The sequence below is a fragment of the Candidatus Venteria ishoeyi genome (assembly GCF_030378065.1).
GTDB lineage: Bacteria > Pseudomonadota > Gammaproteobacteria > Beggiatoales > Beggiatoaceae > Venteria > Venteria ishoeyi.
The window spans coordinates 1-57,671 of the sequence record NZ_JAUCGJ010000012.1 but is presented as its reverse complement, the minus strand read 5'-3'; the positions used below and the strand labels follow the sequence as shown (position 1 = coordinate 57,671).

Below are 57,671 nucleotides of genomic sequence, written 5' to 3'. Positions count from 1 at the left end.
ACCACTGCTTTGCTCGAAACGGCGGTATTCGCCTACGCTGATTTCATAAGTGCCCATCGCATAATCTGCGCCGGGGATGCGCACCATCAGAGGGCCGTAGCCGCCGGATTTCAGTGGTTCACGAAAACCCTTGGCTTCCCGTTGCAGGGTTTGTCCGGTCTGAATTTGTGTTGGCGGCGTATCCTGACTGCCGGTTTGTGCGCTAAACCGCCCGCACCCGGCAAAACAAAAATCGCCGATGAGTTGCTCTTCCTCCCAGGGAATCTGGCGTTGTTTGCCCTGGTCATCACGGGTGGCAAGAAACACCGCGTCGCGGGTTTTGCGAAACACTTCATGAATGGTCTTGCCGCCACCGGTTTTCAGGTTTTCCAGCAGTTTTTCGGTATATAAACTGTTACGGCGCTTGTCATCGCCCCAGGCGATATGCCCGGACTGCGTGGCGTAGGCGACAAACGCGCCCTGTGGGTGCATACGGGTGAAACCACTGTCGCCGAAACCTTTGCCGGTGGAGAGTTGTATGCGGTCGCGGCAGGCATCCAGTATCATGACTTTAACCTTCGCCCTGCTGTTTTCCAGTTTGCTCAGTATCCAGCGCGCACTGATGCCGTATTCCACCAGGTCGGCGGCATCGGCGTAGCGTCTGCCCACCGGCACCAGATAATTTTTAACCGCGCCCTGGACTTTGGCTTGCGCACCGTGACCGGAGTAATAAAAAATCACCGTGTCACCACTCTGGATACGGTATTTTTGCGGACACTGGCGCTGGCTGCTAATTTGTCCCGCCAGACATTTGACCGCCTTTTCCATGATTTTTTTATTGGCATCGGGCAGCGCGTACACCTGATAGCCAAAGCCTTGTAATACGTTTTGCATGTCTGCAATGTCGTTTTTGGGATTGGGCAAGGGGCCGAACAGGTTTTGATTGTTGGCGCGCGGGTAAGCCCCGTTGCCAATGAGCAGGGCAATTTTATTGCTGGCCTGGGCGGATAAGGTGAACAGCAATAAGCAGACTATGGATAATGCCTGACGGCGTTTCATGTTGATTTCTCCGATTTTTACGCGAAACCTGATTATCGCTGATGTGTTTGTGATGCGCCACCTGTATCACCCTGTAGAGACGTATGACGGATAACACCCCTTTGAAGGGGTGTTATCCGTGAAAGTCTTGCTATGAAAAACGATACGTCTCTACGGCGATGCCCCGCTATTTCAATCGGCGCTCAATGAACAACCGCGCAGGGGATAATCTTTAACGGTGATAAATGATAAAACTTTCCCGGCAATGGTCGGCTTTCAGGCAGCTAATCACCCGTCCAGCATCTGCCTTTTCCACGATTGACTCCGCGATTGGCTCCAATTTTTTCACACTGTCCGTTCCCACCGTCACGCCTTTGCTGACCCGCTGGATTTGAGCTTCCCCCAGAACTTTTTTGTGGTACAGACTTTCCAGATTACTCAGTGGTTTTTTGGACACAATGGTGTGCAGGGTTTCAGTGCCGGTTTTGTCATCCAGCCGGAAATGTTTGTTTTTTGCAGGCAGCGTGCGTTTGTCTCCGGCTTTCAGGTGATTGCTTTGGCCTGACAGTGTTACCAGTTCATTGAGTTGTTTGTGGCTGTCAAAATGATACAGGTACACATACAGGTCTTCATGCGCGCTGATTTCAATGGTGAACTTGTCCCCGGAATGCAGGGTTTTACCATTGTCGAGCTTGTCGGCCTTGCCATTGCCGCTGGCATCGCTGTAGTGATAGCGGATATCCATATCCGTGACTGGCTGTTGAGCTTTGCTTATACCAGATACCGTTTGTGTATCCAGCAGTGCTACGGGATTAACGCCAATGCAAATCTGTGGATCATCCGGGCAGACGATAACGCCTTTTCCAATGCGGGAACTGGCTTGCGCTGAAAAACTGGCGCTCAGCAGCAGGGTGATAAACACTATTGGTTTGAACATGTTTGTTCTCCTTGAGATTAATTTAATGTGAGATATCAGCGGTTTTCAGCCTGTTAAATGTTGAAAGAAGCTTATATCGAACAGGTTCTACTGGTGTAAAAAATAACGTTGCTGGTGCTTTTGCAGGTACGCCAGCAGCGGTTGTTGCAGTTGTTTAACTTGTTCGTGCCGTCCCTGGTCACGGGCGGTTTTCAGTGCCTGATATTGTGCCTGCAAGGCCGTTTCCGGCACCCGGCTGGCGAGAAAATATAAGGTTTCCGTACCGGTTTGATCATCCAGGGTGAAGTTAGTTTTTGCCGAGGGCAGGGTGATGGATTGATCACGACTGATGGCGTGAGATTTTTTTGAGAGTGTCATTAAGTCATGCAGTTCTCCGTGGCTGTCGTATAGATAGAGATAAACATAAGCGTCCTGTGGTGAGGTGAGGTGAATCTTGAAACGATCATGGACGTGTAAAACGGCTTTATCTAACAAGGGGTAGACCTGGGCATAATTCTCCTTAACCTGGCGGTAGCTGTAATCCACTTGAAAATCCGCCGGATTGAGCAAGTCCGGTTCAATGCAGCGTTGCAGCCTTGCCACATCCAGCGGCAGGCTGGTGCAGTCGCTTGCCTTTGTGATAACCGGCATGACAACCGGCGGGGTATTTTTCACGGCACTTGCCGGCCAGAAGAAGACGCTGGCAGTTGCCAGCAGCAATACAACACTCAGCAGGGCAAAGTGCTGCGTGCTGCGCTTTTCCGGCTGTCGGCGCTGGCTCCAGAGATCGCTTAATGCTTCAAGATTGTTTGCCGCGCGCAGTTGCAGACCTTGTTGCCGGAGTTGTTTTAATAACTGCCGTTCTTCCCCGCTGGCCTGTTGTTCATTTTCCGCCGGATAAATCAGCACATCGCCTTGGTGCAGTTCCTTTGCCGCCAGTGCCTGGGCAATGGTTTGCAGTTTTTCCTGAAAATGTCCGATTTTACCTATCCTGTTTTCCGCCAGCAGGCGACCTGTTGCCACCAGTTTGCCGGGAAAGGGGGTAAAACGGGCGCATTTATCCGCCAACGCCAGTGCCAGCGTGTAGCTGCTGCTGTTGAATGTGGCGCGTTTATTCTTATCAAACGTGACATAAACCGATAAGGCGGCGCTTGTCGGGCTTTCCCGTTCACGGCTGCATTCCAGTATCTGGTTGACTTCCTGATTTTTGCTTTTATTCGCGCAACGCGCCCGATCATACTCTTTGGCATTTTCTCTATAATTGGTGACTGTCACCGGCATTAAACGCGAGACATGACCTTTAAGGGGGAAATACACGTCATAATCAATAAGGCTTGCCATTTGAATACTCCTTTTTGGTGGCTTCGTTTGGGGTGAGACGTAGCCGTGCTACGTCTCTACAGAGCCTGGATACGCAGGGTATGGTCGTGTATATAATCCCACAAATTAACCTCCTGCTCCCAGAAACCACTGATTTGTCCTTGTGCGTCTAATTGCCCCTGTAACCAGACCAGCCCCTGCTCGTCAAGCAGTTGTATACCCGCCTGAAACATTGCGCGTTGCTTTGGAGCAATTGTCAGCAGGATTTCCCAGTCTGTACCTTTGGCATCTATAGGGAATAAAGTCAGGTGATAATAATCGCTTACTTCAAATTCCAGTTTATGTATGCTTTTCTCAGCGGCGGCGAGTGCTTCAATGGGCGGCCATGCGGCTTGTTGTTCATGTTGCTCCATTTTCACCACATCCGCCAGCAGGGTAAAACGCGCCTGGGTGCAAGGGGAGTCCAGCAGGGCTTGTTGTTCCTGCGGAGTGAACTGCCTATTTTTTGTTAATATCGCGTACATCCGCGTATCACTAATTTGTTGGCAGTCATTTTCGACTGTCTGGTTTGCCAGCAGTTCGTAAAAAAAATCTTGTGCGCCGTGTTGTTGCTGGTTCATGGTTTTACTCCTTGTCCTGTTCCGGGGTCACGACATAGCCATCACCGCTGGTTTCAATGTTTTCATCGCCAATTTCAAGCATTAATTGTTTCAGGCAGTCCAGTAACTTAGGCTGCGCCAGATCGTAATGTTTTTTCCAGGTTTCGCGGTTCATGCCTGCCACTTTTGCCAGTTGGCGCTGGCTCCATTTTTTGCTTTGCGTATCGCGGTATTCCTGAACTTTGGCTTCAGCCGCTTTGCGCTCTTTTGCTGGCAGGCGTTCAAAGCAGGGCTGCATATTTTCCCAGTCCAGTTGCATGACCGGCACATGCCGACCGATTAATTGCGTATCCACAGCAGTCTGCCCCTGGTTGTAAACACGAAATTCATATAAATAGGCCAGCATTTTTTCTTTCAGTTCACGAGGGCTTTGCTGCGTGCGGAAAGGCTCGGGAATGGTGATGCCTTTAGGCGGTTGCGGCCTTTGGTAGAGTGCGAGTAAATCACTTGCCAGACGTGCGGAATCCTTATAAAAAAATAAATCCTGGTGTTTTTTTTCATTTTCCAGGTGTTTGATTGCTTTATCAATTTGTCGCCAGATTTTTTCCTTGTTGGAAAAAGGATTTAAATCAGAAAGATATTGATTCAACAGATTGTGCAGAATTTTTTGCGCAGGTTCCAGTTGCTGAATTTCCTGTTGCTCCATGCACCAGTAAGCTTGCAGTTTTGCGCAGGTGTTGGCATCCAGACGGCGGCTGAACATCAGGCTAAAAGTGGCTTTTTGTTGTGCATCCCCCCATAATCCATGCGCTAAGTGCTGTTGTTTTTTTTGCGCAGCCTGTTGCAGGGCAGGTAAAATAAGCTTGTCTATCCATTGTTCCACCAGTGCCGCCATACTTTCCCGGCTGCTGTCGCTGGCAATGGTGCATAATAAATCCAGCAAATCCTCGCCGTAGCTGTCCACGCAAAGCTGATGCAAGTGTTTTTTGAGGGTTTTGTCCACACTGTGATCGGTTTCATCCATCATGATGTCTTCCTTAGATTTTAGTTTGGGCTTAATGTATCACTGGCGGGGGAGAAAAATGAAAATGTCGAAAAATATTTATACGATGAGGGTTTTATTAATGCTAAAAATGTATATTTTTTTGGGTTTTATGCTGTTGATGGCCTCCGTCCACGCGCAAAACCGTTATGCGCTGGTCATTGGCAATGGCGATTACCCGCAGCGCCGGGATTTTATCAATGACGCGCCGCCTCTGCCTAATCCGGCGAATGATGCACGGGATGTGGCAAAGCTGCTTAAAGGCTTTGGTTTTACGCTGGTCAATCAGCAGGGCAAAAACCGCCCTCTGATTAATGCCACAAAAATGCAAATGGATAATGCCGTGGATCAACTGCTTGCGCGTTTGCATCAACATCCCGACAGTGAAGTGATTTTTTATTATTCCGGGCATGGCGTGTATGTACAGGACTTAAACCGCCCCCAGGAAAGCGCCAATTATCTGTTGCCGGTGGGGGTGAATTTTCCCAAGGAAGACCCGGCAAAATTCAAAGGGCATGGCGTTAATGCCCACAATATCAAGGATAGGCTTGAAGCCGCTTCCACCCGTACCCGCCTGATGATATTAGATGCCTGCCGCGACAAGTTTATCCTTAAAAAAAGCAAAGGTTTCAGCGGCGGCGGCGAATTCCGCCCGATGAACCCTATCAATGGCATGATGGTGGTACACGCGACTTTGCACAGTTACCGCGCCTGGAGCGATGATAAACGGCGCAACAGTGATTTTACCCGGCATTTGTTGCCAGCCCTGCGCGGCGGCGCGAATACGCATTTGATGCAGGCCATAGGCAACGCAGTGCAGCAAATGGAACAGCAGAATCAGGGGTTGCCTGCGGTCTATCAGCAGCATCCGGTGGTGGAGGGGATGTTGTTCGGGCAGGTGTGTCTGGGAAGCTGTGGGCAGGTAAGGGAAAAAATCCAGGCAGAACCGGTTGCGGGTGAAATTTTTCAGGACAAGTTGCGCAATGCTCAGCAAGGCCCGCAAATGGTTTCAATTCCTGCCGGTCATTTCCGCATGGGGGATATTCAGGGCGGCGGGAGCGATGACGAACAACCCGTGCATCCGGTATCAGTTGCGGCTTTTGCCATGAGCCGCTATGAAATCACCCTGGAGGAATTCCAGGCTTTTGTTACGGCAACGAATTATCAAGGCATTAAACCTAAGTATGAATGGGGCTGTCAGGATTTCATGCAAGCGAATTTTCAGCAAAGCACAAAACATCCTGTGGTTTGCGTGACCTGGCTGGACGCAGTGGCTTATACGCAATGGCTGAGCCGGGAAACCGGCAACAGCTACCGCCTGCCGACGGAAACGCAATGGGAATATGCGGCGCGGGCGGGCAGCGAAAGCAAATACTGGTGGGGTAATGCCATCGGCAAAAACAAAGCCAACTGTAACGGTTGCGGCAGCACTTGGGATGGCAAACAAACCGCCCCGGTGGGCAGTTTCAGCGCTAATGCTTTTGGTTTGTTTGATACTGTGGGCAATGTCTGGGAATGGACTTGTTCCGTTTATGAAAAGAAATATCAGGGACAGGAACAAACCTGTTTGTTGAATAAAAAAGATAATGAAAGGCGCGTGTTGCGCGGCGGCTCCTGGAACAGCAAACCGGACTGGGTGCGTTCTGCTTACCGCAGCGGCGGGGGGCCTTCGGAACGCAGCCTCGATGTTGGTTTTCGTGTCGCCAGGATTTATTAGCACTTTGGGCTTTGCCCTTTAACCCTTTATTATTAAATTTTTGCCCTGCAAAAATTTAAGGGGGGGAGAGGGGGGACGATAGTCCCCCCCCGCTCGCGATATTTTTGTATTGATTTTTCTCGTCAAGACGTTGCACTGCAATGTCTCAAATGTCGAAGAACGCTTTAGTCAAGAAAAATTGCACTTTTTGCTTCAAGAATACCTGTTTTTACGTCTGGTTTAGTTTTAACGAAAGCTGAAATATTGAGTTTTTCAATGCGAAGTTCGCACCCGATTATGTCAAATTTGGCTTTTTCCGCAGAGCAAACGAATCTTTGACATCTTTGCGTTTGAATTTTGGAAAACCTGATTTTTCCCCTGCTTTTATACGCCTGAAGAAATGTTTGAAGGCATTATCGATATCGTCAATGGCGTTGCGGGTAACGAATGAAGCCAATATCGTATAAATATCCAAGATTGAATACTATCAATTCGTTAAAATATCCACAAGCATTCCATTATTTTTACTCAAATATGCAGCATGGCCACCGTTTACGGTGGAAACTTCATTTATCATAAAACGAATCCTGTTAATGAATACTGAAACTCACACCCCTACGCATTCAGAACCCGCAACGTTGTATTTGGTTGATGGCTCTGCGTATTTGTATCGCGCTTTTTACGCCATGCCATCGCTCAGTAATACCAGTGGACAGCCCACCGGGGCGATTTATGGTATTACCAATATGCTGCGGCGTTTGCTTAAAGAGCATCATCCGCAGTATATCGCCGTGGTGTTTGATGCCAAGGGCAAAACCTTTCGTGATGACTGGTATCCCGAATATAAAGCCAACCGCCCACCCATGCCGGAAGAGTTGCGCGCACAAATCGAGCCTATTCATCAGATTGTCAAGGCAATGGGGCTGCCCTTATTGATGGAGCCTGGGGTCGAGGCTGATGATGTGATTGGCAGCTTAACCCGGCAGGCGCAGGCTTTGGACATGCCGGTTAAAATCTTCACCGGTGATAAGGACATGGCGCAACTGGTGAACCCGCAGGTGTGTTTAATTGACACCATGCAGGAAACCGTGCTGGATGAAGCCGGGGTGGAAGATAAATTTGGCATATTGCCAGCACAGATTATTGATTATCTGGCCTTGGTGGGGGATACCTCGGATAACGTGCCGGGTGTGCCAAAAGTCGGGCCGAAAACTGCCGTTAAATGGCTGAAACAATACGGCTCGCTGGCAGCGATACTGGAACAGGCGGAGCAGATTAAAGGCAAGGTTGGCGAGAATCTGCGCAACAGCCTGGAACAAATTCCCTTGTCTGAAAAACTGGTGACGATTCGTTGTGATTTGCCGCTACGGGAAATGCCGCTGGACTTAAAACGCGGTGAAACCAATATCCAGCAACTGAGTGAGTATTATCGTGATTTGGCCTTTAAAAGCTGGCTGGAAGAGTTGGAACTGGGCGATCATACGGTTTTTACCCTGGTTTCAGAACAAACCACAACAGCGCCCGAGCCAAGCCATGATTACCAGACCATTTTAAGCCATGAACAATGGCTGGTCTGGAAACAAAAACTGGAGCAAGCCCCATATTTTGCCTTTGATACCGAAACTACCGCGCTGGATTATATGGAAGCGCGTTTAGTCGGGGTGTCTTTTGCGGTTGCCAGCGGCGAAGCGGCTTATTTACCTTTGGCTCATGATTATCTGGGTGTACCGCAGCAACTGGACAGGGCGCAAATGCTGGCGGAACTCAAACCTTTGCTGGAAAATTCTGAATTGAAAAAAATCGGGCAGCATATCAAATATGATGCCCATATATTGCAACATGAAGGTATCATGCTACGCGGCATCGCTTACGATACCATGCTGGAAGCTTACGCCCTGGACAGCACCGGCAGGCGTTTTGATATGGATACACTGGCTTTTAATTATCTGGGGCATCAGACGATTAAGTTTGAAGACATTGCTGGCAAGGGTAAAAAACAACTGACCTTTAACCAGATAGCGCTGGAACAGGCCGCGCCTTATGCTGCGGAAGATGCTGATATTACCCTGCGTTTGCATGAAAACCTCTGGCCACAATTACAAGCGGATAAGAAGTTACAGGGTATTTTTGAAAACTATGAACTGCCCTTGTTATCGGTGTTACAAAAAATCGAGCATCACGGGGTTTTGATTGATGCCAATGCCTTGTTTCAGCAAAGCAAACAACTGGCGCAACGCCTGCAAACGCTGGAGCAGGAAAGTTATGAACTGGCGGGGGAAGAATTTAACCTCGGCTCACCCAAACAATTACAAGTCATTTTATTTGAAAAAATGGGGCTGCCGGTTTTGAGCAAAACCCCCAAAGGTCAGCCGTCTACGGCAGAATCCGTGTTGCAGGAACTGGCGCAGGACTACCCACTGCCGCATCTCATCATGGAACACCGCCGCCTGAGCAAACTCAAATCCACTTATACCGACAAGCTGCCCGCGCAGATTAACCCCGAAACCGGGCGCGTGCATACCTCCTATCATCAGGCCGTCACCGTCACCGGGCGCTTGTCTTCCAGCAACCCCAACTTGCAGAATATCCCGATACGCACGGAAGAAGGCCGCAAAATACGCCAGGCGTTTATTCCACCACAAGGCAAGGTGTTAGTGGCGGCGGATTATTCCCAGATAGAACTGCGCATCATGGCGCATTTATCCGGTGATGCAGCCTTGCTGGAGGCTTTTGCCAATGACTTGGACGTACACAGCGCAACAGCGGCAGAAATTTTTGGCGTGGCACTGGCGGAGGTGGATAAAGACCAGCGCCGTAGCGCAAAAGCCATCAACTTTGGCCTGATTTATGGCATGTCGGCGTTTGGTTTAGCCAAACAACTCAATATCACCCGCAAGGTGGCACAGCATTATGTGGATGAATATTTTGAACGTTATCCCGGTGTGCTCAATTATATGGACGAAACCCGCCAACATGCGCTGGACTTGGGTTATGTAGAAACTGTATTCGGGCGGCGTTTGCAGATTACGGAAATCAATTCGCGTAATGTCGCCCGCCGCAAAGCCGCCGAACGTGCTGCGATTAACGCACCCATGCAGGGCACGGCGGCGGATATTATCAAACGCGCCATGATAGACGTGGATGCCTGGATTTCACAAAGCCACCCGGATGTGACCATGATCATGCAGGTGCATGATGAACTGGTGTTTGAACTGCCAGCGGAGCATGTGACAGCATACAGTAAACAGATTTGCACCATTATGGAGCAGGCTGCCAGCTTGAAAGTACCACTACGAGTGGACGCGGGTTATGGCAAAAACTGGGATGAGGCGCATTAATAATGAATCATCAGGACGTGTTATTTGTGCGGGTGTATTTAACCGAAGCCAAACAGGCGCAACTTAAACAACTGCTGAAAGTGCTGCATGATGACTATCACATCAGCGGCGTGACCTTGTTTCGCGGCATCAGCGGTTTTGGTGATTCCAGACAACTACATGAGGCGCATTTACTGGATTTATCGCTGGACTTACCGATTGCACTGGAATTTTTTGATGAAGCGGAAAAAATCAAGCCGGTGTTAGTCTATCTGGAACAGGAAATGAAACCGGGGCATTGGGTGTATTGGCCTGCAAGAACCGGCACCTGAACAGTGCTGCTTTTTTATAAAATAGATTTCCCGTAGAGGCGCGCCTGTGCCGCGTGTTGATTCGTGACGCAGGCGCGTCACGGCTTGCTCCCACGCAAGGCGCGTGGGAGCGAGACAACAAAGCAGCTTCACGCTTAGGCATAGTGTAAATCCTCTTTTATCGCTTCAAAATAACGGGGCTTGAGCGCAGCGCGAGAAACCACATCAGTTTTTACCGGAAACAGTGCGGCAATTTCGCGCACCAGCGCAAAATAGCGGAGACCCAACGGCGTGTCGCCCAATTCCACGAGAATGTCAATATCGCTTTCAGAGTCTTGCTCTCCGCGCGCACGCGAGCCGAATACCGCCAAGCGGCGAATTCCGTAATGTGCCTGTAGCTGTTTTTTATGCACCCGTAGAATCCGCAGAATGCCAGTTAAATGTAAAGCATCTTTATTCATGGTATTGTCCGAGTCCATCATCAAGTTCATGGTTAAGTCTCTCTTATTCCAGTGTACATTCCCGCTAAAACAGCTTCAATCATCTCATTGATTTCAGTTTCAAATTCAGTGTTAAATTTGGAGATGTTAAATTTGGAGACACTCATGTTTTGAACCAATCAAAAACATGGATGTCTGTAAATTTTGTGGATGTCTGTAAATTTTGTGTTAATAATGAATCATCAGGACGTGTTATTTGTGCGGGTGTATTTAACCGAAGCCAAACAGGCGCAACTTAAACAACTGCTGAAAGTGCTGCATGATGACTATCACATCAGCGGCGTGACCTTGTTTCGTGGCATCAGCGGTTTTGGTGATTCCAGACAACTACATGAGGCGCATTTACTGGATTTATCGCTGGACTTACCGATTGCACTGGAATTTTTTGATGAAGCGGAAAAAATCAAGCCGGTGTTAGTCTATCTGGAACAGGAAATGAAACCGGGGCATTGGGTGTATTGGCCTGCAAGAACCGGCACCTGAACAGTGCTGCTTTTTTATAAAATAGATTTCCCGTAGAGGCGCGCCTGTGCCGTGTGTTGATTCGTGACGCAGGCGCGTCACGGCTTGCTCCCACGCAAGGCGCGTGGGAGCGAGACAAAGTCTCGGCAGTGACCGGGAAAATGGCTTGGTACAGGGGTATAAAGCAGCTTATCAGGATGCAGTTTGGTCTTCAGAACATTTCCATGAGTTCAGAGGATGGAGCCAATTGTGTTCCAAACTCGAAAAACAGGCTTATGCAGCAATTACAGCCAAACAATACCTGCATGTTAGCGATGTCCTGGAAATTTTGTTTTCTTCCTTATACCCTATTCAGTTCCAGAACATAATTCATTACGCAGAAGTTATTCTTAAAATCCCGCCAGTTTATATAAACGCTGCGCTTCTTCCAGATTTTTTTCCACGCCTATGCCTTGTTCATAGAGACTTGCCAACGTGGTCAGGGAGCCAACCAGACCTTGTTCCGCTGCTTGTTTAAACCATTTGGCGGCTGTTTTGCCATCTTGTTCCACGCATTCGCCTTCCATGTACATAAAACCCAGGCCATGCTGGGCCAAGGCGTGGCCTTGTTCGGCGGCTTGTTGCATAAGTTGCACGGCTTTTGCTTCATTTGCCACCATACCAAGACCATTTTGCAGCATGATAGCCATGCGATACTGTGCTTCGGCTTCGCCTTGTTCGGCAAGCGGTGCCAGTAATTGATAAGACAAGGCAAAATTTTTGGTTTCAAAAGCGGAAATACCGCTGTTAAGGTCCATGTTGATTTCTTTGGACATATTAAACTCCTGATTGTGACGGCGAAAAAAATAGATATTGCTATTTTGTGACAAAAATCGTCTTCTATTGGGATTGGTATTATACTACTGAGCCCCAGACCTATTGCCTGGACAGGTGGAGACAACAGAATATGAAAAAACACATCCTGATTATTGCCCTGAGTCTATTTCTAGGCGCTTGTGAAACGATGCCTGAGAAGGCTACAGTGGATGAAGCTACTATTGAGACGGAAGCGGCAAATCTCAAATCCCGTGCTGATGCTGAAGTGGATAAGTTATTTGCACAAAAATATATCGATCCACTGACTCGTTATTTACAAACGCATCACGAGGATTCTCATCTCAAGACACAGTTTACCAAAGTGGAGAAAGAGCGGGATAAGCGTTGTAAGAAAATTAAACAACGTTTTGCAAAAAAACCAAAAACAGCAGAAACCCTGGATAAGTTAAAACGTGGTTATGCATTTTCCTGTTTGCAAGTAGTCAAAGACTTTAAACAGCGTTTAGGCACTGAAGTGGTTGTGAAAAACACCGAAACAGTCGCTGCTGAAGAGAAAATCGTTGCTGAAACTGTTGCTGAGCCCCTTGCTGAACAAGAGACCGCACAAACAACAGAAGCAGAAGCAGAAGAAGCAGAAGTGGCAACGCATGAAACAAGCGACACAACAACCGCACCCGTACATTCTTTGGCTGAATGTCAGCAAGTGCTGAAGCAAAAAAATTATGCACAAGCCTTGTCCTATTGTCAGCCTTTAGCCAAACAGGGCAAAGCCAAAGCTCAGTTTATGCTGGGCCAAATGTATGAACAGGGCAAAGGTGTGGCAAAAAATGACAGCACAGCGCTGGACTGGTATCAACAGGCGGCAAAGCAAGGTCACAGTGCAGCACAATCCGTGCTGGGGGTGCGTCATTATACGGGAGAAGGTGTTGTTCAGGATTATAGCAAAGCCGCTTACTGGCAGACGCGCGCGGCGAACCAGGGTTATCCTGAAGCCCAGTTTATCCTGGGGGTCATGTATGAACTGGGGCAAGGGGTGCCGCAGGATTTTGTGCTGGCATATCAGTGGTATTTGTTGGCAACAGCGCAAGGCGCTAAAGGCGCATTGGAATCAAGGCAAACCCTGGCAGGTCGTTTAACCAGTGAACAAATTGCTGAAGCGCAGCGACTGGCGCGGGAAGTTCAAGCTAAGGAGTGAGAATAAAATAAAGACTAATCCAGTTTTGAGTATTATAAAATGCTTGTTCCTAAATCAAGCCCTTAACGGAAATCACCTTAATGGAAGACTTACAAAACCGGGTTACGCAGCACTTTTTGCAAAGTATCGCCACTAAGCAGGCAGCATTGACAAGCCTGCCCGCAGGTATCGTGCAAGGCGCGGCAAAAATCAGCGCCTGTCTGCAACAGGGCGGCAAGATACTCAGTTGTGGTAATGGTGGCTCAGCGGGCGATGCCCAACACTTTTCTTCAGAAATGCTCAATCGCTTTGAAACAGAGCGGCGGGCTTTGCCAGCAATCGCCCTGACCACGGATACGTCCACGCTGACATCCATTGCTAATGATTATTGTTATGAGCGGGTTTTCGCCCGTCAGATTGAAGCCTTGGGACAAGCCGGAGATGTGTTACTGGCGATTACCACCAGTGGGCATTCACCCAGTGTGGTGGCGGCGATTACAAGCGCCCAACAACAAGGTATGCAGGTGCTGGCTTTAACCGGAAAAGATGGTGGCAAGGTTGCTAAACAATTAAGCGCAGACGATCTGGAACTGCGCGTTCCAGCACAATCTACCGCAAGGATTCAGGAAGTGCATTTATTGATTATTCATTGCCTGTGTGATCTGGTAGATTATACGTATTTAACCTGAGTCTGATGTAATTTCATTCAGCCCTAAAGCTGCTGCAAACAGCTTTAACCCATGCCAAAAAGGAAATCTCATGAAAAAGTTTATTGCTGTTTTTTGTCTTATTCTTGTTAATTTATCGCTACAGGGCTGCGGTACCTTGGCGGTGGGCACAGCCCTTTTTGCAACGGGTGCAGCGGCTACCCGGGTGTTTACAGATCGCCGCAGCGCGGAAATTTCCGAGCTGGATGATAACATTATCCAGGCCATCCAGACGGCCCTGGAAAAAGATAAAACGGTGGCCACACAAGCGCGGATTAAATTTTTATCTTATAACCGCATTGTGCTGTTAGCCGGGGAAGCGCCCAGTGATGCGGTGCGTCAGCAAGCAATTAAACAAATTTTAGACCATGTGCCTAATATTCGTAAAATTCACAATGAAATCCATATTGCACCACTACTGTCTCAGGAAAGTCGTGAATATGATTCCAATTTACGCATCCGCATCACCGCAGCTTTAGTGGGTAAACAGTTTTTTAATGCCAGCCATGTGCATATGACACTCTCCAACCGCACCGTATATGTCATGGGGCTGTTAAGTCGGGAAGAAGCCGATGCCGCGATTGATACTATCCGCCGGGTTGATGGGGTGAAAAAGGTGATTCCACTGATCGAATACGTCAAGTTGATCGTTCATGAAAATGATACGGTCAGTGAATAAAATACAAAAACATTGGATTTACGCAAGATATATTTCAATTGCAATCCTATATATTTTGCCCTTTGCCTTGTTTCAGTATTGGTATGTGTTAAAGCTGGGTGCTGCCGAAATTCCCATTCGTTTTTTCATCATACCTGTCGTGGTGGGTATGATTTTTGGGTTTTTGCTGGGTAAAATCAAAATATTGCAGCAGGACTCTTCAAGACAAGTGGTGCAATTGACAGCGAAAGATGAAGCCCTGCAACGCTTGAATATCCAGTTGGAAGAAAAAGTTAAACACCGCACCCGTGAACTTGCAGTAACGCAATCGCTGACTCAAAACATTCTCGATTCACAAATCAATATTGTGATGTTGACCGATGGCAAGCAACTGCGCAATGTAAATCTGGCATTTTTTCAACTTTTTTCAGAATACCCGGATTTAAAGGCATTTCTCACTGAATATAATTGTATTTGTAATTTTTTTATTGCTTGCGTCCATGATAAGGATGCCTGCGTATTAGAATATATGGGTGATGAGTTGTGGGTAGAATATATTGCCTCACGCCCAAAACAGTCACATAAAGTGCGGATTTTATATCATGGTCGGGATTATATTTTTGATGTTAAAGTGCGCGCCTCACGCCAGCAAGGTAAGGAAAAACTTTATGTGGCAACATTTACCGACATCAGCGAAATTATTGCCTATAAAAATCAATTGGAAATTACCTCCAAAGCCTTACGTGAAGAGCTATTCACTGACCATCTGACGGGCCTGCCCAACCGCACAAAATTATTAAATGACCTGGAACAAGTTGCTATCAAGGTACTCATTCTGGTGGATATTGATGGTTTTCGGGAAATTAATAATTTTTTTGGTCATCAAAATGGTGATGAAATTCTCTGTGGCATTGCAGATTATCTGCAACCTTATATTCAAAACAGTAATAGTGAGTTATATCGCTTATCTGCTGATGAGTTTGCTATCACTGCCTTACAACTGGATTCAGAAGCACAATTATTGGCATTTTGCCAGGAACTGCACCAGTTACTGGAAACGCATACTTTTACAACCCAAAGTGATTCAGAAATTCTGCTGGGCGTTAGTCTGGGCCTGTCGCTCCACCCGCCAGTGGCAAAATCCCATTTATTATCCGCTGCTGCCTTAGCCCTGAAAACGGCAAAACGCACACGCAAACCAATGCTGGTCTATAACCCCGGTATTGAAATGCACCAAATCTATGCGCGTAATCTGGAGGAAGCACGGCTGGTTAAAACCGCCATCCAACAAGGAAAGGTTCATGCGCATTTCCAGCCGATTCTGAATAATAAAACGCTGAATGTCGAAAAATATGAATGTCTGGCACGTTTATTTGATGAACAAAACCAACTGGTTTTACCGGGGCGTTTTATCAACGCGGCAAAAACTACCAAACTTTATCACCACATCACCCGCATGATGCTGGAGCAGATATTAGAAAAAATTCAGGATACTTCATGCTACCAGTTTTCACTTAATCTCAGCACTGATGATATTCTGGATCAGGAAACCGTTGCTTTCATCCTGAATTGCATCAAACAATACAATATCGGTAAACAACTGGTGATTGAATTGCTGGAGTCTGAAGGCATAGAAAACTTTCCTGAAGTGACAGCTTTTATCCACCGCGCCAAGCAACTGGGCTGTCGTATCGCCATTGATGACTTTGGCTCGGGGTATTCTAATTTTGACTATATTCTGAAATTGGATGTTGATTATCTAAAAATTGACGCTTCACTGGTGCGTGATCTGGATCAGGATGAAAGCTCGCGCCTGATTGTCAAAACCATTCAGAATTTTGCCACCCAACTGGGCATAAAAACCATTGCCGAACATGTCCACTCCAAAGCGGTGTTGGACAGCGTAATAGAAATTGGTATCAATTACTCGCAAGGTTTTTATATTGGTAAACCGCACAGTGATTTAGGGCAGTATGCAGCATTTGTGAAAAATGGATAAAGCCCATCTTGCATGGATATTGATTTCAAGCATAAGAAAACGCCAGAAAAACCTATTGCGCTTCAATAAAATGCACAATCCGCCGTGCCGCTTCCAAACACTCCTCCAGCGGCGCAACCAGGGCAATACGCACATGTCCCGCGCCGGGGTTGCCTTGCACTGTATCCCGCGATAAATACGAACCCGGTAACACTGTCACATTTTCCTGGGCATATAATTCGCGGGTGAATAGCGCATCAGGCATCGGTGTTTGCGGCCACAGATAAAAACCCGCAGGAGGCCGTGAAAACTTCAATACGGGGGCTAAAATTTCCTCAACCGCAATAAATTTTTCCTGATACCACAAACGATTTTGGCGCACATGGCTTTCATCTGACCAGGCAGCGGTACTGGCGGCTTGCATGGCGGGAGGCATGGCGCAGCCGTGATAAGTGCGATAGAGTAAAAATTTTTGTAAAATAGTGGCATCCCCGGCAACAAAACCGGAACGCAGCCCCGGTGCATTCGAGCGTTTGGACAGGCTGTGGAATACCACGCACTGTTTAAATTCCGTGTTGCCCATTTCTGTTGCAGCCTGCAATAAACCCGGTGGAGGCTGATTTTCATCCTGGTATAATTCAGAATAACATTCATCAGAGGCGATGATAAAATCATAACGCTGCGCCAGTTCAATCAAATGTTTTAAGGTTGCCAGCGGAATCACTGCACCGGTAGGATTGCCTGGGGTGCAAATATACAGCAACTGACATTGCTGCCAGGTTGATTCGGTAATGCTGTCAAAATCTGGGATTAAACCACTGCGCTCACTGATATTAATAAATTCCGGCTGCACCCCGGCGAGCAATGCCGCACCTTCATAAATCTGATAAAACGGATTGGGCAATAATACTCTTGCATTAACCTGAGTACGATCTAAAACCGCCTGGGCAAAAGCAAATAATGCTTCGCGGGTGCCGTTAACGGGTAATACCTGAGTTTCAGGATTGGCCGCAGACAGGCTGAAACGCTCAACTAACCAATGACTGATGGCTTCACGCAATGCCGTATCACCTTTGGTCAGGGGGTACTTTGCCAAACCGTCAAGATTGTCAATAATGGCTTGTTTAATTATTTCCGGCGTAGGGTGTTTAGGCTCACCAATTGACAGTAAAATTGGTGAATCTTTGGCAGGTTTTATACCGGCTTTTAATTTTCTGAGTTTTTCAAACGGGTAAGCTTGCAGTTTTGCGAGATCAGGATTCATGAGTATCGATACCAAAGCACTGAATGTGGAATGAGAAAATAAGTGGTTTGCATTAGTTTTGCAATCAATTATTCTTTAAAAATAAAACAAACATTTGCATGAGAGAAATGACATGAAAAATCACAGGATAGTCTTATTGCTTTGCTTTTTGGCTTTTTCTACGGGACAGGCCAGTGAAATTTACAGTTATACCGATGCCAACGGTAATATGTATTTTACCAATCAGCCACGGAATGCAAAGCCCAAACCCACCTTAACCAAGCGGGCTTTGAAAAAAACCGGCTTTGTTGCCAGCGTGGAAATTTATAAATATATTGACCCCAAAGGCATAGTGCATCTGACCGATCAACCGCCAGATATGCGTTATCAATTGATTTATTCTGGTGATAGCCCGGGATTACCTGAGAATATTGATTTGGGGGTTGCGGTCACGGCATTAGGTAAACTCTCTGAGCATTACGCGCCATTAATCCGCCAAACAGCCAATCTGTATCAACTTGATCCGGCGTTAATTCATGCTGTGGTCACAGCGGAGTCGGCGTATAACGCCGATGCCATTTCACCTAAAGGCGCGGTTGGTTTAATGCAGTTAATGCCCGCTACGGCAAAACACTTAGGCGTGCGGGATCGTTATGATCCGGCGGATAATTTAGATGGTGGCACCCGTTATCTGAAACAACTACTGGGGCGTTTTAATGATATTAAACTGGCTTTGGCGGCTTATAATGCCGGGGAAGGCGCGGTGATGCGTTATGGTAATAAAATTCCGCCCTATCGGGAAACCCAGAATTATGTTGTCAAGGTCATGGATTTGTATGCGCGTTATCAATAATTATAGTAGAGACGTAGCAATGCTACGTCTCTACTAAACTGCTACGTCTCTACTCAATCAATCCTTCTGTTTAGACTGATTAAAGTATTTAAAGAACTCAGAATCTGGCTCCACTACCAGCACATCTGATTTATTATTAAAGGTTTTCTCATAGGCATTCAGACTGCGGTATAAAGAATAAAATTCTTTATCCTGAGAAAATGCATCGGCATAAATCTTAGCCGATTCTGCATCACCTAAACCCCGAATTTCTTCTGATTTACGATGGGCTTCCGCCAGTAATACAATTTTCTGGCGGTCGGCATCTGCCTGGATACGCACGGCTTCCGCTTCACCGCGAGAGCGCAGGTCTTTAGCGACACGCTCACGCTCGGCTTCCATACGTTTATAAACCGACTGGCTGACTTCCTGCGGCAGGTCGATTTGTTTAATCCGCACATCAACGACTTTAATGCCCATGCCATCGGCATTTTTCTGGGTATCTTCCGCGATGGAACTCATAATCTCGGCGCGATCACCGGAAACAACTTCCTTAATCGTGCGCGAAGCAATTTTACTGCGCAGCACACCGGCAATAATTTCCGCCAGACGCTGACCTGCACGTAATTCATTACCACCAACCGAGGTATAGAATTTTTCAACATTGACAATGCGCCATTTAACGAAAGAATCAACAATCAGGTTTTTCTTTTCGCTGGTCAGGAAACGCTCAGGTGGTGCATCCAGGGTTTGGATACGGCGTTCAAAATAACGAATGCGATCCACAAACGGTAATTTAAAATTTAACCCAGGATCAAAGTCGGCACTGACCACCTTACCAAAACGCAGTTTTAAGGCATATTCTGTTTGCTGTACGGTAAACAGAGAAGCCAGAAACAGCATGAAAACAATAACTGCCAATACTAATTGAAACGTTTGTTTATTACCCATTAGCGTGATCTCCTGCCAGAACGTGATGTTTCTCTGGATGGTCGCGTTTCAACGGAACCGGCCTGCGGCGCACTGGGTTGTACCAACTGCCCGATTTCAGAGCCGTCTCTTGACGTTGCAGCACTATATTTGCCTTTCATCATTTGCTCTAAGGGTAAAAATAATAAGGGATTACTTTGCTGGGTATTAATCATGACCTTACTGGTATTGGATAAAACACCTTCCATCATTTCCAGATAAAGACGCTCGCGAGTGATATCCGGGGCAGCTTGATATTCTTTTAAGATACTAAGGAAACGCCGGGTTTCACCATTGGCGCGTTCAACAACTTCAGCGCGATAGGCTTCCGCTTCCTGAGTCATGCGATCAGACACACCCCCAGCTTTTTGTACCACTTCATTGCGGTAGGCATCCGCTTTGTTCTTCAGACGTTCTTCATCTTCACGGGCTTTAATCACATCAGCAAAAGCACCCTGCACTTCTTCCGGTGGTTGTGCATTTTGCATATTCACGCTGAGCACCAACAAGCCGGTTTTATAGCGTCCCAAAATATCCTGGGTCAGCTCACGGGTTTGTTCTGCCACCAAATCCCGTCCGGTGGTTAAGACATCATCCATGGTACTGGTGCCAACAACTTCGCGTAAAGCGCTTTCTGTGGCTTGTTTTAAGGTATCTTCAGGGTCACGTACATTGAATAAATAATACTCAGAATTTTCCACCTTAAATTGCACCGCAAGCGATACATCAACGATGTTTTCATCTTTAGTCAGCATCAATGCCTGATGCTGAACAACCCGACGCTCATCTACATTGAGCTTGATAACACGTTCAACCGGATAAGGGAAATGCCAGTTCAAACCTTGCTCTGAAGTACGTTCGTATGCACCAAAACGTAATACCAGCCCTTGGTAAGCGGGTTGAATGGTGTAAAAACCAAATAGCATCCAGATCATTAAACCTATGATCGATAACACCAGGATAATTTTAAAATTCCACCCGTTATTATTCTGATTGCTACTACCGCCACCGTCTCCTGAACCACCAAACAGGCCGCCAAGTTTGTCCTGCATTTTTTTAATCAGTTCATCGAGGTCGGGGGGACCTTGTTCGTTATTACGGTGGCCCCAGGGATCTTTCCCGTTGCCACCTGGTTCGTTCCAGGCCATTAAATGACTCCGTAAGGTTCAAGTGAATTATGCAAAACTGGCATGATACCGTATCAGGTAGCCAGGATGCAATGTGTGCTGAATTTTGTGCTTTTTGCCTAAAAAAACCTTATGCTGGGTTTTAGCGATAAAATGTTCAAGATCATGACTTTGAAGGTTAGCTTCAAATGGAACTACCGGAGCAAAGACCTGACAGGTTTTTAAAAACCTGTCAGGTCTATGGAACACCCGATTTCATAGGGTTTTAATTTCAGCACTGCCGCATTCGGTTTGATAAAGCCATATTTGGCATTGTTTAAGTTTCACGCTCAGCAGTCGTTAGGTGGCGTTGCTCATAAGCCTTCAGCAAAATATACAAGCCCAGTGCAGCCAGTACATGTTTTAAGGAATGACCGCTGACAGGCAAAATCTGATAAATTTCTGCATCCAACATTTCAAACAGCTTGGCAAGCAGATAAGCCAGCAATAACCACCAATAGGCGAACACCCTGGTATAAGACGGACGGAAGCACAACAAAATCACGGGAATCGCCAGAATAGGGAAAAACTGCACCAGCGCGTAATATCTTAGATCACCCTGCCCCCAGGATTCAGTCAAATGCCAGTAAACCACCGATGCCATGCCCAGCAGGATTAAAGGCCACAATAACCATCTGCCAAGCCGGATTGAAATAAACTCCGCAATAATAATGCTAAACAGCGCCATAAAGGCAATGGTCATGGGCAATCGATCCCAAACCAAAGTCTGATTATTGGGCCACAGGTGATAATAAGCTGAACCCAAAGCCACCAGCGCGCTGCCCATAAACAACAAAATATAGGCTATTTTTAAGTCACTGACTAATTGCAGCTTATTGATTTTATATAAACCCAACAGTCCAAGCAGCAAAAAAGGCAAGTTGGAAAAGACATTCCAGAAATTCGGCACCCCGCTGATTTCTCTTGTATCTTTAAATAAGTGATAGCTGAGATCTTGTGCAATCGGATTTTGTGAAAACAAAACGATGAGGGCAAACAAGAGAAAAACAAAAATCAGACTAAAACCTAAAGTTTCTTTATTTTTTGCTGACATCATAAAACTTGACCGGAGGAAAATAAAATGAACAGTGTTTATAACCGATTATTTATTATTATGGCAATCATTTTTTATAGCCAAATTGCTATCGCACAGCCGTTACCCTCGATTCAAGTCAATGGCAGCACGGGGAACGTTGCGGTGGCAAGCAATGAAACCTTGCAAGTCAGCATCAGCCTCACGACGGCTAATAGCAGCGCTGCTGATGCGGATTGGTGGTTGGCGGTTTATGGGCCTGCGGGCTGGTTGCACTTTGATTTATCAGGCCAGTGGCTGCCTGATTTGGCTGTGACTTATCAAGGTGCTTTGTTTGATTTCCCTGTCATACCGGTTTCCAGTCTTACCGCTTGGTCACCGGGTGATTATCAGTTTTATTTTGCCGTGGACACGCAAATGAATGGGCTGCTGGATATGGACAGCCTGTTTTACAGCCATGTCAGCGTCAGTCTTACTGCGCCTGCTACGGGTCAAACCCTGCAAACCAGTGATTTTCAGTATCAGGGTGCATTTCGTCTGCCCGGTGAAGATATACGCCCACAAACCTTTGCTTATGGCGGTAATGCCATGACCTTTAATCCTAATGGCGACAACAATGGCGCGGTGGATGATTATCCCGGCTCCTTGTTTATCATGGGGCATGGTCGTCTGGCTTATGGTGAATTGCAAGATGGCAATCAGGTTGCGGAAGTGTCAATTCCCGTACCGGTCATTTCCAAAACCCCGCAAGACCTGCCACAAGCGCAGTTTGTTCAGGATTTTCAGGATGTTGCGCAAGGCGCTTTCAGCACGCTGGCGGAAATCGTGCGCGCCGGTATGGCATATCTGGATCATCCGTTAACCGGCCCCAAAATTCACCTGACTTGGGGCCAGCATTTCCAGGATGATGCCGCAACCAATATCGCAAGCCACGCCTGGTTTGCTCCCAATCTTTCTGCCCCTGATTTCCAGGGTACTTGGTTTATCGGCAACCAGTCACCTTACAGCGTCAATGATTATCTATTTGAGATACCCGCCGCCTGGGCTGATATTTATACTGCCGGACGCTATCTGGCAACCGGTCGTTACCGTGACGGTGGTTGGTCCGGGCAAGGCCCTGCATTGTTTGCCTATGTACCCTGGATGGCTGAAGGCGCACCCGCACCTGATGGCAGCCACCTGGCAGAAATCCCCTTGTTGTTGTATGAAAGCTCAAGCGGCAGCGATGATACGGTCAGTAAAGCCTTGCAGGGCTATCAACACCCTGATGAATGGGAAGGTGGCGCATGGCTGACCTCCAGCAGTGCTAAATCAGCGGTATTGTTTGCCGGTAATAAGGCCGTGGGGGATAAATATTGGTACGGTTGGCAACATCCCGCCGGGGCGGAACAGGTTTGCGTGGAAACAGCATTTCTGGGACAGTTTACCCTGTGCCGTCTGGCGGATGGCAGCCCCTGCCCAACAACTGATTTGACCGGTTGTACGGGGCATTCTGATTATCGTGGCTGGTGGAGTTCCCGTTTCAGTGCGCGTTTTATTTTGTATGATCCGGCGGACTTGGCGCTGGTTGCCACAGGCCAAAAGCAATCGTGGGAGCCACAACCCTATGCCAGTCTGGATATTGAGGAGCATTTGCTGTTAAATCCAGATGGCGTGGAAACTGCCATGTTAGGCACAGGCCCGCAACGCCGACTGAAAATCGGTGATGTGGCTTATGATCGAAATCATGGACTGCTCTATGTGTTGGAATTGTATGCGGACAATAGCAAACCGGTGGTGCATGTATGGAAAGTATCTTAGAACATTATATTGATTAAGGAGTGAGAATTTTATAACTTCAGCAACTTGGCTGGTCTTTTTCTCCATTTTCTGCGTTGTGAAAACAGTTACATAGCTTGCTATGCGCCTGTTTTCACGCCTTGAAAATGAATAAAAATCCTGCGCCCAGTTTCTGTATTTATTTTATCCTCACTCCTAAACAGAAACTGCCGCTTTAATATGCGGGTGCGCCTGATAATCCTGTATCACAAAGTCTTCAAACGCATAGTTAAACAGTGAATCCGGCTTACGTTTGATTTCAAGCTTTGGCAGGGGGTAAGGCGCACGACTGAGTTGCAGCTTTGCCTGTTGCAGATGATTGAGATACAGATGGGTATCGCCGCCCGTCCAGATAAACTCACCAACTTCCAGGTCACATTGCTGCGCCATCATATGCGTTAATAAAGCATAAGATGCGATATTAAACGGCAGTCCTAAAAAGACATCACAACTGCGCTGGTATAATTGGCAGGATAAGCGACCATTAGCCACATAAAACTGGAACAATGCATGGCAGGGCGGCAGCGCCATGTTATCAACAAATCCCGGATTATAAGCCACCACCAGATGACGGCGGCTGTAAGGATTATTTTTTAACTGGTTTAAGACATTGCTGATCTGGTCGATATGACCACCATCGGGGGTGGGCCATGAACGCCATTGATAGCCATAAACCGGGCCTAAATTCCCATTTTCATCCGCCCATTCATCCCAGATAGAAACCTTGTTTTCCTGTAGATAGCGGATATTGGTATCGCCATTGAGAAACCACAATAATTCATAAATGATAGAGCGTAAATGTAGTTTTTTGGTGGTGAGCAGCGGAAATCCTGCGGCTAAATCAAAGCGCATCTGATGCCCAAAAATCGACAGCGTGCCAGTGCCGGTACGATCACCTCGCTCTACGCCCTGCTCCAGGATGGTTTGCATCAAATCGTGGTATTGTTTCATATCGTAACTCGTTTATGCGTCCTACCGAGCTGTGTTATCTTTGGCAGCTAACAAGCCTGTAAGGAACGAGGATGAAATAAGAACCGAAACCGGGCGCAGGATTTTTGTTCATTTTCAAGGCATGAAAACAGGCGCATAGCAAGCTATGTAACTGTTTTTATAACGCAGAAAATGGAGAAAAAGGCCAGCTTGGTTTCGGGAATTATAAAATCCTCGTTCCTAAGTAGAACCCAACTGTGTTAGTCTTTAGAAAACTCAAACGCATCTGAATAAAAATGCGCTTTTGGCAGCCCCTGAGCAACAAAAGCTTCCGCTGCGGCATTGGTCATCACCGGTGGCCCACAGGCATACACATCATGTCCACTTAAATCACTGTGATCGGTTTGCACTGCTTCATGGACAAAACCCGTGCGCCCACGCCAGTTGTCTTCCGCCAGTGGTTCCGATAAAACTGGAATATAACGAATTAAATCGTTTTGTTCAGCCCATTGTTTAGCAGTGTTATCTGCGTACAAATCACGCAGGCTGCGCGCACCCCAGTAAATTTCGATGGAGCGTGTCAGACCAACGTACAATAAATGCTCGATAATACCTTTTAAGGGTGCAAAGCCAGTACCGCCAGCCACCATGATGATGGGGCGCTCAGAGTCTTCACGTACAAAAAAGCTGCCCAGCGGCCCTTCCAGGCGCAGCATTTCTTTTTCCTGCATGTCCTGAAAAACGTGATCGGTAAAGATACCACCTGCAACATGACGGATATGAAATTCCAGCATCTCATCATCATGCGGCGCGTTAGCCAGAGAAAAACTGCGGCGGCGTCCGTCTTTGAGCAGAAAGTCCACATATTGTCCGGCCATAAACTGCAAACGTTTATTTTCAGGTATTTTGACGCCCAATAAGATGACATCATGCGCCAGTTGTTCATGTTTGACCACCCGGCATGGCAGGGTCTGAATTTCAATTTCTTTGGTGGTTTCAACTTCCTGCACTTCCAGGGTTAAATCCGTGTCGGCAACAGCCTGACATAACAAAATTTCACCACCGGCTTCATCAATGCGTGGCAAAGCCCCCAGTTCATCACGTTCACGCGCATAATGAAACTGTCCATCCAGCACCTTGCCGGTGCATTTTCCACAAGCACCATTACGGCAACCATAAGAAAAACTGTGACCTTCCCGCAATGCGGCATCCAGCAGGGTTTCATCCGTTTCTGCCGAAAAAGTATGCTCACTGGGACGAATATGAATCTGACACGACATGATTTTATTCCATTATGTTGTAAAATGATTAACTGATGTTACGCAACCGCCGTTTTTTAGTGCAAAATAAAGTTTGCCAAGGTGGAAATGAAAGCCAGCGTGGAGCAAAAGTGGTTTTTTCGCATTTTAAACCTTCAAAACCCGCGAAGAAGCTTTTGCGTGACATCAGTAAATAAGTCTGTTTGCTTATATATTCAACTTGTTTTTTTATTAACAGGATTTTCCCAGCATCATGAACTCAACCGCAATCTTATTGATAGAAGACGATACTGAAGTCCGTACCTATCTCCATCAGCGCCTGCAAGAACAAGATTATGAAGTCGAAAGCGCTGCCAATGGTCGTGATGGTCTGCGTCTGGCAAATGCAGGAAATTGTGATCTAATGATTATTGATCGCATGTTACCCGGCATTGATGGCTTATCCATCGTGGAAAAGCTGCGCGAATCCGGTAATCGCACCCCGATTCTGTTTTTAAGCGCCTTAGGGGAAGTTGAAGACCGCGTTAGTGGCTTACGTGCTGGTGGTGACGATTATCTTACCAAACCTTTTGCATTTAGTGAATTGTTGGCACGTATTGAAGCCTTATTACGCCGACCGACAAATGGGCTAAATGAAACCCATTTACAAGTGGTTGATCTAAAAATGGACTGTCTGGCACGGGTTGTCACTCGCGCTGAGCAGAAAATTGACTTACAACCCAGGGAATTTCGCCTGCTGGAATACCTCATGCGCCATGCCGGTCAGGTGGTCAGCCGTACCATGCTGCTGGAAAATGTCTGGGATTATCATTTCGACCCACAAACCAATGTCATTGACGTGCACATCAGCCGTCTGCGCCGGAAAATTGATAAGGAGTTTCCCAAACCTTTATTGCATACCGTGCGCGGCGCGGGGTATATGCTCAAGTAAATGGGGTGAGGTTTTGAGGCTTGTTTTATTTTTCCCACAGATCTCAATGCTGGCAAGCCGGACAATAACAAGTGCTTCGCTGCCCCAGCTTGATTTCTTTAATGGCGGTGCCGCACACCGGACAGGCTTTGCCCTTACGCCCATACACCTGCAAAGACAAACTGAAATAACCCGGTTTCCCGGTTTCATTGACAAAATCCTTTAAGGTGGTGCCGCCTTGTTTAATCGCGGCTTGCAGGGTGTTTTTTATGTGCTGCACCAAGCTTTCATAACGCCTGAAAGCAATCTTACCCGCTGCGCGTTTAGGGTGAATTTTTGCCTGAAACAAACTCTCACTGGCATAAATATTCCCCACCCCCACCACAATATGACTGTCCATAATCAAGGATTTAATCGCACAGTTACGTTTGCGGCTCCTGGCATACAGATATTCCGCAGTAAATTCAGCAGACAATGGCTCCGGCCCCAGGTTTTTTAATAAATCATGTTGTGCCGGTGTTGTTGTCCACAGCATACAACCAAAACGGCGGGGATCGTGATAACGCAGGCAAGAACCATTATCAAACACAATATCAATATGATCATGTTTTTGCACGGGTGTTTGCTTTGGCAGAATACGCAAATTACCGGACATGCCCAAATGTATCAACAAACAACCATCACGCCCAGCCTGTTGCGGATGCAAACAATCTAACAGCAGATATTTTCCACGCCGCCTGACCTGCCATACTTCCAAATCTTGTAATAACAGGGGTAAATTACTATCAACCGCCCAGCGCAGGCGCGATTCACGCACGATAAGCTGCGTGATTGTCCGGCTTTGTATGTGAGGCGTGATGCCACTGCGTATGGTTTCAACTTCGGGTAATTCTGGCATTTTCTGACACGCTGCAAATGTGAGTGGTTTGACACTTTGCCTGAATATGGCGTTTTATTCAAAGTGTATTCTTCTTGGCTTCGATAAAGCGTTACGTTACCATGCATTTATTCAAAATTAATTAACCAACATCCTTTTATTTATAGCACATCAATTATGATAGAAATACAAGTTAATGGTGAGTCCCGGCAAATACCGGAAACCTATAATGTCAGTGAGTTATTGGCTGCTCTGGCAATGGAAGATCAGCGCATTGCAGTAGAGTTAAATCAAGACATCGTGCCGCGCAGCCAGTTTGCAGAAACCCGGTTTAGCGCAGGCGATCAGGTGGAAATTGTACGGGCGATTGGCGGGGGTTAAATTGTGCGTTTGCGCCAGAAGCACCTTAAATCCCAGCGTGTTAATGAAAAACGTGAGCCAAATCCGGGATAAACATATATCTGTGATACATGTTTTTGCCGCAAAGCCGCCATTGCCGGGGCTATCCAGTTATCAGCCAGGGCTTCCAGGCTTTGATTGGCTAAGATAAACAAGTGCTTTTGCTCTGTAAGCAAAGCAGCATCCAGCTTTTCCGGCAATGGCTGACACGGGCTGCGGCTGAGTTGCGCCAGCCCCCGGCTCAGCGCATCATCAGCCCAGACCTGTTGCCACAAGGGTTCCGCTGGCGCGCTGACATCGGCTAACGCGCCTTGTCCCCAGAACCATAGACTGTTCATTGCCTGTTGCTGGTTTTGGGCGCGTTGCGTATTACAGGGATGATCATGTAATAACATCTGGATTTCATTCATGCGCCGCCGCCATACGCTACCCGCTGCGCCTTGCGGCATCTTATCGTGAATGGCATCGCCAGCCACCTGCGCCAGTCGAAATGTCACTAAATCGGCTGTACTGTCCAGCGGCACATACCAGCGCTCCGGCACTGGCGCACTGAACAGCAGATTTTCTTGTACATAAAAATCATTGAGTTGCGCAAGCCAGCTTTGTGCTTCTTCGGCTTGAATAGCCAGAAAACGTGCATCAAATATATGTAAAAAACGTCTGTCAGCGCGTAAATGCACGGGATCGGCGCGCATCCAGATTTTATTTTGATTTTCTACCTGCTGTGGGAAATCAATTAAAGCGGTGATAGCTGCAATCGGATATTGTTGGCTGTGTTTCCCAACCCCAAACAATTGAAACAAACCAGTTTCCTGATCCGGCGCTTCATGCGGCTCCAGGGCTTTTGTCTGCCAGTGCTGTTTTCCGGCATAACGAAAAAATGCCTGCAAGGCCGGGGGAAAGGCTTCACTGTCTTTTAAGGACGAGGGAAGATATAAATGCAGTTGTGACATTACAGATGCACCACCACCGAACGTTGCCCGCTGTGATCCCGGTGCTCCCACAGGTAAATGCTCTGCCAGGTGCCCAGCAGCAAACGCCCTTTTTGCACGGGAATAGACAGATTGCTGGCAGTCAAAGCACTGCGAATGTGTCCCGGCATATCATCCGGGCCTTCGTTGGTGTGGGTGTACAATGGATCATTACGCGGCACCAGCCGATCAAACCAGTTTTCCAAGTCATGGCGCACGGCAGGATCAGCATTTTCCTGAATCAGCAGGCTGGCGGAAGTGTGTTGAATAAATACAGTGCATAAGGCCTCATCCACAGCAGCTTCCTGCACGGTATGCGCAAGCTGTGAGGTGATGTCATAAAAACCTTTATGCCCAGTGGTAATACGAAGGTGTTTAATCATGGAAAAATATTATCTCTCTGGTTTCTTGGTAAGGAGTGAGGATAAAATAAATACAGAAACTGGGCGCAGGATTTTTATTCATTTTCAAGGCGTGAAAACAGGCGCATAGCAAGCTATGTAACTGTTTTCACAACGTAGAAAATGGAGAAAAAGACCAGCCAGGTTGCTGAAGTTATAAAATTCTCACTCCTAAGTCATAAATGTCGCATGGCGCTGCGCTTATGCAACCTACATGCTACGCGCCTCTATATTGATGTTGATTTTAATGTGCATCGTTTCAGTTTATACTGAAAAACTAACAACAAATAGCGACCTAGAACCCATATTATGAGCAAAGCGCTGCACCTGCAAGCCCTGGATAAACTCAATTGCCTGTTACCCGGTCAGTTTGACACCGTGGTATTCCGCTTTGAAATGCCGACCGAATACCAGCATCCCGGCACCCAGGCCCAACAAGCAATCAACCTTATCAACTACGCCATACAACAAAATAGTCTGGAAAAGCTGCTGACGGTTATTGCAGATTTTATTCCTGAACAAGCCCCCACGGCTGTTTTGCAAAATAGTCACAACCCATTTGGCGACATTGGGCGTATTACCGATCCTGCGCTGTATTTTACGCGGCAGGCTATTCAGCACGAAATCTTTGAGAGTCTGCGCAAAGGCATGAATATCTCACTGCTAGGCCCCAGTCAAAGTGGCAAATCCAGTCTATTGGAAGCAGTGTGGCATCTTGGCCCACAGCAACTGCAACGGGAAGCCTCGCGTTTTGTGTATCTGAACTTGCAAGGCATCAACAATGATGAGGATTTTTTCAGTGCCTTATGCTGTGAAACCGGCCTGCCGCAGGAACTCAGCGGATACAAACTGACCCGCGCCTTACAGCAGCAAGCCATGCAGCAGCCATTTGTGTTGTGTCTGGATGAAATCGAATGCCTGTGCGCGACCCAGTTCAGCCGCATGGCGCGGGATCATTTACGCAGTCTTGCCGATGGTAGCAATGCCCCGCTCACCCTGCTGATTGCCAGCCGCAGCTCACTGGGCAGTTTGTTTCCCGACAACCCAAAGGAAAGCTCGCCGCTGGCGGGGGTTTGTCATACTTTGGAATTGCCGCCATTTTCTGAGATGGAAATCCGTGCCTTTCTGGAAAGCCGTCTGGTGGATAGCGGGGTGGCCTTCAGCGCCGGGGAAATGACGGCGATTTGGCAGCAAAGCGGGGGGAATCCGCGTCAGGTGCAGAAACTGGCGGCGGAGTTGTATCAGCGACGGGTAGCGGATGCTTAGCAGTTTACGGTTTAAAGGTGCTCAATTCCCTCGTTCCCACGCGAAGCAGATAATTTTATAGTCATGATAGGCGCTGTGTAGCATAGCAGCGCCTATAATAAGATATCGGGAACCTTATAATGGTCCTGGGTCATTAAATCCAAACCGCAGGGGGTATCTTCCACCCATTGAATAAACTTATCCACCATCTCTTTGCCGTGAAACGGGCGACCATGTTGCGGCACTATCCATTCAATATCCAGTTCCCTGACCATGTTAGCCCACAATTGCCCGGCTTTTTGTCCACTCATATAACGCTGATGAAAGGCTTCCATGCTGCTAAGGTGTAATTCAAAATTCTCGACTGGTTTATCCACATCCGTTTCCACAAGGGAAGCGCCCAAGTCGCCTGAAAACAGGATTTTAGACAATGGGTCATAAAACTGGAAGTTACCTTCGGAGTGCAGAAAATGCGCGGGCAGGGCATAAAGTGAGTGACCGCTGCCCATGTCAATACGCATCCCTTGATCGGGGATTTCAATCAGACGATCTTTGACATTGGCTTTTGGTGCAAAATGCGGAATAAAATGCGCCCAGAGTTTGGGTACAACGATTTTACATTTGCTGCCTAATAACCATTGGTTCAGCGAAGAGAGGATATCCGGGTCTTGATGCGAGCCGACGACATATTCCAGCTCTTTGCCCATCATATAACGGTAAGAACCGGTATAAAGGCCATGAAAGGTTAAATCTCCACCGGGATCCAGTAATACAGAATGCTGCTCATTAATAATCAGAAACTGATTTGCCTGCACGCCATCACCTTCAACTAAATCATAAAAACCAACACACAGGTGCTGCCCTTCGTTATAAAACTCAACAGGCATAAATACTCCATTTTTAAAACTGAGCGTGAGACGAAAGCGGTTTTCAACCGTGCAACGGTTGCAAGAAGCTTAGGTTGAACTCATATTATTTTAGCATCATCGTCCCAGTGTGTAAGATAAATCCACGCCACTGTCTTTATCGCCTACGGTCGCTTCCACACCCCACTTTTCATTAATATCATAACGCAAATTAAACACCTTGCTGGCATCTTCAACGGAAATTTTATTACTGCCAAACAAGTTAAAAGAAAAACCGGCGTAAAAATCACGGGTGATATAGGCTCCCAGTGACAGCGCCCGTTGTTCAGCCCCGGAATTAAACGCTGAGCCTGTCAGCAGATAGGACAGGATTTGCCCATCTTCCACCATCGGCTCGGAAAACAGGCCGATTTTTGGAGTTTTCACCGTACCGGTGATATGCACTCCGGCTTTGGTGACGGGTGGACTGTTTTGATCTTTGCGGATGGTACGCTCGGCTTTGATGTCCAGCGCGGGATTATCCACCGGGCCATCGGCAAAAATCACCAGCCCCTGACGAATCGCTAAATCCTGTCCGTAAGCGCGGTAAATACCTTTGGTGATATATAAAGCGCCGTTGCCACGCAGCAAGCCTGCCTGCTGTGGATTTTGGAAAATCTGCACCGCGCCACCCAGTTGACTTTGAAAACCGACCACATCCAGATTAATCTCATTTCCCAGTTTAATTAAAACATTAATATGCGACTGCCATTTATCGGCTTTTTTGGTTTGCTTGACGGGCATTTGCTGTTCAATAATCTGTACGTCTTCAGAATAGGCCACCGCCTGGGGGTGGTTGCTGGATTCGCCAATGACCAGATTCGGGGTAATTTCCGCCTTGGGAATTTCCAGCGTGCCGCTCAGTTCCAGTTTCCCCGGTTCCATCCGGAATTTCAAGTCAGGCGAGGCATAGCCCTGAATATCCGGGGTATCAATCACCTTAAGCCCGTCACCTTTAATCTCAACCGCCATTAACCAATCATCCAGGCTGGTTAAAGTGCCTTTACCCACTGCGTGAACCTCGCCATCACCGGATTGCATCCCGGCAGCCAGTTGAATCTGGTTTTCCTGATCCGACCATAACACCAGATGCAGTTGTTCCAGCTTTAGTCCCAGTTGTGGAATGTGTGTATTGACATCAGCAACATTGAGCTGACCGCTGAGTTTGGGGCTAGCGATGGTGCCGGAAATCTTGCTTTCCAGACGGATACGGCCTTCAATTTCTTCTAAAGCAGGCACCAAACCCGGAATCAGACGTAAATCACTGAACAGCATATTTAACTGCCCTTGCAGTGCCTGATTTTCTGCCAGTGGTAATGCTATTTTTGCACCGGGCAGGTGCATTTCGCCTTGAATATGGCTGCCGGGAATCAGCACCAGATCAACCTTGCCGTGTATGCCCTGGGCATCGGTATTTAGGCGCACATCACCGCCTTTAAAATCAAATGTTCGCCATTCATCCGCCAAAATGGCGCGGATTTTTCCAGGCGACATACTCAGCAAAGCTTGTGTGTGTAAGCGCCCCTGCGGGTTTAAACGCACTTGTAGCTTGCCATCCAGCTTGCCCTGCACCTGACTGTCAGCAGGTATAATCGGCTGTATCAGTTGCAAAGGCACTTGCGCAAGATGGATATTTACATCACTGCCCTTTTGTTGTTGCCAGTTCAGTTGGGCGCAAATGGCAGATTTGTCATCCGACCACTGATTTTGTGCCAGACACAGCTTATCCATATAGATTTTTTTAAGGCTGGCTTTTACTACCACCGGCTTTTGCAAGTCCCATTGCCCCCAGGGCGCTGCCTGGGCTTGCAGGGTGTTTAATGCACCCTGCCATTGCTGCCACTGTTTATCCAGCTTACCGTTAAGTTTTAATGCCAGTTGCTTGTTCGGGGCCAGCGCATTTAGTGTTAGTTGGTGTTTTTCGGGTTTGCCGGTGAGTTTGACTTTAAGCGCATCCAGCAGGGTTTGGCTGCCCTGGCGTAAATTGTTGGCTGCCAGATCCAGCAATAAACGGTTTTTTTTGAAATCCAGTGCCAGATTGATATTTTCCAGTTGGAACTGCTCAAATCCCAGATTTTCACCCTGCGCTTTGGCTTGCATCAACCATTTTGTACCGCTGCCACTGAGTTTTCCATCAGCTTTGAATGTACCTTGCGCCTGTGGCAATAAACGACTTAAATCCGGGGCTTGTAACTGCCAATCGGCTTGTAATTGCTTGCCCAGCTTTGCTACCAGTTTGAGTTGGCTGTTGCCGATGTTCAGTTTAAGCTGGCTTTGCAGTGTTTTGCCCTGACCCTGGGTTTTGCCCTGCATAGTCAGTTTTTGCCCGCGCAGTTTACCGGCTAATTGTTGTAATTTGGCTTGATATTTAACCAGGCCATTGTGGATTTGACCCTGGCTGTCCAGCTTTAATTTAAGCTTGCCGGGCCATTGCGACCATTGTTGACCGGGATTGATGTTTTTAGCGTGTAGTTTAAGTTTCCAGCTTGGTTGCGGCAACCACGCCACCTGCCCTGCCAGGGCTGTACTACCACCCAGTAATTTGGCTTGCAGGCGTTGCAGTTTTGCCTGTTGTAAATCGCCTTGTCCTTGAATGTTCCATTGACTGGTTGGCAGGTTTTCACCCTTAAAATCCCAGTTACCCTGTAACTGCCAGTCATTGGTTTTACCGGATAGCTGAATTTGTCCTTCAGCACTGGCAAACTGCGCCTTATTGTGCAGCGGATAGCGTAAATCCGACCACTGAATCCGGCTGCTGACAGGCAATGCCGATAGTTCAAAACCTTCAGTGAAATCGGCATGGGCCTGCAAGCTCAAGCGGCTGTCTTTGTTTTGTTTGCTAACGGCTGGCAGGTGCAGTTGCAGTTGTTTGATTTTAAGCTGTTGTTGCAGATAATTCAGCTCAAGCTGCGCGTTTATTTGTTGCTCTGGCGGCAGTTGCGCGGCAATCTCGGCAAAATTTTCTGCCAGATAAGAGCCGGGGCGTAGCGATTTAAGCTTAAGCTGTAATTGCGCCTGTAGCGCAGGTGCCCACTGTGCCTGTCCCGTTGCCTGCATCTGACCTTGTAATAAATCACCTTGCAAACTGCTTATACTGACTTGTTTGCTATTGCCGCGTCCCTTGGCAGACCAGTTGCCGGGAGGAATTTTCCCGCCTTGTACTTGTGTTGCCAATTGCCATTGCCAGTCTACCGGTGAGCCTTGTAGCTGGGCGCTGCCTTGTGGGCTTTGTACTTGCGCGACACCCGTCAGCGGCCATTGCAAGTGCTGCCAATCCAGTTGCGTCTGTAGCGTGATGGGTTCCTGATTGAGATCAACAACACCTGTGCCTTGTAATTGGGCAATGGGCGCAGTGCTGTCTAAGCCAATGTCATCTAATCGGGGTAAATTTAGTTGTAAATGCTGCAAATGCAGTTGATTATTTTCAAACTGTGCCTGCACCCGGCTATTAAGTGACAGGGTTTGCGGCCAGTCGGCCCACAAGGCTTGCAGGTTCAGTTGTTGGGTTTCTATTTGCAGATTAGCCCGCAGTTTTTCTGCCCAGTGAATATCCCCCTGTGCCTGTAACAAGCCTTGTAAATAAGGGATTTCCAGCTTTTGGATATGAATGGATTGCAGATTCCCCGCAGCTTTTAGCATTGCATCCAGGGGCGGCAGTTTTAACTGGCTTAAAGCTGTCGTTTGCAGTTGTTCTGTATTAAGCTGAAATTGATAGGTTTTTAAGTCCCCTTCAGCTTGTAGTTGCAGCGCGCCCAGCGCAAAAGCTGTGGCTTCTATTGGTTCAACGGCTGGTTCAACAGGCCAACTTAAAGACTGCCCATTGAGTGTGGCTGACCATTGTGGTTTTTCATATAAATTGTGGGCTTCTATTTGTAAATCTAACGATTGTGGTTGTTTTAAGACATGTTGCAACTTTAATTTTAAAAAATCACCACTGATATGCACTTGACCGGCAAGCGGCAACGGCTTTGCCGCTTGTTGCCATTGCGTTGACCAGTTTGCCTTAAGCGTCAAAGGGTTGGGTTTTTGCAAGCCCAGTTTTGCCTGTAAGCTTAATTGGGTGTTTTTGAGGGCGGCTGGGCGTTTTTCCAGAGTACAGGAAAATTGTTGAATCTCCAGACTATCGGTTAATTGTGCTTGTAAATCCGCCTGCTGGATATGTGCCAGCAACTGCGTTGCTGTAGTCGTTTGTTGTTTGGCTGGCTGGGATTGATAAATTTTGGCTTCGCGTAATTGTGCCTGCTCTAAAATCACGGAAAAAGGTAACTTTAGTTCAATGGCAGGAATTTTTTCTAAAGCAGGTTGGCTGGTTTCAGCTTGTCCGGGCGGCAGGTGTAAATCAAGCTGTTTTGCCAGCAATTTACGGATACGTAAACGCGGCAACCAGGCAGTATCGGCTGAGACCTCGACATTAAACGCTAAAGTCAGTTGTTCCAGTGCAACAGATAAATCATCCTGCTGATAAGACAGACCCGACAGTTGAAACTGGCTGAGGCTCTGGCCGTGGGTTTCCCGGATATGCAATTCCCCAGGCACCCAGTGCTGTGCCTGCTGCATTGTCCAGTGCAGGCCGGATGTTGTCCCCGTCAGCCAGAACAAACCCGCTGCCAACAGACATATAATAATTAATAACGCCAGCAAAGCATTACGCAGGCTTTTTCGCATGGGCTTTACCCCTGACTTATTGCTTCCAAATGTTTGAAATAACGCCGTACACCTTGTGATAACCAATTCCACAGCGGTTGCGGTGCGGTGGTGATTAACACTTGGGCGCGTTCACCAGCGTGTACCTTTTTTGCCTGTTCCGGGGATAATTGAATCACGCCGCTGAAACGAGGACTGAGGTGTTCATATTGTGGATCGTTTTCTCCGGCATCCGCTTTGGGTTTAACCGCCAAGTCCCCCCCTGCCACAGCCGTCAGCATCGGGTACATAATATCCTGGCTTGCTGCCGGATTAACCCGTTCTAATACCACATCCAGCGCAGTTAAAGGCTGGCTGTCGGTATACATTTCTGCGCTGTTACCAATACCTGCACGAAAATAATCAATATCATTTTGCGCAATGGATACATTCACTTCAATCTGTTCCAGATTACCCAGCGTCAGAATTTCCATGCCCCGTGATACATAGGCATCCTGCAACTTTTCCAATTCCGGCGCAATCACATGACCGGCAACTGACGCAGTAATTTTTAAGCCTTCGACTTGGCGCCTGATTTCCCGGTATTTAGTTTCCAGTTCCTGAAGTTTTTCCTGTTCCACCTGCGCTGCGCTGAGCAGTTCATCCTGAAAATATTGCTGGCGTTTTAATTCATGAATTTTCAGTTGCAGGGCTAAATCTTGTAACTCCATTTCCAGTTCATGATTTTGCAATTGCAGCAGCATCTCACCTGCCTGCACATAATCGCCATTTTTCACCGGCAGCATTTTGATAAAACCCGGACTATCAGCACGAATCACCGTGGCATCAGCATAATCCAACAGGGCTGGTGCGGACAAGTTGCGTGACCACTGTACCTGTAATAACACTACTGCCAACAGTGCGCCAGCAATGACAGACACCAGCAACAAATGTTTCATAACAGCTCTCTTTTGTGGATCTTTATTCAGTTGTATTAAAAAACGTAAAGCAGGCAAGGCCAGCCAGGATACCAGGCCAATGGTCGCAATCACCACCCCGGCACCGTGAAACAAGAGCGTTGCCGCCACCAGCAGACCCAGCATGATCAGAATGCGCCACAACCAGCTTGCAATGCCATAAGCCTGGATTCTTGTACGCTTGTCAGCTGGGAAATCCGGTTTTTTCTCTGTGCGCCCTTGCAAATATCGCCGCCACAAATAACGCATATAACGCTGCCCGGAAGCATACAGGTTGGGGATATCCCAGCCATCTGACAGCACATAATAACCATCAAAACGCATCAAGGGATTGGCGTTAAATAACAAGGTGCCAATACCGGCGATAATAATCATATTATACGCCAGATAATTGACCATGCCGGGTTGACTGTAAACCCACACCCAGGCCGCGATTGCTGCAATTAACAACTCAATAAACATACCCGCCACGGATACGTGCATACGCTGCCAGCGGGATGTAAAACGCCACATGGAAGTGGCATTGACATAACCGCCCAGAGGTGCGAACAGAATCAGGAAAATGCCCGCTTCATGCACAAAACCGCCATATTTTTTACACACCAGACCATGAAAAAACTCATGGATGGTTTTAATAAATACCCAGGCCAGCAGCAGCCACACGGCGTTGTTAATTGATAACAAACTGCTGGCAGCCTGTGCAAAACGCGTGCTGTGGCTGGCAATCTGATAAGTTCCGGTTATCACCAGCAACAGCCAGACCCAGAAGAAACGTGCGCCCAGCATCCAGCTTAATTTCGGATATAAACGCTCCAGCCAGCGATCCGGGCTGCCCAGTGGTAATTTGATAAACAATACATTAATGCGTTTGGCGACTTTCTGCAAAGTGTCATCCGGTGGTGCTGCCAGTTGCCAGTTTTTAGTTTCCGGGTGCTGCATATAAGCCAGTTGGGAATGCACCAGCCATTGCGCCAAGGGCTGCGCCACATCCATTTCCAGTAAGGGCATGTCTTCCAGTCGGTGACTGTTGACCTGATCCAGGGCTTGTTCCAGCGTGTGCTCGCCGTTTAAGTGTTGCAACAGCTTATATTCGGGTACACCTATTCTGAAAAAACTGCCATTGACGGGATCTTCGACGAGATAACAGGGCTGATCACCATAACTTTGCACCGTAAAAACCAGGTCATCCCGGAGTTTTAATAAGGGCATTTCCTGAGCTGGTGCGGGGCTGCCGCCACTTGCTGGCTGAGTTGGTGAGTCTGTGTTCATGTGGGCATCATAAAAAACTTAGCCTTATTTGATAGGCCTTGTATCAATTTTTTTATAGTTGGGTTAAATTATTTAAAATAAAGCAGCATAAAAATATTGGGCAATTCACCCTACTCCTTGGCTGCATTATCTTCATCAAGTCGGACAATCGTAACGCGCTCTTCACTGGCCTTTGCTGTTTTCGGTAAACATAGATGAAACTGACTACCCTTGCCAAAAATACTGGACATGGTTAACTTCCCCCCCATTAATCTGGCAAATTCACGACTGATTACCAGACCCAGCCCGGTTCCGCCAAAACGTCGGGTTGTTGAAGTATCCGCCTGACTGAATGGTTTAAATATTTTGGCTTGTTGCTCATCTGTCATGCCAATACCAGTATCTGACACTATAAACTGCACATATACTTCCCCATTTTCAACCAAGTATTTGGCATATAAAATAATTTCCCCGTTTTCGGTAAATTTTGCCGCATTACTGAGCAGATTAAACAGAATTTGCCGAACTTTAACCAAATCTGCGCTTAATGCATCCACATCCGGCTCAATGTGCAAGATCATTTTATTATTTTTTTCAGTAATTAAAGTTTCCGTCATGCCCAATACATCTTCAAGCATGTCTTTAATTTGAATGGCCTCAGGATAAAGCTGAATTTTTCCTGCTTCAATTTTTGCCAAATCCAGCACACCATTAATCAAACCTAATAAGTGCTTGGCAGAGGCAATAATTTTTTCCAGATCCGGAGCCACTTCATGACACCCCATCTCCTCAATATCTTCCATAACCAGTTCACTGTAACCAATAATGGCATTCATTGGCGTGCGCAGTTCATGACTCATATTCGCTAGAAACTGACTTTTTGCCTGGTTAGCCGCTTCAGCTTTATCCCTGGCTTTAATCAACTCCTCCGTATAACGCTGAATTTTTTGCCCAAAATCAGTTTTATAAAAAGAGAGTTGCGCATCTCTACGCACGATGCCTTTTTCCAGATCGTTGCGCAGATGAAACAATTCAACATGCGTACGTACGCGTGCCAGTAACTCTTCCTGATTAAAAGGCTTACTGACATAATCTACGCCACCAGCACGAAATGCCTGCAATTTATATTCTTCAGTGGTTAATGCCGATAAAAATAATATCGGCACATGGGACAGGGTTTTTTCCTGCTTAAAGTGTTGACAGGTTTCATAACCATCCCAGCCAGGCATGGTGACATCCAGTAAAATTAAATCTGGCGGTTTTTTTAATGCAACATCCAAAGCCATTTCTCCGGATTTTGCCAGTAATACAAAATAACCTGCTGTTTCTAGCATATCATCAAGAAAAGCTAAATTCGTCAACTGGTCATCTACCACCAAAATAGTGGCTTTTTCAGCCCCCTCATTGCTCACAGCTGACTTTTCCATTATTTAGAACCGTTCAAAATCTTTCTCATTAGGGTGCACATGAACGTGTTGCACATGAGACAAGGGAACTTGTGTTGGTTTGGAATGTAGGCTGGGTTTTGCCATGCTTTGTTTAGCCCTGGTATTGTGTGAACTATCTATTACAGTATTATCTGTTACATCCTTATTAATTGTAATAAGCTCATCTTGAATTTTTTGCTCAGTTGCCAAGTCTTGCGATAAGTTAAAAAACCCTATTAATTGTTTTAAATGCATCGCCTGACTATTCACTTCTTCGGCTGTTGCTGCAAGCTCCTCTGCGGCTGAGGCTGATTGTTGCGCAGACTGATCTAATTGCCCCATTGCATTGTTAATTTGCCCAACACCAATGGCCTGCTCTTCAGACGTTGAAGCAATTTCCTGAACCAGTTCTGCAGTTTTTTGAATACTGGGTACGATATGCTCCAATAAATCCCCAGCATGTTTGGCAACATCCACACTGTTTGCAGCCGATTTCCTGATTTCTTGCGCTGCCGTCTGACTGTTTTCCGCCAACTTCTGAACTTCCGCCGCAACCACGGCAAAACCATGCCCATGCTCGCCTGCGCGCGCGGCTTCAATCGCAGCATTTAAGGCCAGGATATTTGTTTTATAGGCAATATCTTCAATAATCATAATTTTTTTTGCGATATTCTGCATGGCATCAACGGTATGGGAGACCACATTCCCTCCTTCCTCAGCCTGTTTTGAACTTTGCTGCGCTGTCGTATTGGTAACTTTCGCATTCTCGGTATTTTGCGTAATAGAACTACTCATTTGTTCCAATGAGGCGCTGGTTTGTTCCACGCTGGCAGCTTGTTCCGTAGCCCCCTGGCTCATTGACTGTGAAGTGGCGCTGAGCTCTTCAGAAGCGCTGACCAGGGCATTCGCTTTATCCTGTACATTATTAAGCACCGTAGATACCCGCCCATTCATATTGCGCATGGCATCGAGAATCTGCCCGGTTTCGCTGCGATTGCCTTTTGCAATTTTAACTGCCAAATCACCATCAGCAATTTTATGCACCACTTCCACCACTTGCTGCAATGGTTTTTTAATATTATTTGCCAGTAAATACGCCAGCCACAAAATCATCACAATACAGATCCCGGCAATAAGCAGTACCCAGGACTGTAAAGTATTAACACTGGCTAAAGCCTCTACTTCATCCATTTCAGCCAGGATGACCCATTGGACTTTATCATTTATTTGTAATGGCGCATAGGCAGATAACACTGCGTTACCCAGATAATCTTTGGTTATCATCACACCCACCTCTCCCGCCTGTCCAGCCCTGCTGCTGACGGTATCCACTGCCCCTTGTTCAGGATTTGCAAAAGATGCTTTTACCGTATGATGTTCGGCATCCAACAGCGAATTAGAGCGCATCAAGTTATCCTGCCCCACCAGATAAACTTCACCACGCTCTCCCATGCCTTCACGCTGCCCGGTAATCGCATTTAATGCCTTATCACTTATTTGCAGTGCTACCACCAACAGGGGTTGATTATTCTTAATAATGGGTATCACCAAAAAAGCGGACGGCTCATTATTACTGGGAGCATAAGCGGCGTAATCACTGAGTTGTATCTGCTGCGTCACCAATGCTTTTTTAACAGCTTCAGCAAAATGAGTGTTGGCATATTTGCCGTTTAAGATATTGGTGCTGTAATCTTTTTCCTGCGCCACGGTGTAAAATATTTGTCCTTGGGGGTGAATCAAAAACAGATCATGATAATCATGGCTTTGAATATAATAATGGAAAAAATCACTGTCTTTATTATCACTCATTTCAGTGAGAGTCTTTTCCAAAGACGCGGTGGTAATCAGAACCCAGTCCAAATTATGTATTTGTATCGGCGAATAAGTACTGATCTCAATTTCCCCGGTACTTCCGACTTTTAGCATAATCCCTCGCTCTCCGGTCAAGGCCTTTTGAATATCCTGACCATCCTTTTTAACGCCCTGGGTTTTTTTATCCTTGGATTTTATCTGCCGGTTACTGCGATAGGTGATTTCACCATCAGCCCTGCCAATCAGATAGGTTTCTTCTGATTCCCCCATAGTCTCTCGCAAGTTTATGATCTGATTAATTACCTTAGGTGGAATACTGAGCACCACAACACCAATCAGTTGTTCATTGTGTTTCACCGGAGCACTAATAAAAGCCAGATATTGTGCTTTTCCATTGACTTGATGAAAAGAAAAATCCTGTATGCTCGTAATTTTCTGCCCTTGTTCAAATGCTTTTGCCAGCATCTTGTTATTGGAATCATCGTAGACAGATTGCCCCTGCTTTACCTTTTTAATTGTAGAATAAGTAATATCACCTGCCATATTCAGAATATATAACTCTTGATAATTCAATAATTCCTGATAAGCCTGCATTGCTTTTTCATCAATCTGAATATTGTCTTCAATCGGCTTAAAGCTGTTTAATATGGAGCTAACATGAGGGCTTTGAGCAAATGATTCAGTATCTTCCAGTACCTTATCCAAATATTGTTTAAGCTGCGTCGTTTTATAAGCTTGTTCGATTACCATAATGTGGTGTTCACGCTCATACAGCATGGCAACGGTCTCACCTAGAACCTGGGCTTCCGTGATATTTGTTGTAAAAAAGTTTTTAATCTCTACTTTTTTTGCCTCACGGATCGCAGTAAGGTGATTAAATGCGGCCTGCTGTAAAGTGACCTGACTGGATTGCCATGCATAAAATGCCATTACAAAAAAGGGCAATAAGCCAATAACCAAAGCACTGGTAAGCACCTTGGTACCTATTGATAGATTTCCGATGAAGTTTTTCATTTCTAGAACCCCTTTCATAATACTATCAAAAGAAACATTTAAGTAGACTCTTGAGTCAAACCAAAAGATAGATCCTGCCTGGAAAATAATTCAGGAATATCCAGCAACAATACTGGAATATCCTTAAATTGACTGACACCCTGAATAAAATAATGCGGTTTAGAGGCCAGCGTGTATTCTGAACTAAAACCTTCCTCAGTGGACATCAGTTCACTCCAATGTTCTAGCAACTGGGTCGCAGGGCTGATTTGCGTACTATCAAATGCGGTAACCTGATACACATGATGTGCTTGCAGTGCCAGGCGCACCTGCTCGCCATCTTGCTCGACTTCAACCACTATTAAACTGTTATGCTGATCCACCTTAGCCGTTTCATGCCCAAAATAAGCATATAAATCCAGCACTGGTAAAGTGGCATCTGATAAATTTAATAAACCTGAAATAAAAGGCGGCATACCGGGAGCTGGCAATAAGCGTTGTTTGCCCATTACCTGATGAATATAACGTACGGGTATACCATAACGATGCGTCAGTTGATCGGCCTGCAATTGTTCGGCTAACTCAAAAATGAGATATTCTTCCGATTTATCGGCAACCATAGCCGTTGTCTGCTGACTGACATCTGCATGACTGTTATATTGCTTAATTTCTGAAACATGCGCAATTAATGCTGCAACATCCAGAATCAGCGCAACCTCACCATTGCCCAACACCGTTGCGCCACTAATGCCTGATAAATCATTAAACAAAGCACCCAAGGGTTTAATCACGGCCTGAAATTCGCCCTGGATACCTTCTACCACCACCCCGATCTCTTGCTGCCCATAACGCACCACAATCACATGCTGACGCTCGGGCAGTGCTGATTGAATATCAAACAACTTGCGCAAATACAATAAGGGCAAACCCTTGTCACGTAAATGCAGATAATCCGGGCATTCTTCACCTGCCGCTACGGTCAGTGCCGCACATTCCACCACCTTGTCCAGAGGAATGACATAAGCATAATCACCAATATTAACCAAAAAACCATCAATAATTGCCAGGGTCAATGGTAAATACATCTGTATCCGGGTGCCTTGCCCAGTTTGACTTTTGATATTGACAGAGCCGTTGAGCCGGGTGATTTCATATTGCACCACATCCATACCAACACCGCGCCCGGAAAGACTGGTAACGATACTACTGGTGGTTAAACCCGGCTCAAAAATCAAAGAATCAAGAAAGCTTTCACTCAAGCTTTCAAGTGATTGTTCACTGCCAATAATACCCTTTTTAACCGCAGCATTAAAAATTGCCTGTCGATCCAGACCTTGCCCGTCATCACTGATTTCAATTACGATATTGCCTGCATCGTGATATGCGTTTAACTGTAGCAGCCCCCGTTCCGACTTGCCTTGTGCCAGACGTTGTTGCGGCGTTTCCAGGCCATGATCAATCGCATTACGCACCAGATGCATCAATGGATCATGAATTTTTTCCACCATGCTTTTATCAAGTTCTGTATCCGCGCCCTGGATTTGCAGTTCAATTTTTTTACCCTGGGCCTGACTGAGATCATGCACTAAGCGGTTAAAGCGGTTAAAAGACGAGCCAATTTGAACCATGCGCATACCCAGCGCACTGTTACGGATTTCTTCAACCAGTCTTGACATAAAAGAGACTGACTCTTTCAGGGCGTTATGTTGCCCCTGCTGTTGTTGTTCATATTCACGCTCTTCATCAACCACTTTAGTATCAGATGAGGTTTCCAACAGGGTTTTGATACGGGCTGTGGCAATCACCAACTCCCCTACCTGATTAATCAGGCGATCAAGTTTTTCTGCTTTAATTTTTAATAAGGATTCCGGGGTGATTTTATGCTCTTTAATCTGCTGCTGTTTATGCAGTGCCGCAGTCACCACATCAGGATTAACCATGCCACCATCAACCAGAATTTCTCCCAGTTTTCGGACTGTTTTAACGGCACCTTCCGCAGGTTTAATATCTTGTTGTTCCAGGCCTGTCTCAAGTTCCCGTTCTGTCAGGGTGCCAATTTTCTGTAAAATCTCGCCCAGCATAAAGGTGTCTTCAGGCAATTCCTGAATAAGATGAATATATTGAGATAATTGTGCATGTGGCGGTAAAATCTGTACCTGACAATCATCAATAATGAGTTCAAACAAAGCTTCAATATCTGCTTTAGTCACATTATTGGTCGGATCAACAGCAAAAGCGATCTCAAAACCCAGATAACAATTTTCCGGATCCATTTCCTCTGCCAAAGGCATATGCTCGCACAGCGTTGTCAGGTTAACAATATCGCCATATTGTTTAAGATAATCCAGCGTTGCCAACGGCTCAACGCCATTACGCAACGCATCTAAACCAAAACGCAAAGAAATATGCCAATGCTCGTCTTCCACCGCAATCATATCGGACAACGCTTCCGATGTACCCTCAACAATATTATCAGTCGCTGCCGAAGCCTGCACAGATGGAGGAACAGCGACTGCTATATTTTCACTTGCGGTCTTATCTTCACCAGGCTTATTCGTTTCTTTTCTTATTGGCTGCTCAACTATTTTCTCAGCTTTAGCCGTATTATCAGGCATTGCCTCTGAACTGGGCTGCGTTTGCACGCTTTGCGCTTTTTCCGATGCCTCAAGGTATTGACTAATGTTTTGATTGAGTTTTTGCGCCTGCTGTTGCAAACTAGCAATAACATCTTCATCAGCATCATCAGCAATCGCATTTAAACTATTTTGCAAATAATCCTGGCAAGCCAGAATCAACTGAATCAAATCTGTATCAAACTGTAACTGGCCTTTGCGTACCCGATCCAGCAGATTTTCCACGCCATGCGCAAATTGCGACACTTCTGACAAGTTCACAATACCCGCAGAGCCTTTGATAGTGTGAACAGCGCGAAAAACCACATTAAGCGCTTCTTTATTATCCTTGTCATTTTCTAACAATAGCAGCGCATCTTCCATTTTATTCAGTGTTTCGCCGCTCTCCATAATGAAAAGCTGGCGCAGTTGTTCCATACTCATAAGATATCAACCTCTTTTGGCAACACCTGAGGATCTCCAAAATAAGCGGAAACCTGATAACTGTCCAATACTGACAACACGGCTGCACTATGCCCTGTCAAACGTAAGCTTTTTTGGTGTGCTTTTGCTTCACGTTTGAGCAACACCAATAACTGAAACCCGGCAGAATCCATGTCGGCAACGGCAGATAAATCCAATTCCAACACACGCTGTTGCAGCAATGCTTCCAATAACTCACTTTTTAATTTTTTTATCTGAGGCAAGGTAAAATGCCCACTCAGATGCAAAATGCTGTGATTAGGTAAGTTTTCAATGTGAATTTGCATGATGGTGATCCGGTCTGATTTTTTACCTTCTATCCAATCAAAGCTGAATTTTTAAGGTAAGATTTCTTAAGTATAGCAGGGCTTTTGCCATCAACCTTGTTATACGCCGCTTCTCTCTTGCATCAAATAGTTCGCAACCGCTTCCAGAGCCACGACCTTATCGACCCCCCCCAGTTTAATCGCCTCTTTAGGCATCCCAAACACAACGCAACTGGCCTCATCCTGTGCAAAAGTTGTTGCGCCGGCATTATGCATTTCTTTTAAGCCTCTGGCACCATCATCGCCCATGCCAGTCATAATCAAACCCGTCGCCATTGCACCTGCGGTTTGCGCAATTGAACGAAATAAAATGTCAACAGAAGGCCGGTGGCGATTAATCAGAGGGCCTTTTTTTAACTCAACAAAATATTTCCCCTGCGCATATTTTAGTAATAAATGCTGACCTCCGGGTGCAATGAGCACACGTCCCGGTTTTACATCATCCATATGCGCCGCTTCTTTGATTTCCAAAGCGCAAATACTATTTAGACGCGCTGCAAATGCTGCGGTAAAACTTTCTGACATATGCTGCACAACTAAAATGCCCGGCATATCAACAGGAAGTTGGCGCAAAACCAGTTCTAATGCCAGCGTCCCCCCTGTTGATGCGCCAATACCGATAATACGCCCGGACATTGATGAGGGATACAGGCTTGGTGCTAATGCCGGTAATAAGGCATCAGCACTCAACTTGGGTTCGGCTTTAATCTTGATGCTACGAGACTGTTTTTTTGTAGCTGACATCCCCCCTGGCTTAACCGCTGAAACCGGTTTTGGCATAAGCTCAGTCACTTTCTGCGCTGGTGTCGGTCTATTTAAGAGTTGCCGGTTATGTTTAAGTTTCTTAAGATTTGCCTGCGAAGCCGCCCTTAAAGCATCCAGTAACTGGCGATGACTTTCATATAAAAAATCCTGCAAACCCGATTCCGGTTTGGTAATAATATCCACAGCCCCGGCAGATAACACCTGCACCGTGACACTGGCACCATCTTGCGTCAGAGATGAGCACATCACGACTGGCGTTGGACGCTCATTCATTAATTTGCGTAAAAATGTCAGGCCATCCATCTGTGGCATTTCAATATCCAGAATAATGACATCCGGCCATTGTTTTTGCATTTTACGCATGGCAATCAGCGGATTTGCCGCCGTTCCCAGCAAATTAAAACCCGGCGCATCATTCAGGATATTGGTAAACGCCTGTCTCACCACCGCAGAATCATCTATGATAAAAACGTGTATCATTTTCATAATTTTCGATCCGCATAACTATTCTGGGTATGATGCACCAAAACCTGTCCTGTTTTTAAATCAAAAATAATACGTCGGTGCCCCAGTCCACCTAAGTGCTCGCTTTCAACCTGAAAGCCATGCGTCCGTAATAAAGCACGACCAACACGCATATTTTGCTGACCAATGTTATTTTTAGTTCTGCCTAAGGTGTTAGGAAACATATTACCGCCGCCAAAAATTTTTACCTGATATTGCTGCACGGGTGTTTTATAGTGCTTTAATTGCTGCAAAAAAAATAAAACGGCATCTTCAGCATAACGTCCATTTAAGTGAACTGGATCAACTTCTTTTGGGTTTCTTAACATATAATGGCACATTCCTCCTAAATGTCTACGTGGGTGCCATAAGGTAATCGCAACACAAGAACCTAATAAGGTACGTACCCGATCAGGTGCCTGACCAAAATACAAGTCACCCGGATAAAGAAATATTTCTTTATTATTTTGACTGGAAGATAAAATTTTAGGCACAATCAGCACTTTCTAAAAACAGTTGGAACCATTGGATGTAGGTTTTTCAGGATGTACGCATCCGTCATGCCCGTTAAACTCTCGGCATGGCCCAGAAATAAATATCCCTGCTCCTGTAACACCGGCAATAAACGCTTGAGAATCCGGGTACGCGCAGGCACGTCATAATAAATCAGAATATTGCGCAAAAAAATCAAATCAAAGCTCCCAATAACCGGTAGTGGCTGATTGAGGTTTATCTGCCTGAAATGGACACGTTCAGCGACTTCCGGTTTAACCAGCAAAGTGCCTTCCTGACTACGCACGCCTTTTAAGCAAAAGCGTTTCAAATATTTTTGCGGCATTTTTCTTGCTGCAACCATAGGGTAATATCGGGTTTTTGCAATTTCCAACATACTTAAACTGACATCTGAGGCAAAAATTTCCCACTGAATATTCGACCCCAGTATATCCATTAACAGCATTGATAAGCTGTAAGCTTCTTCACCGGAAGAACAAGCTGCACTCCATACCCGAAAAGGCTTGAAATGATTCGCCTTTAAGCGGTATTCCGACAACACCTGTTCCTTAAGATACTCAAAATGATTAGGTTCCCGAAAAAAATAGGTTTCATTGGTGGTTAATAAATCCACCATAAGCTGGCGTTCAGCTTCATTTGCTGGCTCATTCAGTAGTTCCAGGTATTGAGAAAAACTGGATAACTGATAATATTTCAAACGTTTACTTAAACGCCCCGTGACCAACATTTTTTTATGATCTGCCAGCGCAATTCCCGTCACGACCTGAAAGCGCTGACGCAATGCATCAAATTCCTTTGCAGACAGTCTGGGTGTGATATGATTTTGCAATTGAGTAACCACTGTATTCTGATAAAGCTTCAATCTATTCAGTACATTTTTGGAGGATACGATGCCAACGACACTTCCCGCATTACAGCGCAAGCACGAAGCCCATAAGACAGATGGTAATCGCTATCTCAGCATTCATCTTGGGCATGACACCTATGGTATCGCAATTTATGACGTAAAAGAAATTATTGCGTATACGCCACTGACATTTTTACCCATGACCGAAGCCTATATCAAAGGTGTACTGAATTTACGCGGTCATGTCGTCCCCGTCATTGACCTTTCCATGCGTCTGGGTCTGTCAGCCATTGAACCGGATAAACAAAGCTGCATTGTCATTGTTGATGCTTATATTGAATCTGATGATAATAAAAACTTTAATACGCAAGCTGGTACCTTATTAGGTTTACTGGTCAGCAGCGTACATGATGTGATTCGCCTGGAGACTGAGCAACTGGAACCCCCACCACCTTTTGGCAGCCATATTCCCAGCCATTTTATCCAGAATATCGCCCAGGTAAATGAGGCGTTCATGACCATTCTGGCATTGGAGAGCTTATTACAAATCCAGATCAGTGGCGGATTTAAGCAGTAACCGGTGTTACACAAAAGCTTCTGGACTACATAGCATCAGGAAATGAGAAAAAACAATTATTATGGAAGTTATTCGCAGTTTAGCCCAGCTTCGTACTCGTCATCAGGGTTGTGTCGCCACCATAGGTAATTTTGATGGGGTGCATTTGGGGCATCAATCCGTATTTAGAGACTTAAAAATTGAAGCTAAACGTCTACAACTTCCCTCCGTAGTCATCAGTTTTGAACCCCAGCCACAAGAGTTTTTTACACCAGAAAAAGCACCGCCACGACTGACCCGTCTACGTGAAAAAGTACTCGCATTACGACATTTTGCGTTGGATCGCATGTTGTGTCTGCGCTTTAACCAGTACTTAGCAGGACTTGAACCCAATGACTTTATCCATCAGGTAATAATGGAAGGCTTAGGCGTAAAATATCTGATTGTGGGTGATGATTTTCGCTTTGGTTATCGTCGTGCAGGTGATTTTAGCTTGTTGCAAACCGTCGGCGAACACCACGGCTTTCAAGTTCATGCCATGAAAACCTTTCTACTTGATGGCGAGCGCGTCAGTAGCACCCGGGTACGCCAGGCCATGACCACCAGCAATATGGCTGAAGTACATCGTTTATTAGGGCGTTATTACACCTTGTGCGGACGCATTGCGCATGGTCGTGCTTTAGGCCGCACCCTGAACTTCCCTACCGCAAATATCTGCCTGCATCGTAAAGTCTCACCACTGCGCGGCGTCTTTGCAGTACGGGTAAAAGGCCTGCAAACACAAGCCCTGCCAGGTGTTGCCAACATTGGTTATCGTCCCACAGTTGAAAACAGCGATGTTAAACCGTTATTGGAAGTCCATTTATTTGACTTTAATCAGGATATTTATGGGGCTTATGTTGAAGTTGAAATTATTGAGCAACTGCGCGATGAAGTTAAATTTGATTCATTGGATGCACTGCAAGCGCAAATCAGTATTGATGTTGAACAAGCACGCAGTTTATTATTGGGGTAGTGATATGCCATGAAAATTCTAATTACCGGCGCAGCAGGTTTTATCGGCGCGCATCTGGCAAAAAAACTGTTAAAACAAGGTGAAGAAGTTATCGGGCTGGATAATCTGAATGCCTATTATAGCGTCACACTTAAACAAGACCGACTGAAAAAACTGGAGGAGTTCGCCCGTTTCAAGTTTGTCAGAATGGATATCAATGATCGTCCTGCCATTGAGCACTTATTTGCCACTGAAAATTTTCAACAGGTTATTCATTTAGCGGCACAAGTCGGTACGGCACATTCTCTGGAAAACCCTCATGCTTATATAGAAACAAATCTGCTGGGATTTACCAATATTCTGGAAGCTTGCCGTCAGCATAGGGTTGAACACTTATTATTTGCCTCGACTGATTCGGTTTATGGACTCAATACTGCGTTGCCTTTTTCTACGCACGATCACGCCGAGCATCCGCTTAACCTGAGTGCCGCCACTAAAAAAGCCAATGAACTACTGGCACACAGTTACGCGCATCTTTATGGCTTACCCGTTACCGGTCTGCGTTTTTTTACAGTTTACGGCCCCTGGGGCCGTCCTGACATGGCCTATTATAAATTTACCCGCGCCATTTTGGAAAATCGCCCGATCAATCTGTACAATCACGGTAAACTACGCCGGGATTTTACCTATATTGATGATGTTATCACCAGCACACTACGCCTGCTGCAACGTATACCCCAAGGCAACAAGAAATGGTCAAGCATGTCACCCGATCCAGGTAGCAGCCCGGCACCTTATCAAATACACAACATCGGCAACCACAAAACAGTTACGCTGATAGATTTTATCGCAACCCTGGAAGCATTATTAGGCAAAAAAGCCCAGAAAAATTTTCTGCCCATGCCAGAGGGTTATATGCACGCAAGCTGTGCCAATATTAAAGACTTAAAAGCGCGCATTGGTTTTTACCCGGATACGGAACTGGAACATGGCTTGGCACAATTTATACACTGGTTTCGCGATTATCACTGCGTTTAATCTGAGTCCTACGTATGCTGGATTTCAGCATTTTGGGATAAAAAAACTTATATCGAACTCAGATTATTTATCATCAATGGTATTACGACAAATTAAGATTATTTAGAGGAATTTGATAATAATGAAGCACCTTGCACAACAACTTCTACTCAGTTTATGTCTATCAGGCTTTCCATTTTATGCCTTTGCGCTGGATCAGAACATTGAAGATTTAAGCGGATTAAGCCAGAATGAATTTAACCATATTGCCAGCGATCTCAGCGCAGCGATACATTACAAAGGACTGGTACCGGCAGAACCGCTGGGCATCCTGGGTTTTGATGTTGCGGTTTCCGGCTCTGCCAGCCAACTGCAACACCGGGAACTGTTTGCCAAAACCCGTACCAGTGGCAGTAATAATAAATATCTGGTCGCCACCCGCCTGCATGCGCACAAAGGCCTACCCCTGGGTTTTGACGTAGGTTTATCCTACACCCTTGTCCCCAATGGCAACCTCAAGGCTCTGGGTGGAGAAGTGCGTTATGCCATCATGCAAGGCAATGCCGTACTGCCTGCCATCAGTATTCGTGGCAGTTATAACAAAACCCTGGACAACCCGGTGCTGGATCTCGACACCATCGGGCTGGAATTGATGATTTCCAAAGGCGTGCTCATGGTGACGCCTTATGCCGGTATCGGTCACCTCTGGAGCCACGTCCAGGCTAAACGCAGCCCACACCTTAATAACGTTAAACCCGAACAAATCAAAGCCTTTGTTGGAGCTAATCTTAATCTGCTGGGATTGAATGCCAATGCGGAAATTGAACATACCGACAATGTCACCAGTTACAGCATTAAACTAGGTCTGCGCTTCTAAAGTATCTGAGTGCTTAATTAAAATGAAAATATATTTAGTTGGCGGCGCAGTGCGTGATAGCTTGCTGGGAGAACCCGTCACCGAACGTGACTGGGTGGTGGTTGGCAGTACGCCTGAAACCTTGCTGAAGTTGGGTTATGAACAGGTGGGAAAGGACTTCCCGGTTTTTCTACATCCCCAAACCCATGAAGAATATGCCTTAGCCCGCACTGAACGTAAAACCGGTAAAGGCTACAGTGGATTTGAATGTCATGCCAGCCCTGATGTCACCCTGATCGAAGACTTAAAACGCCGTGACTTAACGATTAACGCCATTGCCAAGGCAGAAAATGGCGCATTAATTGATCCATTTAATGGCCAGGAAGATTTGGACAACGGCTTATTACGCCATGTTTCCCCCGCTTTCCAGGAAGATCCGGTACGCATTTTACGCATTGCCCGCTTTGCCGCCCGTTTTGCCCACCGGGGTTTTAAAGTGGCTCACGATACCCACGCCCTGATGAAAAAAATGGTGACAAATGGTGAGGTTGACGCACTGGTGCCAGAAAGGGTTTGGAAAGAATGCGAGCGCGCGCTGAAACTCCCCAATCCTGAGCGTTTTTTTGAAGTTTTATATCGTTGCGGCGCTTTATCCCGGATTTTCCCCGAACTTGCTGGCTTATTTCCAGAAACAGTGGCAAGTAGTCATGACAAACAAAACCAGGGCAGTGCTGAAATAGCAGCTTTGGAAAGACTGAAAGTGGCAACGGCCTTATACCCGGAAGCAGAAAAATGTAGCCTGATTCGTTTTGCGGCACTACTTCAGCCGCTATCAGAAAATGTGCTAAAACAACTGCTCAAACGCATGAAAATTCCCAATGAATATGCTGAACTTTCGCGTCTGATAATCGTCCATTATCCCGCTTGCTGCCAATATCCTGTCAACACCGCCAGTGACTTACTCAGCTTACTGCAAAACCTGGATGCTTTCCGCCGCCCCCAACGCTTTGCATTATTTCTGGACATCTGCTGCGCAATACTGGGGGAAATGAACCCCGACTGCGTACAACAACTACAACAAGCCCAAGCACTGGCATCTCAGGTAGAAGCTAAACAATTTGTGGCACAGGGACTGCGTGGCGGGGAAATTAAACAGGCCTTATTCGCTGCAAGACAAGAAGTGCTAAAGAACCTGTTATAACGAGGAAACAGCTTCTCAGGAATTATTATGGATTACTCAGCAATACTCAATGCGCTCAACAATGCCTCATTATTTGAGTTACATCGTTTAAGTCAGGCGATTTACCGGCAACTGGAAGACCCGGAGCGAATCAATCGGGTTAAACGGGCGCTGTCTCCCGGCGATGAAATCACTTATTTTGAGTCGGAAGAAAACCGACTCATAGCAGCAGTGATCGTGAAACTAAAAAGAACCCGAGCATTGGTTAAAAATAAACACGATGGCAAATTATGGAATATTCCCTTTCATTCCATTAATCTTGAGCAACAGCCTGTTGACTTGAATACCAGTCAGAAACTGGACAGAAACAGCCTGAAAGTCGGCGATCAGGCATGTTTCAAAGATAAAAATGGCGTTGAGTTATTTGGTGAAGTTGTCAAATTAAACCCCAAAACCGCAGGCGTATTAGTCGGCACCACCAAATGGCGGGTTGCTTACAGCTATTTATCGTTGATTATTGATGGTGAATTAGCGCCAGACAAGCAATTGCTGGAAGGGCAGGTATTGAGCCGGGAAATCAGCCGAGATTAATCTGCCTTACTCAAATTGCAGTAACAAGTAATCAACACCCATCTGCCACCAGTTGCCTTCGGCAATATCTTGTTTTGCAAGTAGCGGTCTGCTGACCAATTCCTGCCCACCCAGCAATAAACGGATCCGCCCATAAGTAGTACCCGCACTGACCGGAGCCATAATCTGCGTGGAGGTAAAATTTAACATCGGTTGAATTTGCTGGTATTGACCACGAGGCGTGGTGACATACAGATCTTTAGCCAAACCCAAAGATACCTGTTCGCTTGCACCTTGCCAGACGCGTTGCGAGGAGAGATCCTGGCCTGCGCTGTAGACCTTATGGGTTTCATAAAAACGAAAGCCGTAGTTCAGCATTTTCTGGCTTTCCGAAGCTCTGGCTTTTTTACTTTTCGTGCCCATAACCACGGAAATCAGACGCATATTATCGCGTTTGGCAGATGCCAGCAGACAATAACCGGCACTTTCTGTATAACCGGTTTTCATGCCATCAACACTGTTATCACGCCATAATAATAAATTGCGGTTTTGCTGGGTGATTTTGTTATAAGTAAATTCTTTTTGCGAATAGAGCTTGTAATATTCCGGGAAATCCTGCACCAGAGCGGTAGCCAGCGTCACCATATCACGGGCGCTGGTCAGGTGTTTGGGGCCGGGCATTCCGGTACTGTTATCAAAATGGGTCTGTTTCAGTTGCAAACGCGCTGCATATTGATTCATCAGGCTGGCAAAAGAATCTTCACTGCCAGCGACAAACTCTGCTAAAGCAACACTGGCATCATTACCCGATTGAATAATCATGCCTTTAAGCAAGTCTTCAATAGTGACTTCGCTATCGACTTTGATATACATTTTCGAGCCACCCATGCGCCAGGCTTTTTCACTGACCCTGACCTTATCACTTAAACTCAAATGCTTGGATTTTAATTCATGAAACACCACATAAGCCGTCATCAGCTTGGTCAGGCTGGCAGGTGCGACTTGCTCGTCGGCATTTTTTTCCATAATCACCTGACCACTGAGAAAATCAATTAGTAACCAGGATTTTGCTGCAATGTTTGGTGGCGGCGGCGGTGGTGCGACCACTACGGCAGGTTTTTCAGCGTCAGCAAATGCTGCAAAGCTAAAGAAAAAAATAAAACTGATAAATAAATAACGTAACGAAGAAAATAACATAAGAAAATCAAAGTAAAAGTTAAAAATAACAGGCATTACCGGGAAACCAGAATGCTCTTTTCCACGCCATGCTGACGTAAATAGGTTTGCCATGTTTTCACATCTGTTTCAGCAATGGGACCGATTTGCACCCGAAACAAGCCCTGTTCGGCATAAACCTCTACCGGTTGTTCCAGATTGGCAAGTAATTGTGCTTGATATTGTAAGGCATTCTGGTAGCTGGAAAATGCCCCTAGTTGCAAATAAAGACCCTTTTGCGAAGTCTTCAGTAAAGCATTTCCTGCTTTTTCTGTGCCAGTTGATTGTGTATTTGCCTGGATTTTTATGCTCGCAGCTGTTTGTTGCATGCTTCGGGGTTGCAGTACCTGGAAAATAACTTGAGTCTTATTTTTTTTCAGCTTCAGTTGTTTTGCCGCTTCCCAGGATAATTTGAGCGCATGGTTATTGGCTTTGGGCAGGCGATCATTAATCCGCACCACGACCGTATGTTGCCGGTTTTTTACCCGGACATACATACCCAGCGGCAAACTGGCATGGGCGGCAGTTAGGCGATAAAGGTCGTATACTTCACCGCTGCTTGTTTGCAAACCATGTTCTGCCAAGGTGTACCAGGACGCTGTGCCGCGAAAAGTTTGTTGATAAATTGACTTATCCAGCATGGCTTCCGGCATTGCTGCCATGAGCGCCATCTTGCCAGGCATGGGCATAACATCTGATGCTATAGGTTTATCGGTTGGTTGCGGTATAACTGGTGGCGGCGCAGAACAGGCAGTTAAACTACTTAACAGCAGGCTGCAACTTAACAAAACAATAAGCTTAAGATAATTCAAAAACATAAACGGTAAAATCCTGAATGGGTGAGTTATTATATACCGAGGAATGAGAATTTTTACGGGAATTATAAAATTCTTGCTCCTGACACGGATGAAAGGGAAAAATATGAAAAATTTGATTTATACCCGTCGCGGGGATCAGGGAGAAACCGGATTAGCCGGAGGCATACGTATTGGCAAAGACAAGCTGCGTATTGAAGTGTTAGGGGATATTGACGAGCTTAATGCAAGCCTGGGTCTGCTTCTAAGTGAAACAGTACCAGAACCTGTTGCAACTCAGCTTCGTCACACACAATCTTTATTATTTGAAATGGGTGCAGAATTATCCATGCCCACTCAGGCAGCCCGGATTCAAACGGCAGACACGCAAGCTTTGGAAACTGCAATTGATCATATGCAGGCAAAATTAACGCCACTGACCCGTTTTATCCTGCCAGCCGGAAATCGCAGTATGGCGTTATGTCATTTGTGCCGTACCATCTGTAGGCGTTGTGAACGCCATTTAGTCGCCTTAGGGCGACATACAACAGGGGAAAATAATGAACAAGCTGAGATTAACCCAGACAGTCTGTGTTTTCTCAATCGCTTGTCAGATTTTTTGTTTGTCGCCGCACGCTTTACCGGATATCAGCAGCAACAGGGGGAACATTACTGGCAATCTCGCACTAACTGAGCCTTGCACTATTTTTAGTTAAAATCTTCTGCCAGTATACCCAGCATATTAAAATCATCCAAGACCGCTTGCTGAATGAGGGGGATACCCCCAGCCCCTCATAGTTGTTAGCTTCATATGTCTTACTTGGAGTAAAGAAAATAAATACAGCAAATTCCCAGTCATGTAAAAAACCTAACCTTTTATCTGATTTTTTAACTTCAATAAAAAAATATTATTTATAAATATATCCCAGGTACTACTTTGCTTAATTGGTATCTTGAATAATTAGCGTATCTTAATTTTTGATAAATTAATCAATAAACAACGATGCACTAAGCTATTAGAACTAAACCCAAGAGGATTTGTTTATGAACAATTTGCTGAAATCAGGATTACTTTTATCCACCCTGACCCTATGTTCTACTGCGGTACTGGCAGAAGATATGCGTTTAGTATTTACGGATACACAAGTTGATTTTCCCCGCCATGACATCATGCGTACTTGTGGTTTAACCGTTGAAATGTCTGGACCTTTAGGGGGTGCTGTCCAAATGCAGTATGATGCATTGTGGCAATTCCGTTCCAGATCATTTAGTTTCCAGCCTTTTTATGCTCAGGTTTCACCTTCGGCTTTATGCGATGGCTCACTTGATGATGTTGAGCATTATGATCCAGATTTATGTGATCATAATCATGATGGCCTTGTGGATGAACAAGAAAAAGAAAACTGTGCTAACGGTCAACCTCCTGTAGACGGTCAGCCTCCTGTAGACGGTCAGCCTCCTGTAGACGGTCAACCTCCTGTTGATGGTCAGCCTCCTGTTGATGGTCAACCTCCTGTAGACGGTCAGCCTCCTGTAGATGGTCAGCCTCCTGTAGACGGTCAGCCTCCTGTAGACGGTCAGCCTCCTGTTGATGGTCAACCTCCTGTAGACGGTCAGCCTCCTGTTGATGGTCAGCCTCCTGTAGACGGTCAACCTCCTGTAGACGGTCAGCCTCCTGTTGATGGTCAACCTCCTGTAGACGGTCAGCCTCCTGTAGATGGTCAGCCTCCTGTAGACGGTCAGCCTCCTGTAGATGGTCAACCTCCTGTTGATGGTCAGCCTCCTGTAGACGGTCAGCCTCCTGTAGACGGTCAACCTCCTGTTGACGGTCAACCTCCTGTTGACGGTCAACCTCCTGTTGATGGTCAACCTCCTGTAGACGGTCAGC

Annotated in this window: 50 protein-coding genes (1 of these 50 running past the window's edge); 21 read left to right on the top strand and 29 right to left on the bottom strand. The window is 46.3% G+C overall.

Annotation, left to right across the window (positions count from 1 at the left end; all coding sequences use genetic code 11):
* The 5 genes from QUF61_RS05765 to QUF61_RS05745 form a co-directional block, all read right to left on the bottom strand.
* Positions 1-1,038 carry the 5' portion of an SUMF1/EgtB/PvdO family nonheme iron enzyme gene (locus tag QUF61_RS05765; RefSeq protein WP_289680904.1) on the bottom strand. Its footprint begins 615 nt before the window's first position, so the window shows 1,038 of its 1,653 coding nt (coding positions 1-1,038); its start codon is at positions 1,036-1,038; its stop codon lies beyond the left edge, outside the window.
* A gap of 211 nt (positions 1,039-1,249) precedes the next feature.
* Positions 1,250-1,954 (bottom strand): DUF4384 domain-containing protein, encoded by a 705-nt coding sequence (locus tag QUF61_RS05760; RefSeq protein ID WP_103920539.1) that lies wholly within the window; start codon positions 1,952-1,954, stop codon positions 1,250-1,252.
* A gap of 87 nt (positions 1,955-2,041) precedes the next feature.
* On the bottom strand, positions 2,042-3,274 hold the full coding sequence (locus QUF61_RS05755) for a DUF4384 domain-containing protein (protein ID WP_289680901.1): 1,233 nt from the start codon (positions 3,272-3,274) through the stop codon (positions 2,042-2,044).
* A gap of 56 nt (positions 3,275-3,330) precedes the next feature.
* The gene (locus QUF61_RS05750) at positions 3,331-3,873 is read right to left on the bottom strand and encodes a hypothetical protein (RefSeq protein ID WP_103920541.1); all 543 of its coding nucleotides are present in this window, start codon (positions 3,871-3,873) and stop codon (positions 3,331-3,333) included.
* 4 nt (positions 3,874-3,877) lie between these two features.
* Complete coding sequence (locus tag QUF61_RS05745; protein ID WP_289680900.1) at positions 3,878-4,879, bottom strand: hypothetical protein; 1,002 nt, start codon at positions 4,877-4,879, stop codon at positions 3,878-3,880.
* Positions 4,880-4,940: 61 nt separating this feature from the next.
* On the opposite strand from QUF61_RS05745, the gene QUF61_RS05740 reads away from it, so the two are divergent.
* From QUF61_RS05740 to QUF61_RS05730, 3 genes are all read left to right on the top strand, one after another.
* Positions 4,941-6,611, top strand: coding sequence for an SUMF1/EgtB/PvdO family nonheme iron enzyme (locus QUF61_RS05740; RefSeq protein WP_289680898.1), 1,671 nt, complete (start codon positions 4,941-4,943; stop codon positions 6,609-6,611).
* A gap of 572 nt (positions 6,612-7,183) precedes the next feature.
* The gene (gene polA / locus QUF61_RS05735) at positions 7,184-9,928 is read left to right on the top strand and encodes a DNA polymerase I (protein WP_289680897.1); all 2,745 of its coding nucleotides are present in this window, start codon (positions 7,184-7,186) and stop codon (positions 9,926-9,928) included.
* Between the two features lie 2 nt (positions 9,929-9,930).
* Complete coding sequence (locus QUF61_RS05730; protein ID WP_289680895.1) at positions 9,931-10,239, top strand: DUF190 domain-containing protein; 309 nt, start codon at positions 9,931-9,933, stop codon at positions 10,237-10,239.
* A 134-nt stretch (positions 10,240-10,373) separates the two neighbouring features.
* Here QUF61_RS05730 and QUF61_RS05725 read toward each other — a convergent pair whose 3' ends face one another.
* A complete protein-coding gene (locus QUF61_RS05725) occupies positions 10,374-10,709 on the bottom strand; it encodes a nucleotidyltransferase family protein (RefSeq protein WP_289680893.1) in 336 nt (111 codons plus the stop codon).
* Between the two features lie 159 nt (positions 10,710-10,868).
* Between QUF61_RS05725 and QUF61_RS05720 the strand changes: the two genes are divergently transcribed.
* Positions 10,869-11,201: a DUF190 domain-containing protein gene (locus QUF61_RS05720; RefSeq protein ID WP_103919882.1), complete on the top strand. Its 333-nt coding sequence runs from the start codon at positions 10,869-10,871 to the stop codon at positions 11,199-11,201.
* A 368-nt stretch (positions 11,202-11,569) separates the two neighbouring features.
* Here the strand turns inward: QUF61_RS05720 and QUF61_RS05715 are convergent, their stop codons facing one another.
* A complete protein-coding gene (locus QUF61_RS05715; RefSeq protein ID WP_103919884.1) occupies positions 11,570-11,995 on the bottom strand; it encodes a tetratricopeptide repeat protein in 426 nt (141 codons plus the stop codon).
* A gap of 131 nt (positions 11,996-12,126) precedes the next feature.
* Between QUF61_RS05715 and QUF61_RS05710 the strand changes: the two genes are divergently transcribed.
* From QUF61_RS05710 to QUF61_RS05695, 4 genes are all read left to right on the top strand, one after another.
* Entirely contained in the window at positions 12,127-13,191 is a 1,065-nt protein-coding gene (locus tag QUF61_RS05710; protein ID WP_289680890.1) for a tetratricopeptide repeat protein, read from the top strand.
* An 80-nt stretch (positions 13,192-13,271) separates the two neighbouring features.
* A complete protein-coding gene (locus QUF61_RS05705; protein ID WP_289680889.1) occupies positions 13,272-13,859 on the top strand; it encodes a phosphoheptose isomerase in 588 nt (195 codons plus the stop codon).
* A gap of 70 nt (positions 13,860-13,929) precedes the next feature.
* Positions 13,930-14,556: a BON domain-containing protein gene (locus QUF61_RS05700; protein WP_103919887.1), complete on the top strand. Its 627-nt coding sequence runs from the start codon at positions 13,930-13,932 to the stop codon at positions 14,554-14,556.
* The gene (locus tag QUF61_RS05695) at positions 14,549-16,534 is read left to right on the top strand and encodes an EAL domain-containing protein (protein ID WP_177428403.1); all 1,986 of its coding nucleotides are present in this window, start codon (positions 14,549-14,551) and stop codon (positions 16,532-16,534) included. Before QUF61_RS05700 ends, QUF61_RS05695 begins: the two co-directional genes overlap by 8 nt.
* Before the next feature lie 52 nt (positions 16,535-16,586).
* Here the strand turns inward: QUF61_RS05695 and dapC are convergent, their stop codons facing one another.
* Entirely contained in the window at positions 16,587-17,777 is a 1,191-nt protein-coding gene (gene dapC, locus QUF61_RS05690; RefSeq protein WP_289680888.1) for a succinyldiaminopimelate transaminase, read from the bottom strand.
* Positions 17,778-17,889: 112 nt separating this feature from the next.
* On the opposite strand from dapC, the gene QUF61_RS05685 reads away from it, so the two are divergent.
* Positions 17,890-18,609: a transglycosylase SLT domain-containing protein gene (locus QUF61_RS05685; RefSeq protein ID WP_289680887.1), complete on the top strand. Its 720-nt coding sequence runs from the start codon at positions 17,890-17,892 to the stop codon at positions 18,607-18,609.
* 57 nt (positions 18,610-18,666) lie between these two features.
* Here the strand turns inward: QUF61_RS05685 and hflC are convergent, their stop codons facing one another.
* From hflC to QUF61_RS05670, 3 genes are all read right to left on the bottom strand, one after another.
* Entirely contained in the window at positions 18,667-19,539 is an 873-nt protein-coding gene (gene hflC, locus QUF61_RS05680) for a protease modulator HflC (protein ID WP_103919891.1), read from the bottom strand.
* Positions 19,539-20,705: an FtsH protease activity modulator HflK gene (gene hflK / locus QUF61_RS05675; protein WP_103919892.1), complete on the bottom strand. Its 1,167-nt coding sequence runs from the start codon at positions 20,703-20,705 to the stop codon at positions 19,539-19,541. Before hflK ends, hflC begins: the two co-directional genes overlap by 1 nt.
* Positions 20,706-21,000: 295 nt before the next feature.
* Complete coding sequence (locus tag QUF61_RS05670) at positions 21,001-21,780, bottom strand: ceramidase domain-containing protein (RefSeq protein ID WP_289680886.1); 780 nt, start codon at positions 21,778-21,780, stop codon at positions 21,001-21,003.
* A 24-nt stretch (positions 21,781-21,804) separates the two neighbouring features.
* On the opposite strand from QUF61_RS05670, the gene QUF61_RS05665 reads away from it, so the two are divergent.
* Positions 21,805-23,556 (top strand): hypothetical protein, encoded by a 1,752-nt coding sequence (locus tag QUF61_RS05665; protein WP_289680885.1) that lies wholly within the window; start codon positions 21,805-21,807, stop codon positions 23,554-23,556.
* 174 nt (positions 23,557-23,730) lie between these two features.
* Here QUF61_RS05665 and thyA read toward each other — a convergent pair whose 3' ends face one another.
* The gene (gene thyA, locus QUF61_RS05660) at positions 23,731-24,525 is read right to left on the bottom strand and encodes a thymidylate synthase (RefSeq protein ID WP_289680884.1); all 795 of its coding nucleotides are present in this window, start codon (positions 24,523-24,525) and stop codon (positions 23,731-23,733) included.
* Positions 24,526-24,764: 239 nt separating this feature from the next.
* Positions 24,765-25,784 carry a CDP-6-deoxy-delta-3,4-glucoseen reductase gene (locus tag QUF61_RS05655; RefSeq protein WP_103919896.1) on the bottom strand — a complete coding sequence of 340 codons (1,020 nt, stop codon included), beginning with the start codon at positions 25,782-25,784 and terminating at the stop codon, positions 24,765-24,767.
* A gap of 35 nt (positions 25,785-25,819) precedes the next feature.
* On the opposite strand from QUF61_RS05655, the gene QUF61_RS05650 reads away from it, so the two are divergent.
* Both QUF61_RS05650 and QUF61_RS05645 read left to right on the top strand, forming a co-directional pair.
* The gene (locus QUF61_RS05650; protein WP_177428404.1) at positions 25,820-25,960 is read left to right on the top strand and encodes a hypothetical protein; all 141 of its coding nucleotides are present in this window, start codon (positions 25,820-25,822) and stop codon (positions 25,958-25,960) included.
* Between the two features lie 56 nt (positions 25,961-26,016).
* Positions 26,017-26,694 carry a response regulator transcription factor gene (locus QUF61_RS05645; protein ID WP_103919897.1) on the top strand — a complete coding sequence of 226 codons (678 nt, stop codon included), beginning with the start codon at positions 26,017-26,019 and terminating at the stop codon, positions 26,692-26,694.
* A 43-nt stretch (positions 26,695-26,737) separates the two neighbouring features.
* Here the strand turns inward: QUF61_RS05645 and mutM are convergent, their stop codons facing one another.
* The gene (gene mutM, locus QUF61_RS05640) at positions 26,738-27,571 is read right to left on the bottom strand and encodes a bifunctional DNA-formamidopyrimidine glycosylase/DNA-(apurinic or apyrimidinic site) lyase (protein WP_289680882.1); all 834 of its coding nucleotides are present in this window, start codon (positions 27,569-27,571) and stop codon (positions 26,738-26,740) included.
* Between the two features lie 156 nt (positions 27,572-27,727).
* Between mutM and thiS the strand changes: the two genes are divergently transcribed.
* Complete coding sequence (gene thiS / locus QUF61_RS05635) at positions 27,728-27,931, top strand: sulfur carrier protein ThiS (protein WP_289680881.1); 204 nt, start codon at positions 27,728-27,730, stop codon at positions 27,929-27,931.
* Here thiS and QUF61_RS05630 read toward each other — a convergent pair.
* Both QUF61_RS05630 and QUF61_RS05625 read right to left on the bottom strand, forming a co-directional pair.
* Positions 27,928-28,902: a hypothetical protein gene (locus tag QUF61_RS05630; RefSeq protein WP_289680880.1), complete on the bottom strand. Its 975-nt coding sequence runs from the start codon at positions 28,900-28,902 to the stop codon at positions 27,928-27,930. The genes thiS and QUF61_RS05630 overlap by 4 nt on opposite strands.
* On the bottom strand, positions 28,902-29,303 hold the full coding sequence (locus QUF61_RS05625) for a secondary thiamine-phosphate synthase enzyme YjbQ (protein ID WP_103919900.1): 402 nt from the start codon (positions 29,301-29,303) through the stop codon (positions 28,902-28,904). Before QUF61_RS05625 ends, QUF61_RS05630 begins: the two co-directional genes overlap by 1 nt.
* 327 nt (positions 29,304-29,630) lie before the next feature.
* Between QUF61_RS05625 and QUF61_RS05620 the strand changes: the two genes are divergently transcribed.
* Positions 29,631-30,587: an nSTAND1 domain-containing NTPase gene (locus QUF61_RS05620; protein ID WP_289680879.1), complete on the top strand. Its 957-nt coding sequence runs from the start codon at positions 29,631-29,633 to the stop codon at positions 30,585-30,587.
* Between the two features lie 92 nt (positions 30,588-30,679).
* Here the strand turns inward: QUF61_RS05620 and QUF61_RS05615 are convergent, their stop codons facing one another.
* The 10 genes from QUF61_RS05615 to QUF61_RS05570 form a co-directional block, all read right to left on the bottom strand.
* The gene (locus QUF61_RS05615; protein ID WP_103919902.1) at positions 30,680-31,453 is read right to left on the bottom strand and encodes an oxygen-binding di-iron domain-containing protein; all 774 of its coding nucleotides are present in this window, start codon (positions 31,451-31,453) and stop codon (positions 30,680-30,682) included.
* Between the two features lie 96 nt (positions 31,454-31,549).
* Complete coding sequence (locus QUF61_RS05610; protein ID WP_289680877.1) at positions 31,550-36,136, bottom strand: translocation/assembly module TamB domain-containing protein; 4,587 nt, start codon at positions 36,134-36,136, stop codon at positions 31,550-31,552.
* A gap of 5 nt (positions 36,137-36,141) precedes the next feature.
* Positions 36,142-38,340: a site-2 protease family protein gene (locus tag QUF61_RS05605; protein ID WP_289680875.1), complete on the bottom strand. Its 2,199-nt coding sequence runs from the start codon at positions 38,338-38,340 to the stop codon at positions 36,142-36,144.
* A gap of 110 nt (positions 38,341-38,450) precedes the next feature.
* Positions 38,451-39,746 carry an ATP-binding response regulator gene (locus QUF61_RS05600; protein WP_289680873.1) on the bottom strand — a complete coding sequence of 432 codons (1,296 nt, stop codon included), beginning with the start codon at positions 39,744-39,746 and terminating at the stop codon, positions 38,451-38,453.
* A gap of 3 nt (positions 39,747-39,749) precedes the next feature.
* Positions 39,750-42,572, bottom strand: coding sequence for a methyl-accepting chemotaxis protein (locus tag QUF61_RS05595; protein WP_177428405.1), 2,823 nt, complete (start codon positions 42,570-42,572; stop codon positions 39,750-39,752).
* 38 nt (positions 42,573-42,610) lie between these two features.
* Complete coding sequence (locus QUF61_RS05590; RefSeq protein ID WP_289680871.1) at positions 42,611-45,607, bottom strand: chemotaxis protein CheW; 2,997 nt, start codon at positions 45,605-45,607, stop codon at positions 42,611-42,613.
* Positions 45,604-45,933 carry an STAS domain-containing protein gene (locus tag QUF61_RS05585; RefSeq protein WP_103919908.1) on the bottom strand — a complete coding sequence of 110 codons (330 nt, stop codon included), beginning with the start codon at positions 45,931-45,933 and terminating at the stop codon, positions 45,604-45,606. Before QUF61_RS05585 ends, QUF61_RS05590 begins: the two co-directional genes overlap by 4 nt.
* A 99-nt stretch (positions 45,934-46,032) precedes the next feature.
* Positions 46,033-47,223 (bottom strand): protein-glutamate methylesterase/protein-glutamine glutaminase, encoded by a 1,191-nt coding sequence (locus QUF61_RS05580; protein WP_103919909.1) that lies wholly within the window; start codon positions 47,221-47,223, stop codon positions 46,033-46,035.
* A complete protein-coding gene (locus QUF61_RS05575) occupies positions 47,220-47,735 on the bottom strand; it encodes a chemotaxis protein CheD (protein WP_286019288.1) in 516 nt (171 codons plus the stop codon). The genes QUF61_RS05580 and QUF61_RS05575 overlap by 4 nt, the downstream gene beginning before the upstream one ends.
* A gap of 2 nt (positions 47,736-47,737) precedes the next feature.
* Positions 47,738-48,583, bottom strand: coding sequence for a CheR family methyltransferase (locus QUF61_RS05570; RefSeq protein WP_177428406.1), 846 nt, complete (start codon positions 48,581-48,583; stop codon positions 47,738-47,740).
* Between the two features lie 61 nt (positions 48,584-48,644).
* Between QUF61_RS05570 and QUF61_RS05565 the strand changes: the two genes are divergently transcribed.
* From QUF61_RS05565 to QUF61_RS05540, 6 genes are all read left to right on the top strand, one after another.
* Positions 48,645-49,178 carry a chemotaxis protein CheW gene (locus QUF61_RS05565; RefSeq protein ID WP_103919912.1) on the top strand — a complete coding sequence of 178 codons (534 nt, stop codon included), beginning with the start codon at positions 48,645-48,647 and terminating at the stop codon, positions 49,176-49,178.
* Between the two features lie 61 nt (positions 49,179-49,239).
* Positions 49,240-50,172, top strand: a complete 933-nt coding sequence (gene ribF, locus QUF61_RS05560; protein WP_289680870.1) for a bifunctional riboflavin kinase/FAD synthetase — start codon at positions 49,240-49,242, stop codon at positions 50,170-50,172.
* A 9-nt stretch (positions 50,173-50,181) separates the two neighbouring features.
* On the top strand, positions 50,182-51,189 hold the full coding sequence (locus QUF61_RS05555; protein ID WP_289680869.1) for an NAD-dependent epimerase: 1,008 nt from the start codon (positions 50,182-50,184) through the stop codon (positions 51,187-51,189).
* Positions 51,190-51,310: 121 nt separating this feature from the next.
* Complete coding sequence (locus QUF61_RS05550; protein ID WP_289680867.1) at positions 51,311-52,045, top strand: hypothetical protein; 735 nt, start codon at positions 51,311-51,313, stop codon at positions 52,043-52,045.
* Positions 52,046-52,067: 22 nt separating this feature from the next.
* Positions 52,068-53,225 (top strand): tRNA nucleotidyltransferase/poly(A) polymerase-related protein, encoded by a 1,158-nt coding sequence (locus QUF61_RS05545; protein WP_289680866.1) that lies wholly within the window; start codon positions 52,068-52,070, stop codon positions 53,223-53,225.
* Between the two features lie 27 nt (positions 53,226-53,252).
* Positions 53,253-53,795 carry a hypothetical protein gene (locus tag QUF61_RS05540; protein ID WP_289680865.1) on the top strand — a complete coding sequence of 181 codons (543 nt, stop codon included), beginning with the start codon at positions 53,253-53,255 and terminating at the stop codon, positions 53,793-53,795.
* Between the two features lie 6 nt (positions 53,796-53,801).
* Here QUF61_RS05540 and QUF61_RS05535 read toward each other — a convergent pair whose 3' ends face one another.
* Positions 53,802-54,971, bottom strand: coding sequence for a D-alanyl-D-alanine carboxypeptidase family protein (locus tag QUF61_RS05535; RefSeq protein ID WP_103919932.1), 1,170 nt, complete (start codon positions 54,969-54,971; stop codon positions 53,802-53,804).
* A gap of 35 nt (positions 54,972-55,006) precedes the next feature.
* Positions 55,007-55,672: a septal ring lytic transglycosylase RlpA family protein gene (locus QUF61_RS05530; RefSeq protein ID WP_289680864.1), complete on the bottom strand. Its 666-nt coding sequence runs from the start codon at positions 55,670-55,672 to the stop codon at positions 55,007-55,009.
* 238 nt (positions 55,673-55,910) lie between these two features.
* Between QUF61_RS05530 and QUF61_RS05525 the strand changes: the two genes are divergently transcribed.
* Positions 55,911-56,477, top strand: a complete 567-nt coding sequence (locus QUF61_RS05525; protein WP_289680863.1) for a cob(I)yrinic acid a,c-diamide adenosyltransferase — start codon at positions 55,911-55,913, stop codon at positions 56,475-56,477.
* Between the two features lie 659 nt (positions 56,478-57,136).
* On the opposite strand, the gene QUF61_RS05520 is transcribed toward QUF61_RS05525, so the two are convergent.
* Positions 57,137-57,671, bottom strand: a 535-nt coding sequence (locus QUF61_RS05520) for a hypothetical protein (RefSeq protein WP_289680861.1), incomplete at its 5' end; no start/stop codon positions are given.

What these genes read in the sequence shown, in the direction of transcription:
- QUF61_RS05760 (WP_103920539.1), bottom strand. Translation starts at nt 1,954, where the DNA reads ATGTTCAAACCAATAGTGTTTATCACCCTGCTGCTGAGCGCCAGTTTT.
- QUF61_RS05755 (WP_289680901.1), bottom strand. Translation starts at nt 3,274, where the DNA reads ATGGCAAGCCTTATTGATTATGACGTGTATTTCCCCCTTAAAGGTCAT.
- QUF61_RS05750 (WP_103920541.1), bottom strand. Translation starts at nt 3,873, where the DNA reads ATGAACCAGCAACAACACGGCGCACAAGATTTTTTTTACGAACTGCTG.
- QUF61_RS05745 (WP_289680900.1), bottom strand. Translation starts at nt 4,879, where the DNA reads ATGATGGATGAAACCGATCACAGTGTGGACAAAACCCTCAAAAAACAC.
- QUF61_RS05740 (WP_289680898.1), top strand. Translation starts at nt 4,941, where the DNA reads ATGTCGAAAAATATTTATACGATGAGGGTTTTATTAATGCTAAAAATG.
- polA (WP_289680897.1), top strand. Translation starts at nt 7,184, where the DNA reads ATGAATACTGAAACTCACACCCCTACGCATTCAGAACCCGCAACGTTG.
- QUF61_RS05730 (WP_289680895.1), top strand. Translation starts at nt 9,931, where the DNA reads ATGAATCATCAGGACGTGTTATTTGTGCGGGTGTATTTAACCGAAGCC.
- QUF61_RS05725 (WP_289680893.1), bottom strand. Translation starts at nt 10,709, where the DNA reads ATGAACTTGATGATGGACTCGGACAATACCATGAATAAAGATGCTTTA.
- QUF61_RS05720 (WP_103919882.1), top strand. Translation starts at nt 10,869, where the DNA reads ATGTCTGTAAATTTTGTGTTAATAATGAATCATCAGGACGTGTTATTT.
- QUF61_RS05715 (WP_103919884.1), bottom strand. Translation starts at nt 11,995, where the DNA reads ATGTCCAAAGAAATCAACATGGACCTTAACAGCGGTATTTCCGCTTTT.
- QUF61_RS05710 (WP_289680890.1), top strand. Translation starts at nt 12,127, where the DNA reads ATGAAAAAACACATCCTGATTATTGCCCTGAGTCTATTTCTAGGCGCT.
- QUF61_RS05705 (WP_289680889.1), top strand. Translation starts at nt 13,272, where the DNA reads ATGGAAGACTTACAAAACCGGGTTACGCAGCACTTTTTGCAAAGTATC.
- QUF61_RS05700 (WP_103919887.1), top strand. Translation starts at nt 13,930, where the DNA reads ATGAAAAAGTTTATTGCTGTTTTTTGTCTTATTCTTGTTAATTTATCG.
- dapC (WP_289680888.1), bottom strand. Translation starts at nt 17,777, where the DNA reads ATGAATCCTGATCTCGCAAAACTGCAAGCTTACCCGTTTGAAAAACTC.
- QUF61_RS05685 (WP_289680887.1), top strand. Translation starts at nt 17,890, where the DNA reads ATGAAAAATCACAGGATAGTCTTATTGCTTTGCTTTTTGGCTTTTTCT.
- hflC (WP_103919891.1), bottom strand. Translation starts at nt 19,539, where the DNA reads ATGGGTAATAAACAAACGTTTCAATTAGTATTGGCAGTTATTGTTTTC.
- hflK (WP_103919892.1), bottom strand. Translation starts at nt 20,705, where the DNA reads ATGGCCTGGAACGAACCAGGTGGCAACGGGAAAGATCCCTGGGGCCAC.
- QUF61_RS05670 (WP_289680886.1), bottom strand. Translation starts at nt 21,780, where the DNA reads ATGATGTCAGCAAAAAATAAAGAAACTTTAGGTTTTAGTCTGATTTTT.
- QUF61_RS05665 (WP_289680885.1), top strand. Translation starts at nt 21,805, where the DNA reads ATGAACAGTGTTTATAACCGATTATTTATTATTATGGCAATCATTTTT.
- thyA (WP_289680884.1), bottom strand. Translation starts at nt 24,525, where the DNA reads ATGAAACAATACCACGATTTGATGCAAACCATCCTGGAGCAGGGCGTA.
- QUF61_RS05655 (WP_103919896.1), bottom strand. Translation starts at nt 25,784, where the DNA reads ATGTCGTGTCAGATTCATATTCGTCCCAGTGAGCATACTTTTTCGGCA.
- QUF61_RS05650 (WP_177428404.1), top strand. Translation starts at nt 25,820, where the DNA reads ATGTTACGCAACCGCCGTTTTTTAGTGCAAAATAAAGTTTGCCAAGGT.
- QUF61_RS05645 (WP_103919897.1), top strand. Translation starts at nt 26,017, where the DNA reads ATGAACTCAACCGCAATCTTATTGATAGAAGACGATACTGAAGTCCGT.
- mutM (WP_289680882.1), bottom strand. Translation starts at nt 27,571, where the DNA reads ATGCCAGAATTACCCGAAGTTGAAACCATACGCAGTGGCATCACGCCT.
- thiS (WP_289680881.1), top strand. Translation starts at nt 27,728, where the DNA reads ATGATAGAAATACAAGTTAATGGTGAGTCCCGGCAAATACCGGAAACC.
- QUF61_RS05630 (WP_289680880.1), bottom strand. Translation starts at nt 28,902, where the DNA reads ATGTCACAACTGCATTTATATCTTCCCTCGTCCTTAAAAGACAGTGAA.
- QUF61_RS05625 (WP_103919900.1), bottom strand. Translation starts at nt 29,303, where the DNA reads ATGATTAAACACCTTCGTATTACCACTGGGCATAAAGGTTTTTATGAC.
- QUF61_RS05620 (WP_289680879.1), top strand. Translation starts at nt 29,631, where the DNA reads ATGAGCAAAGCGCTGCACCTGCAAGCCCTGGATAAACTCAATTGCCTG.
- QUF61_RS05615 (WP_103919902.1), bottom strand. Translation starts at nt 31,453, where the DNA reads ATGCCTGTTGAGTTTTATAACGAAGGGCAGCACCTGTGTGTTGGTTTT.
- QUF61_RS05610 (WP_289680877.1), bottom strand. Translation starts at nt 36,136, where the DNA reads ATGCGAAAAAGCCTGCGTAATGCTTTGCTGGCGTTATTAATTATTATA.
- QUF61_RS05605 (WP_289680875.1), bottom strand. Translation starts at nt 38,340, where the DNA reads ATGAACACAGACTCACCAACTCAGCCAGCAAGTGGCGGCAGCCCCGCA.
- QUF61_RS05600 (WP_289680873.1), bottom strand. Translation starts at nt 39,746, where the DNA reads ATGGAAAAGTCAGCTGTGAGCAATGAGGGGGCTGAAAAAGCCACTATT.
- QUF61_RS05595 (WP_177428405.1), bottom strand. Translation starts at nt 42,572, where the DNA reads ATGAAAAACTTCATCGGAAATCTATCAATAGGTACCAAGGTGCTTACC.
- QUF61_RS05590 (WP_289680871.1), bottom strand. Translation starts at nt 45,607, where the DNA reads ATGAGTATGGAACAACTGCGCCAGCTTTTCATTATGGAGAGCGGCGAA.
- QUF61_RS05585 (WP_103919908.1), bottom strand. Translation starts at nt 45,933, where the DNA reads ATGCAAATTCACATTGAAAACTTACCTAATCACAGCATTTTGCATCTG.
- QUF61_RS05580 (WP_103919909.1), bottom strand. Translation starts at nt 47,223, where the DNA reads ATGAAAATGATACACGTTTTTATCATAGATGATTCTGCGGTGGTGAGA.
- QUF61_RS05565 (WP_103919912.1), top strand. Translation starts at nt 48,645, where the DNA reads ATGCCAACGACACTTCCCGCATTACAGCGCAAGCACGAAGCCCATAAG.
- ribF (WP_289680870.1), top strand. Translation starts at nt 49,240, where the DNA reads ATGGAAGTTATTCGCAGTTTAGCCCAGCTTCGTACTCGTCATCAGGGT.
- QUF61_RS05555 (WP_289680869.1), top strand. Translation starts at nt 50,182, where the DNA reads ATGAAAATTCTAATTACCGGCGCAGCAGGTTTTATCGGCGCGCATCTG.
- QUF61_RS05550 (WP_289680867.1), top strand. Translation starts at nt 51,311, where the DNA reads ATGAAGCACCTTGCACAACAACTTCTACTCAGTTTATGTCTATCAGGC.
- QUF61_RS05545 (WP_289680866.1), top strand. Translation starts at nt 52,068, where the DNA reads ATGAAAATATATTTAGTTGGCGGCGCAGTGCGTGATAGCTTGCTGGGA.
- QUF61_RS05540 (WP_289680865.1), top strand. Translation starts at nt 53,253, where the DNA reads ATGGATTACTCAGCAATACTCAATGCGCTCAACAATGCCTCATTATTT.
- QUF61_RS05535 (WP_103919932.1), bottom strand. Translation starts at nt 54,971, where the DNA reads ATGTTATTTTCTTCGTTACGTTATTTATTTATCAGTTTTATTTTTTTC.
- QUF61_RS05530 (WP_289680864.1), bottom strand. Translation starts at nt 55,672, where the DNA reads ATGCCTGGCAAGATGGCGCTCATGGCAGCAATGCCGGAAGCCATGCTG.
- QUF61_RS05525 (WP_289680863.1), top strand. Translation starts at nt 55,911, where the DNA reads ATGAAAAATTTGATTTATACCCGTCGCGGGGATCAGGGAGAAACCGGA.